Origin of the sequence: Microbispora siamensis (assembly GCF_016863095.1) — a bacterium.
GTDB classification, from domain to species: Bacteria; Actinomycetota; Actinomycetes; order Streptosporangiales; family Streptosporangiaceae; genus Microbispora; species Microbispora siamensis.
The window spans coordinates 57,672-115,342 of sequence record NZ_BOOF01000027.1 but is presented as its reverse complement, the minus strand read 5'-3'; the positions used below and the strand labels follow the sequence as shown (position 1 = coordinate 115,342).

The 57,671-nt window shown below is 71.6% G+C and carries 47 protein-coding genes (2 of these 47 cut by a window edge); 22 read left to right on the top strand and 25 right to left on the bottom strand.

Going from position 1 to position 57,671, the window contains the following annotated elements:
* The 7 genes from Msi02_RS22410 to Msi02_RS22380 all read right to left on the bottom strand — a co-directional run.
* Nucleotides 1-295, bottom strand: partial view of a LacI family DNA-binding transcriptional regulator gene (locus tag Msi02_RS22410; RefSeq protein WP_193204543.1) — the 5' portion only. Its footprint begins 725 nt before the window's first position; the window shows 295 of its 1,020 coding nt (coding positions 1-295); it begins with the start codon at nt 293-295; its stop codon lies off the left edge, out of view.
* 28 nt (nt 296-323) lie between these two features.
* Nucleotides 324-1,715 (bottom strand): GH1 family beta-glucosidase, encoded by a 1,392-nt coding sequence (locus tag Msi02_RS22405; RefSeq protein ID WP_204050158.1) that lies wholly within the window; start codon nt 1,713-1,715, stop codon nt 324-326.
* Nucleotides 1,716-1,756: 41 nt separating this feature from the next.
* A complete protein-coding gene (locus tag Msi02_RS22400; protein WP_239108612.1) occupies nt 1,757-2,650 on the bottom strand; it encodes a carbohydrate ABC transporter permease in 894 nt (297 codons plus the stop codon).
* A complete protein-coding gene (locus Msi02_RS22395; protein ID WP_239108611.1) occupies nt 2,647-3,531 on the bottom strand; it encodes a carbohydrate ABC transporter permease in 885 nt (294 codons plus the stop codon). The genes Msi02_RS22400 and Msi02_RS22395 overlap by 4 nt, the downstream gene beginning before the upstream one ends.
* Before the next feature lie 174 nt (nt 3,532-3,705).
* Entirely contained in the window at nt 3,706-5,055 is a 1,350-nt protein-coding gene (locus Msi02_RS22390) for an ABC transporter substrate-binding protein (protein WP_204050099.1), read from the bottom strand.
* Between the two features lie 389 nt (nt 5,056-5,444).
* Nucleotides 5,445-6,974 carry a sulfatase family protein gene (locus tag Msi02_RS22385; RefSeq protein ID WP_239108610.1) on the bottom strand — a complete coding sequence of 510 codons (1,530 nt, stop codon included), beginning with the start codon at nt 6,972-6,974 and terminating at the stop codon, nt 5,445-5,447.
* Nucleotides 6,975-7,084: 110 nt separating this feature from the next.
* Nucleotides 7,085-7,903 (bottom strand): aldo/keto reductase, encoded by an 819-nt coding sequence (locus Msi02_RS22380; RefSeq protein ID WP_204050098.1) that lies wholly within the window; start codon nt 7,901-7,903, stop codon nt 7,085-7,087.
* A gap of 99 nt (nt 7,904-8,002) precedes the next feature.
* On the opposite strand from Msi02_RS22380, the gene Msi02_RS22375 reads away from it, so the two are divergent.
* Nucleotides 8,003-9,034 (top strand): hypothetical protein, encoded by a 1,032-nt coding sequence (locus Msi02_RS22375; RefSeq protein WP_239108609.1) that lies wholly within the window; start codon nt 8,003-8,005, stop codon nt 9,032-9,034.
* Entirely contained in the window at nt 9,031-10,257 is a 1,227-nt protein-coding gene (locus Msi02_RS22370; protein WP_204050097.1) for a DUF6716 putative glycosyltransferase, read from the top strand. Before Msi02_RS22375 ends, Msi02_RS22370 begins: the two co-directional genes overlap by 4 nt.
* Before the next feature lie 34 nt (nt 10,258-10,291).
* Here the strand turns inward: Msi02_RS22370 and Msi02_RS22365 are convergent, their stop codons facing one another.
* From Msi02_RS22365 to pulA, 5 genes are all read right to left on the bottom strand, one after another.
* Entirely contained in the window at nt 10,292-11,554 is a 1,263-nt protein-coding gene (locus Msi02_RS22365; protein ID WP_239108608.1) for a polysialyltransferase family glycosyltransferase, read from the bottom strand.
* A complete protein-coding gene (locus Msi02_RS22360; protein WP_204050096.1) occupies nt 11,547-12,497 on the bottom strand; it encodes a glycosyltransferase family 2 protein in 951 nt (316 codons plus the stop codon). The genes Msi02_RS22365 and Msi02_RS22360 overlap by 8 nt, the downstream gene beginning before the upstream one ends.
* Nucleotides 12,494-14,554 carry an N-acetylneuraminate synthase family protein gene (locus tag Msi02_RS22355; protein ID WP_239108607.1) on the bottom strand — a complete coding sequence of 687 codons (2,061 nt, stop codon included), beginning with the start codon at nt 14,552-14,554 and terminating at the stop codon, nt 12,494-12,496. Before Msi02_RS22355 ends, Msi02_RS22360 begins: the two co-directional genes overlap by 4 nt.
* A 115-nt stretch (nt 14,555-14,669) precedes the next feature.
* On the bottom strand, nt 14,670-16,088 hold the full coding sequence (locus tag Msi02_RS22350; protein ID WP_204050094.1) for a sensor histidine kinase: 1,419 nt from the start codon (nt 16,086-16,088) through the stop codon (nt 14,670-14,672).
* Nucleotides 16,089-16,242: 154 nt separating this feature from the next.
* Nucleotides 16,243-21,990, bottom strand: a complete 5,748-nt coding sequence (pulA, locus tag Msi02_RS22345) for a pullulanase-type alpha-1,6-glucosidase (RefSeq protein WP_204050093.1) — start codon at nt 21,988-21,990, stop codon at nt 16,243-16,245.
* A gap of 121 nt (nt 21,991-22,111) precedes the next feature.
* On the opposite strand from pulA, the gene Msi02_RS22340 reads away from it, so the two are divergent.
* Nucleotides 22,112-22,756, top strand: a complete 645-nt coding sequence (locus tag Msi02_RS22340; RefSeq protein WP_239108606.1) for an ACT domain-containing protein — start codon at nt 22,112-22,114, stop codon at nt 22,754-22,756.
* A 6-nt stretch (nt 22,757-22,762) separates the two neighbouring features.
* Here the strand turns inward: Msi02_RS22340 and Msi02_RS22335 are convergent, their stop codons facing one another.
* Nucleotides 22,763-24,034 carry an ABC transporter ATP-binding protein gene (locus Msi02_RS22335; protein WP_204050092.1) on the bottom strand — a complete coding sequence of 424 codons (1,272 nt, stop codon included), beginning with the start codon at nt 24,032-24,034 and terminating at the stop codon, nt 22,763-22,765.
* 313 nt (nt 24,035-24,347) lie between these two features.
* Between Msi02_RS22335 and Msi02_RS22330 the strand changes: the two genes are divergently transcribed.
* The 6 genes from Msi02_RS22330 (at nt 24,348) to Msi02_RS22305 (ending at nt 31,230) form a co-directional block, all read left to right on the top strand.
* Nucleotides 24,348-25,643, top strand: coding sequence for an extracellular solute-binding protein (locus Msi02_RS22330; protein ID WP_204050091.1), 1,296 nt, complete (start codon nt 24,348-24,350; stop codon nt 25,641-25,643).
* Nucleotides 25,644-25,646: 3 nt separating this feature from the next.
* A complete protein-coding gene (locus Msi02_RS22325) occupies nt 25,647-26,609 on the top strand; it encodes a carbohydrate ABC transporter permease (protein WP_079314531.1) in 963 nt (320 codons plus the stop codon).
* Entirely contained in the window at nt 26,603-27,475 is an 873-nt protein-coding gene (locus Msi02_RS22320; RefSeq protein ID WP_204050090.1) for a sugar ABC transporter permease, read from the top strand. Before Msi02_RS22325 ends, Msi02_RS22320 begins: the two co-directional genes overlap by 7 nt.
* 26 nt (nt 27,476-27,501) lie before the next feature.
* Nucleotides 27,502-29,124, top strand: coding sequence for a glycoside hydrolase family 13 protein (locus Msi02_RS22315; protein WP_204050089.1), 1,623 nt, complete (start codon nt 27,502-27,504; stop codon nt 29,122-29,124).
* A gap of 10 nt (nt 29,125-29,134) precedes the next feature.
* Nucleotides 29,135-30,157 (top strand): LacI family DNA-binding transcriptional regulator, encoded by a 1,023-nt coding sequence (locus Msi02_RS22310; protein WP_204050088.1) that lies wholly within the window; start codon nt 29,135-29,137, stop codon nt 30,155-30,157.
* Between the two features lie 179 nt (nt 30,158-30,336).
* Nucleotides 30,337-31,230: a carbohydrate kinase family protein gene (locus Msi02_RS22305; protein WP_204050087.1), complete on the top strand. Its 894-nt coding sequence runs from the start codon at nt 30,337-30,339 to the stop codon at nt 31,228-31,230.
* 195 nt (nt 31,231-31,425) lie between these two features.
* On the opposite strand, the gene eda is transcribed toward Msi02_RS22305, so the two are convergent.
* Genes eda through edd form a run of 3 tightly spaced genes read right to left on the bottom strand, consistent with a single transcriptional unit; the run spans nt 31,426 to nt 34,825 of the window.
* Complete coding sequence (gene eda / locus Msi02_RS22300) at nt 31,426-32,043, bottom strand: bifunctional 4-hydroxy-2-oxoglutarate aldolase/2-dehydro-3-deoxy-phosphogluconate aldolase (RefSeq protein ID WP_079314535.1); 618 nt, start codon at nt 32,041-32,043, stop codon at nt 31,426-31,428.
* Nucleotides 32,040-32,999: a glucokinase gene (locus tag Msi02_RS22295; protein WP_204050086.1), complete on the bottom strand. Its 960-nt coding sequence runs from the start codon at nt 32,997-32,999 to the stop codon at nt 32,040-32,042. The genes eda and Msi02_RS22295 overlap by 4 nt, the downstream gene beginning before the upstream one ends.
* Complete coding sequence (edd, locus tag Msi02_RS22290; protein WP_204050085.1) at nt 32,996-34,825, bottom strand: phosphogluconate dehydratase; 1,830 nt, start codon at nt 34,823-34,825, stop codon at nt 32,996-32,998. Before edd ends, Msi02_RS22295 begins: the two co-directional genes overlap by 4 nt.
* Nucleotides 34,826-35,066: 241 nt before the next feature.
* On the opposite strand from edd, the gene Msi02_RS22285 reads away from it, so the two are divergent.
* Complete coding sequence (locus tag Msi02_RS22285) at nt 35,067-36,218, top strand: ROK family transcriptional regulator (RefSeq protein WP_204050084.1); 1,152 nt, start codon at nt 35,067-35,069, stop codon at nt 36,216-36,218.
* A 15-nt stretch (nt 36,219-36,233) separates the two neighbouring features.
* Here Msi02_RS22285 and Msi02_RS22280 read toward each other — a convergent pair whose 3' ends face one another.
* Nucleotides 36,234-37,094 carry a sigma-70 family RNA polymerase sigma factor gene (locus Msi02_RS22280; protein WP_204050083.1) on the bottom strand — a complete coding sequence of 287 codons (861 nt, stop codon included), beginning with the start codon at nt 37,092-37,094 and terminating at the stop codon, nt 36,234-36,236.
* A 74-nt stretch (nt 37,095-37,168) separates the two neighbouring features.
* Here Msi02_RS22280 and Msi02_RS22275 point away from each other — a divergent pair, with 74 nt between their 5' ends.
* The 3 genes from Msi02_RS22275 (at nt 37,169) to Msi02_RS22265 (ending at nt 39,121) form a co-directional block, all read left to right on the top strand.
* On the top strand, nt 37,169-37,585 hold the full coding sequence (locus Msi02_RS22275) for a DoxX family protein (protein ID WP_204050082.1): 417 nt from the start codon (nt 37,169-37,171) through the stop codon (nt 37,583-37,585).
* A 125-nt stretch (nt 37,586-37,710) separates the two neighbouring features.
* Nucleotides 37,711-38,475: an ion transporter gene (locus Msi02_RS22270; protein ID WP_079314560.1), complete on the top strand. Its 765-nt coding sequence runs from the start codon at nt 37,711-37,713 to the stop codon at nt 38,473-38,475.
* A gap of 49 nt (nt 38,476-38,524) precedes the next feature.
* Nucleotides 38,525-39,121 (top strand): HD domain-containing protein, encoded by a 597-nt coding sequence (locus Msi02_RS22265; RefSeq protein ID WP_204050081.1) that lies wholly within the window; start codon nt 38,525-38,527, stop codon nt 39,119-39,121.
* Between the two features lie 26 nt (nt 39,122-39,147).
* Here the strand turns inward: Msi02_RS22265 and Msi02_RS22260 are convergent, their stop codons facing one another.
* Nucleotides 39,148-40,101, bottom strand: coding sequence for a zinc-dependent alcohol dehydrogenase family protein (locus Msi02_RS22260; protein ID WP_239108617.1), 954 nt, complete (start codon nt 40,099-40,101; stop codon nt 39,148-39,150).
* Nucleotides 40,102-40,193: 92 nt separating this feature from the next.
* Between Msi02_RS22260 and Msi02_RS22255 the strand changes: the two genes are divergently transcribed.
* Nucleotides 40,194-40,808: a TetR/AcrR family transcriptional regulator gene (locus Msi02_RS22255; RefSeq protein WP_239108605.1), complete on the top strand. Its 615-nt coding sequence runs from the start codon at nt 40,194-40,196 to the stop codon at nt 40,806-40,808.
* 13 nt (nt 40,809-40,821) lie between these two features.
* On the opposite strand, the gene Msi02_RS22250 is transcribed toward Msi02_RS22255, so the two are convergent.
* The 4 genes from Msi02_RS22250 to Msi02_RS22235 form a co-directional block, all read right to left on the bottom strand.
* On the bottom strand, nt 40,822-41,388 hold the full coding sequence (locus tag Msi02_RS22250) for a P-loop nucleotide/nucleoside kinase family protein (protein ID WP_204050079.1): 567 nt from the start codon (nt 41,386-41,388) through the stop codon (nt 40,822-40,824).
* Nucleotides 41,385-41,636, bottom strand: a complete 252-nt coding sequence (locus tag Msi02_RS22245) for a hypothetical protein (protein WP_239108604.1) — start codon at nt 41,634-41,636, stop codon at nt 41,385-41,387. The genes Msi02_RS22250 and Msi02_RS22245 overlap by 4 nt, the downstream gene beginning before the upstream one ends.
* Before the next feature lie 95 nt (nt 41,637-41,731).
* Nucleotides 41,732-43,093, bottom strand: coding sequence for a S8 family peptidase (locus Msi02_RS22240; RefSeq protein ID WP_079314545.1), 1,362 nt, complete (start codon nt 43,091-43,093; stop codon nt 41,732-41,734).
* Between the two features lie 151 nt (nt 43,094-43,244).
* The gene (locus tag Msi02_RS22235) at nt 43,245-44,600 is read right to left on the bottom strand and encodes an LCP family protein (RefSeq protein WP_239108603.1); all 1,356 of its coding nucleotides are present in this window, start codon (nt 44,598-44,600) and stop codon (nt 43,245-43,247) included.
* On the opposite strand from Msi02_RS22235, the gene Msi02_RS43380 reads away from it, so the two are divergent.
* On the top strand, nt 44,590-44,811 hold the full coding sequence (locus Msi02_RS43380; RefSeq protein WP_239108602.1) for a hypothetical protein: 222 nt from the start codon (nt 44,590-44,592) through the stop codon (nt 44,809-44,811). The genes Msi02_RS22235 and Msi02_RS43380 overlap by 11 nt on opposite strands.
* 311 nt (nt 44,812-45,122) lie before the next feature.
* On the opposite strand, the gene Msi02_RS22230 is transcribed toward Msi02_RS43380, so the two are convergent.
* Nucleotides 45,123-46,694, bottom strand: coding sequence for a neutral zinc metallopeptidase (locus tag Msi02_RS22230; RefSeq protein WP_239108601.1), 1,572 nt, complete (start codon nt 46,692-46,694; stop codon nt 45,123-45,125).
* Nucleotides 46,695-47,256: 562 nt separating this feature from the next.
* Between Msi02_RS22230 and Msi02_RS22225 the strand changes: the two genes are divergently transcribed.
* From Msi02_RS22225 to Msi02_RS22195, 7 genes are all read left to right on the top strand, one after another.
* Nucleotides 47,257-48,126 (top strand): LysR family transcriptional regulator, encoded by an 870-nt coding sequence (locus tag Msi02_RS22225; protein WP_079314547.1) that lies wholly within the window; start codon nt 47,257-47,259, stop codon nt 48,124-48,126.
* Nucleotides 48,127-48,212: 86 nt separating this feature from the next.
* Complete coding sequence (gene folP / locus Msi02_RS22220) at nt 48,213-49,094, top strand: dihydropteroate synthase (protein ID WP_239108600.1); 882 nt, start codon at nt 48,213-48,215, stop codon at nt 49,092-49,094.
* Between the two features lie 462 nt (nt 49,095-49,556).
* The gene (locus Msi02_RS22215) at nt 49,557-50,744 is read left to right on the top strand and encodes a Cmx/CmrA family chloramphenicol efflux MFS transporter (protein WP_204050077.1); all 1,188 of its coding nucleotides are present in this window, start codon (nt 49,557-49,559) and stop codon (nt 50,742-50,744) included.
* A 277-nt stretch (nt 50,745-51,021) separates the two neighbouring features.
* Nucleotides 51,022-52,515, top strand: coding sequence for an alpha/beta fold hydrolase (locus Msi02_RS22210; RefSeq protein ID WP_204050076.1), 1,494 nt, complete (start codon nt 51,022-51,024; stop codon nt 52,513-52,515).
* Between the two features lie 136 nt (nt 52,516-52,651).
* Nucleotides 52,652-53,878, top strand: coding sequence for a sensor histidine kinase (locus Msi02_RS22205; RefSeq protein WP_204050075.1), 1,227 nt, complete (start codon nt 52,652-52,654; stop codon nt 53,876-53,878).
* On the top strand, nt 53,869-54,510 hold the full coding sequence (locus tag Msi02_RS22200) for a response regulator (RefSeq protein WP_204050074.1): 642 nt from the start codon (nt 53,869-53,871) through the stop codon (nt 54,508-54,510). Before Msi02_RS22205 ends, Msi02_RS22200 begins: the two co-directional genes overlap by 10 nt.
* Before the next feature lie 11 nt (nt 54,511-54,521).
* Nucleotides 54,522-55,061 carry a hypothetical protein gene (locus Msi02_RS22195; RefSeq protein ID WP_204050073.1) on the top strand — a complete coding sequence of 180 codons (540 nt, stop codon included), beginning with the start codon at nt 54,522-54,524 and terminating at the stop codon, nt 55,059-55,061.
* Between the two features lie 397 nt (nt 55,062-55,458).
* On the opposite strand, the gene Msi02_RS22190 is transcribed toward Msi02_RS22195, so the two are convergent.
* Together Msi02_RS22190 and Msi02_RS22185 are read right to left on the bottom strand one after the other, a co-directional pair.
* On the bottom strand, nt 55,459-57,240 hold the full coding sequence (locus tag Msi02_RS22190; RefSeq protein ID WP_204050072.1) for a bifunctional metallophosphatase/5'-nucleotidase: 1,782 nt from the start codon (nt 57,238-57,240) through the stop codon (nt 55,459-55,461).
* 150 nt (nt 57,241-57,390) lie between these two features.
* A protein-coding gene (locus Msi02_RS22185; RefSeq protein WP_204050071.1) for a bifunctional YncE family protein/alkaline phosphatase family protein crosses the window boundary here: on the bottom strand, nt 57,391-57,671 show its 3' end. Its footprint extends 2,260 nt past the window's final position; only the last 281 of its 2,541 coding nucleotides appear in the window; the start codon falls outside the window, past its right edge; its stop codon occupies nt 57,391-57,393.

The following is a 57,671-nucleotide window of genomic DNA, read 5'->3' as shown; positions in this document are numbered from 1 at the left end:
GCGCGGAACCGATGCCGCGGATCAGCCCGGCGAAGTACGGCTCGTCGAAGACGCGCTGCTCCGACTCCGACACCACCAGCGCGATGGTGTCGGTCCGATTGGTCACGAGGGTGCGCGCCGCCCGGTTGGGCACGTAGCCGAGCTCTTGGATCGCCAGTAACACCGCGTCGCGGGCCCGGTCGCTCACCTTGGGCGAGCCGTTGATGACCCGCGACACGGTGCCGCGGCCGACCCCGGCGCGTGCGGCGACCGCTTCCAGAGTCGGCCGGCCTCCGGAACGGCGGTCCCCGTTCATCTATACTGCCCCCTTATCGTGTCTGCGCTTATTGTGCCCGACCCAGCAGGCCGCCGTGTCTGATGGTGTCGGCATACCACAAAGCGCTCGATTTCATGGTCCTCGCCTGGGTCTCGTAGTCCACGTACACGAGACCGAAGCGCTTGCCGTAGCCCCAGGCCCACTCGAAGTTGTCCATCAGGGACCAGGCGAAGTAGCCCTGGAGCGGGATGCCCGACTCGATGGCCGCGTGGCAGATCCGCAGGTGGGCCTCGATGTAGGCGACCCGGTCGGGGTCGTGCACGGCGCCGTCCTCGCCGATCACGTCGTCGTAGGCCGCGCCGTTCTCCGAGATGTAGAGCGGGATCCGCGGGTACTCGTCGGCGATCCGCCGCAGCATCTCGTACAGGCCGCTGTCGTCGACCTCCCAGCCCATGGAGGTGACCGGGCGGCCGCCGTTGACGAAGCCCACGTGCTCGCTGCCGATCCACGGCGAGCCGGAGTCCGTCGGCGCGGCGGCCGCGGACGCGGCGCCGCCGGGCGCGCCGGAGACGGTGAAGCGGCTGTAGTAGTTGATCAGCAGCATGTCGAGCGGGGCGGCGATCGTGGCCAGGTCGCCGTCCTGGATGAACTCCATGTCGGACAGGTGGCTCAGGTCGGCCAGCACGTCCTCGGGGTAGGAGCCCTTGAGCAGCGCGTCCAGGAAGAACCGGTTCTGCAGCCCGTCGATGCGGCGCGCGGCGTCCTGGTCGGCCTCGCTGCCGGTGGCGGGCGTGACCGGGTACACGTTGACGCACCCGCCGATCAGCGAGTCGGGGTTCTGCGCCCGCATCGCCTGGACGGCCAGGCCGTGCGCGAGGTTGAGGTGGTGCGCGGCGCGCAGCGCGGCGGCCGGCTCGCGCCGACCGGGGGCGTGCTCGCCGGAGGCGTAGCCGAGGAACGCGGCGCACCAGGGCTCGTTGACCGTGCTCCAGTTCCTGACCCGGTCGCCGAGCTCGGCGTGCACGGTCGCGGCGAAGTCGGCGAAGCGCTTCGACGTGTCGCGCGACGGCCACCCGCCGGCGTCTTCGAGCGCCTGGGGGAGGTCCCAGTGGTAAAGCGTCAGCCACGGGTCGATGCCGTAGCTGAGCAGCTCGTCGACGAGCCTCTTGTAGAAGTCGAGGCCCTTGGCGCTGTACGCGCCGGAGCCGTCGGGCTGGATCCGCGGCCAGGAGACGGAGAACCGGTAGGCGGTGAGGCCGAGGTCCGCCATGAGCTTGACGTCCTCGCGATACCGGTTGTAGTGGTCGATCGCGATCTCGGCGGTGTCACCGCCCACGATCCGCCCGTCCTGGCTGCAGAAGGTGTCCCAGATGGAGCGGCCCCGCCCGTCCGCGGTGAGCGCGCCCTCGATCTGGTAGGCGGAGGTGGCGGCGCCCCAGACGAACCCGGTGGGGAACATCAGGCCGGCCGTCTCCGCTTCGGTTCGTGTGTCTTGCGTTGTCACGCCTTGACCGCACCTTCCATGAGTCCGCCGATGATCTGTCGGCCGAACGCGATGAAAACGACGATGAGCGGGAGAATCGACATGAGCGTGCCGCTGAAGATCAGCACGTAGTCCGTCCCGTACTTCGCGTTGAGCGAGTTGATGGCGACCTGGACCGTCGGATTGTCCGGCGTCAGCACGATCAGCGGCCACATGAAGTCGTTCCAGATCAGCATGAACGTGTTGATGCCCAGCACCGCCATGCCCGGCCGTACGGCGGGCAGGACGACGTTCCACCAGATCCGCAGGGTGGAGGCGCCGTCGACGCGGGCGGCCTCGACCAGCTCGTTCGGCACGGCCTGCTGGGTGTACTGCGTCATGAGGAAGACGCCGAAGCCGTTGAGCAGGTACGGCAGGATCACCGCCTTGATCGAGCCGACCCACTCGAGGCTGACCATGAGGCGGTAGAGGGGGACGATGCCCATCTGCTGCAGCGGGACCATCATGGTCAGCAGCACCAGCAGCAGCAGGACCTTGCCGCCCCTGAAGTTCAGCCGGGCGAACGCGAAGCCGGCGAACGTCGAGATCAGCACCACCGATACCGTCACCGTGGCGGCGATGATCAGCGAGTTGGTGAGACCGGTCAGGTAGTGCGCGTCGGGGTTGGACAGCACCCGCTGGATGTTCTCCCCGAGCTTGCCGCCCGGCAGGAACGGCGGCGGCATGTCGGTCGCCTCGGTGTTGGTGCGCGAGGCGATAACGATCATGTAGTACAGCGGGAACGCCGAGATGATGATCGTGACCGCGAGGACGAGCCTCGTCATCGGCGTGGCGGTCCAGAGACCGGCGGCACCTCCCGGCGCCTTGGCGCGGCGCCGCCGCGTGGTGGCGGGCGCGGAGAGCGTGGTCACTTGTTGCCCCCGATCCGGCGGATGAGCAGGAAGTTGATGGCCGATCCGATGAGGATGAGCAGGAACAGCAGCCAGGCGGCCGCGGAGGCGTAGCCGTAGTCGAACTCGCGGAAGCCCTGCTCGAAGATGAACATCGAGACGGTCTGGAACTGGCTGTTGGTGCCGCCGTGGACGTTGCCGTTGTAGAACGTGGTCGGCTCGGAGAACAGCGTGAGACCGCCGATGGTGGAGTTCAGCACCACGAAGATCATCGTGGGCCGGAGCATCGGGATCGTGATCTGCCAGAACTGGCGCCGCCGGGACGCGCCGTCGATCGAGGCCGCCTCGTAGAGGTCCTTGGGGATCGTCTGCATGCCGGCCAGGAAGATGATCGCGTTGTAGCCGGTCCAGCGCCAGTCGATCATCGTCGCGATGGCGAGCCAGGAGGGGAGACGCTCCGCCTTCCAGTCGATGGGGTCGGCGCCGAACCAGCCGAGCACCCAGTTGACGACGCCCCAGTCGCGGCCGTACAGCTGGGTGAAGACGACCGCCACCGCGACGACCGAGGTGACGAGGGGGAGCAGGACGCCCAGCCGGACGAACAGCTGTGCCTTCATCCGCTTGTTCAGCGCGTTGGCCAGCAGCAGGGCCAGCAGCATCTGCGGGACCGTCGCGATGACGAACATCGCGAGGGTGTTGACGACCGCCTTCCAGAATGCGGCGTCGCCGAGCATGGCGGTGTAGTTGCCGAGGCCCGTCCACTCGACCGTGCCGGTGAGGTCGTAGTCGAAGAACGAGTAGTAGAGGGTGAAGCCGAGCGGGAAGAGTCCGAAGACCAGGAAGAGCAGGTAGTAGGGAGAGACCAGGAGGTACGGCGCGGCCTTGAGGTCCAGCCAGGTCATGAAGGACCGGCCCGGTCTCGGCCGGACGTGCCTCCGGCTGGGCGGCATCGGTGCCCGGGTGGGTTGCCCGGCGTCGACGTGCAGGCTCATAAGTTACCTTTCGGGTGAAAGCAGGCGACCGGCCCGCCGGCGGGGTGCCGCTGCGGCGGGCCGGTGCTCACCTGGCGGGCGTGATCAGCCCGCGGCCTTCACGGCGTCGTCGACGAGCTTCTTCCAGCCGTTCGCGTACGGCACGGAGCCGTCGTCGATGGCGGAGACGACCGACTCGATGGCGTTCTTGACCTGGGCGTGCTTGACGCCGAGGAAGATCGGCTGGAGCGAGGCGGCCGACTTGGCGAAGATCTCACCGACGGGGGCGTCGTTGAAGTACTCGTTCTTCGCGCCCTGGACGGCCGGGTCCTGCTGCGCCTGGACGTTGCTCGGCATGTTGCCGGCGTAGTTGAAGACGCTGACCTCGGCGTCCTTACCGGTCAGGTAGTCGAGGACCTGCGCCGCCTCCTTGGGGTGCTTCGACTGCTTCGGCACGGCGAGCCAGGAGCCGCCCCAGTTGCCGCCGCCGCCGGGCACCGCCGCGACGTCCCACTTGCCCTTGAAGTCCGGTCCGGCGCCGCCGTCGCCGCTCACCGCGCCGAGCATCCACGACGGGCAGCCGAGGGTGGCGAACTGCGACTTCTTCATGCCGGTGTTCCACTCGGGCGTGAAGTTGCGCAGCTTGGCCGTGAGGCCCTCCTGGCTGATCTTCTGGGCGAAGTCGTACGCCGTCTTGACCGCCGGGTTCTTGTCGACGATCAGGTTGTTGTCCTTGTCGAAGTAGGTGACGTTGCCGTTCTTGGCACCCTCCTGCACCAGGACCACGTTGTAGAGCGTGTTGGTGCCGTCGACGAACTTGGTGTCCTTGATCTTGTCCTGGAACTTGTGGGCGACCTTGATGAAGTCGTCCCAGGTCGGCCAGAGCTTGCTGACCTCATCGCGGTCGGAGGGCAGACCGGCCTTCTCGAACAGGTCACGGCGGTAGCACAGGCTCATGCCGCCGACGTCGGTGCCGAGGCCGAACAGCTTGCCGTCGGCGGTGACGCCGTTCTCCCACTTCCAGGCGGCGAAGTCGTTCTTGCGGTTCTGCAGGCCGAACTCGCCGAGGTCGGCCCACCACTCGGGGTGCGCCTTGGCGAGGCCCATGCCGCCCTCGTCGATGCCGACGACGTCGCCGGCGCCCGCGCCGGACTGCAGCCACTGGATCATCTGCGGCCAGTAGACCTGCTCGAACTGGTCGGTCAGGTTGTCATACTTGATCTGGATGTCCTTGTGCTCCGCGTTCCACTTGTCGACGGCCTCCTTGTAGCCGAAGTTCTTGCCGCCGCCGAACGTCTGGAGCGTGATGGTGACGGGGCCGGCCGCCGCCGAGGACCCGCCGCCCGACGCGGTGTCGGAGCCCTTGTCGTCGGACTGGCAGGCGGTGGCGCCGAGAGCCAGCGCCGCCACCGCGGCGACCGCGAGCAGCCTGCCGCGGCGCGAGTTTGCAATCATTCCGGACCCCTCTCAGGTGGTATCCCGAATCGTTCGTGGGAGGTGCATCCCAGGCCGGTCCCCGATCTCACGGCCCGCGATCGAAGGTTGTGCTCGGTACTCCCGCACCGTGTGCTTCGCACGGGTTCGCACCGTGTGCTTCGCGCGGTTTCGCACCGTGTGCTTCGCACTGTTTGGGAGCGCTCCCACGAAGGGTCCTCTATGAGCAACGCGGGCGTCAATATGCCGAAACCTAACTGTTACTCCCTGGGTGGTTAGAGCCGGTCAATGGGACATAGTAGGACATACCACGCTTGGGAGCGCTCCCATATCCATATGGGCAGAAATGAATAGCGGACGCCCCCAACCTGCCGGGGCGCCCGCCCTTATCCGCTCCGTCGCCTCACCCGTCAGCCGCCGGGGGCCGTCCCGACGGACACTCCGCCCTCCAGCGAGACCCCCGTGCCTGGGATCACTGTGCCTGGGATCACCGTGCCGGCGGCGTCCGCCAGCCGGCAGGCCGGTCCGGAGCAGGCCCGCAGCAGCGCCAGCCGGGCCGAGAGCGCGGCCCTCAGGCCCGGGTCGGCCGTCGCCGCGATGTTGTGCAGTTCCGCCGGGTCGTCCCGCAGGTCGTAGAGCTGCCGCTCCCCGGTCTCGTACTCCACGTACGCGTACCGCCCGGTCCGCACCATCGCGTACGTGGGCGGCGAGGACGGGGAGTAAGAGGGGTGGTAGAACTCCGCGAGGACGGCGTCGCGCCACGGGACGTCGCGCCCGCGCAGGAGCGGGACGAGCGAGCGGCCCTCGGCCGTGGGCGGCACCGTGGCCCCGCCCAGCTCGGCGAACGTGGGCGCGAGGTCGACCGTCGACGTGAGCGCGTCGATCACGCCCCCGGCCGGCACGCCCGGCCCGCGCACCACCATCGGCACCCGGATGTCCTCCTCGAAGGGCGTCGTCTTGCCCGGCCGAAGCCGATGCTGGCCGAGGTGGAAGCCGTTGTCGGAGGTGAAGAAGATGTAGGTGTCGTCGAGCCGGCCCGCCCGGCTCAGCGCGTCCACCAGGGCGCCCACCATGTCGTCCACCCCGAGCATGGCGCGCAGCCGGTCGCGGTGGACGCGGTCGATCCGGCGCGTGTCCGCGGCCGACAGCGGCGTGCGCTCGCTGAGCCAGCGGGGCTCGGCGGACAGGTCGGCCTGGTCGAACGACGCGGTCCGCGGCGCCCGCTCGCCGGCGAAGGCGGCCGCGTGGCGTGGCGCGTAGTGCGCGGGCAGGTGCGGCGCGACCGGGGCGAGGTAGAGGAAGAACGGAGCGTCTCCTCCGGTGGAATCCGTCGCGAACCTGGCGGCCTTGGCGCTCAGCACGTCCTCCAGGTAGTCCTCGGGGGCGTCGCCGTACCGCCGGATCACGCCGTTCTCGTTGAGCGCGTAGCCGTACTCCTGGTAGAGGCGGGTGACGGGGACGTCCCACTCGTCCCAGCCGGGCGGCACGTACGTGCGCGGCGCGCCCTCGGGGTAGTTGTTGAGATATTTGCCCATGAGCGCGGTGCGGTAGCCCGCGTCGTGCATCCACGTCCCGAGGGTGGAGGCCTCCAGCGGCCGGAACTTCGGAAACCCGCCGGTCGGCGACCGGTTGCTCTCCACCTGGTGGCTGTGCATGTACTGCGAGCGGAGGATGGACGAGCGGGACGGGCAGCACCAGGGATTGGTGACGAAGAAGCGGGACAGCGTGGTGCCCTGGCGCGCCAGGAGGTTGGTGATGTTGGGGAACCGGCTCAGATCCGCCGCGTCCAGGTCGTCGGTGAGGATCAGCACGATATTGGGCCGTTGGGCCGCGAGCGTGGGGGCGGGCTCGGCGCGGGAGGCGCCGGTGAGCCCGAGGCACAGCAGGAGCGCCGCGGCGAGCCCGGCCCACAGGTTTCTCGATCGTCGTGGTTGGGGCACGGCAGCAATCATTGCCATGCGTTCGCCAGGGGAAACGTACGCAGCGTGACCGCATGACCGCACCGTGTCCGTTATGCGGGAGGCTCTGATGAATCCTCCGCCGGGGGCCGTCAGCCGAAGGTGGCGGGGTCGGGGCCGAGACGGCGGCCCTCGTCGAGACCGTTGATCGTGGCCATGTCCTCCGGGCTCAGCGCGAAGTCGAAGACCTCGATGTTCTCCTTGATGCGCGACGGCGTCACCGACTTCGGGATCACCACGTTGCCGAGCTGGATGTGCCAGCGCAGCACCACCTGCGCGGCCGTCTTGCCGTACTTCGCGCCGATCTCGGCCAGGACGGGCAGGTCGAGCAGGCCCTTGCCCTGCCCGAGCGGGCTCCACGCCTCGGTGGCGATGCCGCGCTCCGCGTGGAAGCCGCGCAGCTCCCGCTGGGCGAGCTGCGGGTGCAGCTCGATCTGGTTCAGCGCGGGGATCACGCCGGCCTCGGCGAGCAGGCGCTCCAACGTGCTCACGGTGAAGTTGGACACGCCGATCGCCCGCACCCGCCCGTCGGCGTACAGCTTCTCCAGGGCCTTCCACGTCTCGACATACCTGTCCTGCTTGGGAGCCGGCCAGTGGATCAGGTACAGGTCGAGGGTCTCCAGGCCGAGCCGCCGCATGCTGGCGTCGAAGGCGCGCAGCGCCTCGTCGTAGCCGTGCTGGTCGTTCCAGAGCTTGGTGGTGACGAACAGCTCCTCGCGGGGGATGCCCGAGGCGCGCAGGGCGCGGCCGACGCCCTCCTCGTTGTGGTAGAGCCTCGCGGTGTCGATGCTGCGGTAGCCGTACTCCAGGGCCGTCGCCACGGCCTTCTCGGCCTCGTCGTCGGCCACCTGCCACACACCGAAGCCGAGCTGGGGCATCCGGACGTTGTTGTTCAAAGTGATGACGTTCATGCCTCCCATGCTGCCGTAATGCCCCGAGAAGATCCCTTCGGGGTCTGTTCACCGCGTGTTCCCGTCGTCGTCGTGTCGGGCGGCTAGGGTGAGCGCGTCGTGAACGTTTCTTTACGGCGCGTGGAGAACGAGGGACGGCGCCACGCCGCCGAGCAGGGGCAGGCCGTCGCGTGGGTGGAGTCCCCTCTGCAGCTGCTGTGCGTCGTCGAGGCGCACCACGCGGGGCTCCTCGGGGCCGGCACCACAGTGGTGCCGAGGGCCGGGTTGCCCGCGCTGCGGCTGACCCGCCGCGAGCTCGAGCGGCTCGGGCTGCCCGAGGGGCTGGAGTTCGCCGAGCCGGCCGAGCGGGTTCCCCGGCCGGGCCGCGTGTGGGCGGTGGGCGACGCCTTCTCCGGGCGCGTCCAGCTCGCCCTCGTCACGGCCCTCCCCGGCCGTACGGTGCTGGTGGACGACGGGCTGGCCACGATCCGCCTGCTCGAACTGCTGGTCGCGCGGCGCCCGCTGCTGCGCGCTCGCGGGACCCCGGGCCTCGGCCGCAAGGTGCTCGCCGCGGCCGCCGGGTTCCGCCTTCGCACTCGCAGGCCCACGGTGTTCACCGCGCTTCCGGTGCCCGCCGGCCTCGCCGAGGCCGTGGGGGGCACGGGCGCGCGGCTCGTCCGGCACGACTTCGCCTGGCTGCGCGCCCAGCCCGCCGACCGGCCGCCGCCGGAGCGCACGGTCGTGCTCGGCACCTCGCTCGTACGCAACGGGCTCATCCACCGCGACCGCTACCTGCGCTGGCTGGAGCGGATCGACGAGCCCGTCGCGTACTTCCCCCACCGGCGGGAGGACCCCGGGGACCTCGACCGGGTGCGCAGGATCGCCGGGCTGACCGTCTACGACGCGGGAGCGCCCGCCGAGATGACGCTGCGCGACCTGCGGCCGGACCAGCGGGTGCTGAGCCTGCCGTCCACCGCGGTGACCTCGCTGCGCGTCCTGCTGTCGGCCCGGGGCGTGCCGGTGGAGACCGTGGACGTGCCGGAGGACTGGTGGACGGCCTCGGCCGCCCCGTCGCTGCGCTCCCACCTCCAGCTCTTCGCGCACGAACCCCATCAGCCCCAAACGCACGATCCCGGAAAGGTCGCTCCTTGACCCGTCTGCTCGCCGTGGCCGACTCCGACTCGTATCTCAAGTGGGCCGCGGGCCTGCTCGACGCGACTCCGGAGGACTGGGTCACGGATCTGGCCGTCGTCCGCACTCCCATCGCCCCCTCTGCGGCGCAGATCGCCGCCGCGGTGAGCGGCACCCGCGCGCACGGCGACGCTCTTCCCCCGGTGCTGCCGGCCCGGCAGCTGCGCCGGGCCGCCGAGAGGTTCCGGCCCGACGTCGTGCTGCTGGCCTGCACCGGGCCGGTGGTGGACGCGCTGGCGGCGGAGACGCTGGCCGGGCTGCGGCCCCGGCCGGTGCTGGTGTCGGGGCTGCCCGGCATCTCGGTGCCCGCGACGGAGAAGGCCTGGCTGTTCCGCAGCGGCTGCGACCTGTTCGTGGTGCACAGCGGCCGGGAGGTCGCGGAGTTCTCCGAGATCGGCGCGCGGCTCGGCGGAGGCGGGATGGTGGCGCTGGCCCGTCTGCCCTACCTGGACCTGCTGCCCCGCGAACCGGGCGCGCACGACGCCGGGGGCGTACGCGACCGCGTCGTGTTCGCCACCCAGGCCAAGGTGCCGCGCCGCAGGGAGGAGCGGGAGCGGATCCTGCTCGCCCTGGCCGAGCTCGGGCGGGCCCGGCCCGACCTTGACGTGGTGGTCAAGCTGCGGGCCCGCGACGACGAGCGGCAGACGCACAATGAACGTCACCACTACGAGCGACTGTGGACCGAGATGGAGTCCGAGGGCCGGGTGCCCGGGGGCGCCGTGCGCTTCGCCGCCGGCCCGATGCACGAGCACCTGAGCCGCGCCGCCGGGTTCGTCACGGTCAGCTCGACGGCCGCGCTCGAGGCGATCGCCGGGGACGTGCCGCTGCTCGTGCTGTCCGACTTCGGGGTCAGCGCGGAGATGATCAACCTGGTGTTCGAGGGCAGCGGTTGCCTGGGCACGCTCGACGACCTCGCCAAGGCGGACTTCCGGGTGCCGGCGGAGGAGTGGTGCCGGGCCAACTACTTCCACGACTCCGCGGCCAGCGACTGGACCGACCGCGTCGCCGCGCTGGTCGCCGCGGCCCGCGCGGGGACGCTGGAGCCGGCGCGCTCGCTCCTCGACGGCCCCGAGCACGCCGCCGCCCGCCGTCGCGCCCGGCTGCGCCTGGACGTGCCGCCCAAGGTCCTGCGGTACGGCTACCGCGCCAAGCGCCGGATGCGCCGCTACCTCAAGGCGTTCTGACGCGCCGGTCGCGTCGCCGCCCCGCAAGCGCGGCTCAGCGGGACAGCAGGCGGCGCAGGCGCGACTCGGGGCGGGCCGGCGCGGCGGCCGGGCGTTCGATCAGGCCGAGCGTCTCCAGCCTGCGCTTCTTGAAGTAGCGCGCCGGTCCGTGGGCGCTCACGTAGGCCGCCGCGGTCTCGCGCAGCCCCGGGTGGGCCGGGCTCTGCATGCAGTAGCCCACGGCCCCCACCAGGGCGGCGAGGTCGGCGGCGGGCGGCTCCGTGATCGTGCCGTCGGCCTCGAGCCGGGGCAGCGTGGCGTCCGCGATCGTCGCCGGGATCCGGTTGCTGTTCTCGTACGGCGTGAGCCGTTCGAGCACGAGATCGGTGCCGACGGCCGCGACCGGCAGGCCGAACAGCCGCCGCGCGGTCACCAGCGCGGTGGAAAAGCACCCGGCGACCAGTTCGGGGCGGTGCGCGGCGAAGCACGCCTCGGCGGGCGTCGTCTCGGGGGCCACGAGGAGGTCGACGCCCAGCTCCGCGGCGACCGGCCGCAGCTCGCGTGCGTGCCGCCGCCCGGCGGCGGGGTGCGGCTTGAACAGCACGGTCCGGTGGCCGCGCGCCGCCAGGCCGCGCAGCATGCGCTCGTGCAGCGCGGCCTCCTCGGCGGTCGTGACCAGGCCGAGCGCGGACAGGTACTGGCCGAGGACGACCGCCTCGGCGCGGGGAGCCGCCTCGGCCGCCTCCGCCACCCGGCCCACCACGCGCGTGAACGACGCGTCCGCCAGGGCCTCGGCCGGCACCCCGTGCTCGGCCAGGAGCAGGGGCGCCAGGCCCGGGACGAGGTCGAGGTGGAGCAGCCGGGTGATCCGCCCGGCGATCTCCTGCGGGAGCGGGTCGCGGGTCGGCCCGTAGCTCATGAGGCCGTCGGAGTAGACGGTGATCGGGCAGTCCTTGATCAGGCCCGCGAGCGTACGCGACGGAGGCACCGCGATCGACTCCAGGACCAGCTCGCCCGGCTCGCCGGTCAGGTCGCGCAGCAGGCGGCCGAGCATGGGCGTCTCGATCGATCGGGGCTTCCAGTCCGACGGGTGCAACGGCGCGATGATCTCGTTCCAGGACAGGACGCGGTCGAACCTGTCGCGCAGCGCGACGAACCCCGGCGCCTCGTCCAGCGCCGGGGTGACCTCCGGGATCGCCGCGTTGTTCGACACGAGGAGGATCCGGCCGCCGTCGCGGAACCGCCCCTCGTCGATCGCCGCCGCGAGCGTCATCGCGCCGAACAGCGTGGAGGCGTAGAACAGCGTGGAGTCAGGCACGCGGCCCTCCCGGTAGGTAGGAGCTGAGCAGGGCGGCCCGCTCGGGCTCCAGGCCGCCGACGGCCTCGGCGAGCGTCTCGCGGGGCAGCCGGGCGAGCGCCGCCCGCGCCCGCTCGTCGAACCGGGCGCGTACGGCCGGGGTGAACCGGCCGGCCAGCTCCACGTGGTGGGCGAGCAGCGCGCACAGGTTGCGGGCCGCCTTGGGCAGGTAGCGCGGCTCGGTCTCGTCCAGCACGATGTCGTAGGCGTCGAAGAAGTGGAGCTGACGCTCGTCGCCGATCTGGGTGAGGGAGGCCGCCAGCCCCCGCCGGTAGAACAGCCCGGCGAGGGAGACCACGGCGTACGACCGGGCCAGGCGGTGCAGCCGCCAGATCCACGGGCGGTCCTCGGCGGTGTGCAGCCCGGTGGGGAAGGTCAGCAGGTCGTCCAGCTCGCGCCGGTAGATCCCGGCCCAGGCATAGGGGTAGTCGACCATCGTCTTGAAGTCGGCCGGCAGGATGCCGTCGCGCGGGTCGAGCACGACGCCGCGGCGCGGCTGCGGCGCCCGGTGCGTCTCCCGCCTGCGGCCCTCGACCTGGACGTGGTCCACGCGCACGAAGTCGCACCCGAGCCCGTCGATGGCGGCGACGAGACGGGGCAGGTAGCCGGGCGCGAGCCAGTCGTCGGCGTCGAGGAAGGTGACGTAGCGGCCGGCGGCCAGCTTCAGCCCGGCGTTGCGGGCGCCGGCCAGCCCCAGCGGCACCGGGTTGCGGACCACCGTGAGCCCCGGCAGGTCCCGCCGGAAGTCCTCGACGACCTCCGGCGTCGCGTCCGCCGAGCCGTCGTCCACGACGACGACCTCGGTCTCGAACTCGCGCGTCCGGTTGCGCACCAGCGACGTGAGCGCGTCCCCGAGGTACGCCTCGCCGTCCCGGACCGGCACGATCACGGAGAGAGTGATCATGCGGTGACCCGGCGCAGGCGGGCCCGGGGGGCCTCCTCGCCCGGGTAGACGCGCTTCACGCCGTCGCCGAGTGCGGTCTCGATGATGCGGATGTCGCGGACCAGGTGCTCCAGGCCGGTGGGCTCCAGCGAGGCGGCGTGGTCGGAGCCCCACATCGCACGGTCGAGGGTGATGTGCCGCTCGACGGTCACCGCGCCCAGCGTCACGGCGGCGAGCGAGATCTGCAGCCCGCGCTCGTGCCCCGAGTAGCCGACCGGCACGCCGTACCGCTGCTGGAGCGTGGTGATCATGCGGAGGTTGGCCTCCTCCGGCGGGAGCGGGTAGGTCGAGGTGGCGTGCATCATCACCAGGCGCTCGGTGCCGAGGATCTCCACCGCCGCGTCGATCTCCTCGATCGTGGACATGCCGGTGGACAGGATGACCGGCTTGCGGGTGGCGGCCAGCGCGCGCAGCAGCTCGTGGTCGGTCACCGAGGCCGAGGCCACCTTGTGCGCGACGACGTCCATGTCCTCGAGGAACTCCACCGACGGCACGTCCCAGGGCGAGGCGAACCAGTCGACGCCGCGCTCCTCGCAGTACTTGGCGATGTGGGCGTACTCGTCCGCGCCGAACTCGGTCCGGATCTTGTACTCCATGTAGGTCATCTCGCCCCACGGCGTCTGCCGGATCTGGTCGCGCTGCTCGAGCGGCACACAGATCTCCGGCGTACGCTTCTGGAACTTGACGGCCTGGCACCCGGCGTCGGCGGCCACGTCGATCAGCTTGCGGGCGATGTCGACGTCGCCGTTGTGGTTGATGCCGATCTCGCCGATCACGTACACGGGCTGGCCCGGGCCGACCAGCGACCTGCCGATCCGCACCGGCCGCGGCTGCCCGAGGTGGCGGGGCGCGGCGACGGGGGCGGGGACGGTCTCCAGCGCGGTGGCCGGGCGGGCCGCGAGCACCCGGTCGGACAGCTCGCGCACGGCTCCGGCGCCTCCGGGGGCCGACAGCACGACGCGGGCGGCGGCGCGCACCCGGGGGTGGGCGTCGGGCACCGCGACCGGCCAGCCGACGATCGCCATGCAGGACAGGTCGTTGACGTCGTTGCCCACGTACGCCACCCGCTCGGGGGCCAGGCCCTCGGCGGCCAGCCACTCGCGCAGCGCGACGTCCTTGGCGCCGAGGCCCTGCACCACCGGCACGCCGAGCTTGGCGGCGCGGGCGGCGACGACCGGGTTGCGCTCGGTGGACAGCACGAGCACCTTCACACCGGCCCGGCGCAGCAGCGCGATCCCCATCCCGTCGGAGCGGCTGACCGCGACCATCTCCCGGCCGTCGGAGTCGACGAACGCGCGGTCGTCGGTGTGCACGCCGTCGAAGTCGGTGACGACCGCGTCCACGTCGATCGGCAGCGGCTCGTCCACGAACGGCGCGAGCGCCCGGGCGATCTCCAGGTCCTCGGGGGTGTCGATCTCGACCGCGTGCCGGACGGGCACCGGCTGGACCGCGACCCTGCCGAAGAAGCGGTGGCCGCGCTCGCGCAGGCCCTCCGTACGCATGACGTAGAACGCGCCGGTCTCGCGGAAGTGGGGCTCGCGGTCCTGGCGGCGCGGGCGTACGGCCGGGTCGTGGTTCACCCCGTGGCCGGCGCCGGTCCAGACGAACTCGTAGGTCTCGGTGCCGGAGAAGACCGAGTCGGCCTCGCCGTCCAGGACCTTCGCGACGGCGGCGTCGAGGTCGCGGGGATCGAGGAACGCGCTGGTGCACTGGACGAGCACGACGACCTCGGGCGCCTCGCCGGTGATCTCGGACAGGGCGTGCAGCACGGCCGACTCGCTGGAGGCGGTCGAGCCGCTGAGCTCGGCGGGGCGGCGCACGACCCGGGCGCCCGCGCCCTCCGCCACTTCGGCGATGCGGTCGTGGTCGGTGCTGACGACCACCTCGTCCACCAGTTCGGCGCGCAGACAGGCGTCCACCGCCCGGGCGACGAGCGGGACGCCGCCCACCTTCTCGAGGTTCTTCAGCGGGACGCCCACCGACCCTCCACGGGCGGGGACGACGGCCAGCACTCGCACGAGTGACTCCTCTACCTGCGACATCGGGAACCCCAGGGGGCCGGGGTGTCCCGAAAACTAGCCAGCAGGTTCTCCAGTTGGGGGTTACTGGGCTGAACGACCAGGGGCGCGGTCCTTAACTTTGGGTGTCGCCGCACGGGTCGCCGTACGGGCCGGCGCCGTCGGCGGCGGGACCGTCCGCGGCGCTCGGGGCCAGCGGCAGCGAGATCACGAACCGCACGCCGGGTTCGCCGTCCGTGACGTCCTCGACCCGGATGGAGCCGCCGTGGGCCTCCACGACCTCCCGGGCGATGGCCAGGCCGAGGCCCGTGCCGCCCCGGTCGCGGCTGCGCGCCGCGTCGGTGCGGTAGAACCGCTCGAAGATCCGCTCGCGGTCCGCCTCGGGGATCGGCCTGCCGTCGTTGCGTACGCACAGGACGGCCGCGTCCTCGGTGCGCGCGACCCGTACGCAGACCACCGTCAGCGCGTGCCGCTCGGCGTTGTCGAGCAGGTTCGCCACCACCCGGGCGAGGTGGCGGCGCAGGCCCCTGACCGTCACCCCCGGGGTGTTGTGGAGGTGGGTCGGCAGCCGTTCCGACCGCCGCTCGACTTCGGTGACGACCAGGTGGGACAGGTCGACCTCCTCCCGGGCGGTCTCGGGAACCGTGGGGATCCGCGCCAGCAGGAGCAGGTCGGCGACGATCGCCTCCAGGCGCTCGGTGTCGCGCAGCGCGGCGCAGACGGCCTCGGGGGTGTCCTCGGGATGCAGCCGCGCGCTCTCCAGCTGGGCCCGGATCCCGGCGATGGGGGTGAGCAGTTCGTGCGAGGCGTCTGCGGCGAACTGCCGCTGCCGCTGGATCGACGTGTCCAGCCGGGACAGCGCGTCGTTGGCGGCCTGGGCCAGCCGGGAGAACTCGTCGTCGCCGGGCGGCTCGGGCACCCGGCCGCCGGGGTTCCTCTCGGTGATCTCGGCGAGCTCCGACCTGATCGCCTCGACCGGCCGCAGCGCGCGGCCCGTCACCTTGTACGCCGTCCAGCCCGCGAGCGCGGTGAGCAGCAGGGCCGCCAGGAGCAGCGCCGGCAGCGTGAACGGGGTGTTGAGGATCGCCGGGGCAGCCCGGCCCGCGTAGACGAGGTCGGAGCCGGGCCCCGGGGAGACCCGCAGCACGGTCACGTACAGGCAGTCGTGCCCGGCGGGCGAGCAGGCCGTCGTCTGGGTGACCTCGCGGTCGGGGGCCGGGCGTAACGGGCTGAGGCGCGGCAGGGTCCTGGCCGCCGCGCTCTCGGCGACGACCCGGCCGTCCGGCCCCGTCACCTCGATCAGGTCGATGCCGTTCCCGCCGGTCGGGATGGGGTTGCGCAGGCGCCCGTCCCGGATCTGCGCGGCGACGTGCGTGGCGGTGTCCAGGCTGCGGTCCCAGATGCGGTCCGCGACCAGGTCGCGGACGAGCACGTGCACCACGACCGCGAGCGGGATCAGCAGGATCGCCGCTGTCCCGGTGGCGAGGAGTGCCAGCCGGGCTCGCAGTGACGGGGAGCGCCTGGGGAGGAGCATTACCCGAGGCTACTCATGGTCATCTTTTGGGAAACTCGCGACAGCGAAAAGCTCACCCCAAAGTTGCTCAAAGTCTCTCATCGAGTGCAACCGGGCGCGGGTGCCCGCCGCCCGGTTGCACTCCAATGGCGTCCCTACGCGTCCCTACGCGTCCCTAAGGTGTCTCGGTGAACACCGCGACCGTGCGGGCGGGCACGGTCAGCGTGCCGGTCGCCGGATCCGCCGACGCCTGCCGGACCACCGGGTCGTCCGACGCCGCCTGAACGGGGTGCAGCGCGACCCGGGCGCCCTTGAGCGCGGGCACGGTGGGTGCGGCGGTCTTCCCGGTGGCGTTGAACACCACGTAGATCGCCTTGTTCGCGGGATCGACGCCGGTGGCGTCGATGCGCATGACGATCACTCCGGGGGCGCCGGACGGCGGGAAGGAGACCCGCCTGCCGATCTCCGCGGCGGAGCCCAGCGAGAAGGCGGGGGAGGAGTACCGGATCCGCAGGAACTCGCCGAACCTCGCCCGGGCCGACCCGATCGCGGCGCAGTCGGGCCGCAGCGCGGGGTCGGCCAGCAGGGGCCGCGCGTACGGCCAGCGCGCCTCGTTGTCCTTCGCGGGCGGCAGGCCGCCGCCGAAGCCGTTGCCCTGGCGGCAGTCCCACAGGAGGCGGTTGAACCAGTCGCCCGAGTCGTAGGAGTTGCGGTCGAGCGACTTCGACCGCAGCCGCTCGCTGCCGGCGTGGACGAACGCGGTGCCCTGGCCGAGCAGGACCGTCGCCAGCGACAGCGACTGCATCCTGACCCGGTCGGCCATCGGGGTGTCCTTGGGCAGCTTGTAGGCGAGCGCGTCGAACAGCGTCTCGTTGTCGTGGGCGTCCACGTAGGTCACCGTGTCGCCGGGCGTGGCGGCGTACCCGGCGGGGCTGCCGTTGTAGTCCACCTCGGACCCCTTGACGGGCTTTCCGGACGACCCGGTGAACGTGAAGTCGCGCAGGTTGCCCGCGAGCCCGAGCTTGACCAGGTCCTCGTAGTGCGCGAGGCGGTCGCCGGGCTCATCGCCCAGGCCGGAGCCGAAGCCCCGGACGCCGGGGTCCGCGTCGAACGGCGTGCCGCCGCGCACGGCGTCGCGCAGCCGGTCGCTGAACGTGCCGATCCCGGTGCCCGCCATGTTGGCCTGGGTGGCCTGCTCGAACCGGGCGCCGTCGGCCACCTCGCCGAAGTTCCAGCCCTCGCCGTACAGCATGATCGACTTGCCGTCCACGCCGTCCTTCTCGGGCGTGAGCGTGTCGAGGGCCTTGCGCACGGCCAGGATGTTCGCCTTCGGGTGGTGGCCCATCAGGTCGAACCGGAAGCCGTCGACCTTGTACTCCTTCGCCCAGGTGACGATCGAGTCGACGACGAGCCGGCCCATCATCGCGTGCTCGGGTGCGGTGTTCGCGCAGCAGGTGGAGGTGGCCACCGTGCCGTCGTCCATGAGCCGGTGGTAGTAGCCGGGGACGACGCGGTCGAGCACGCTCGTGGGGTCCTGCCCTGCGGCGTGGGTGTGGTTGTAGACGACGTCCATGACCACCCGCAGGCCCGCGCCGTTGAGCCCCGCGACCATCTCGCGGAACTCCTTGATCCTCCGGTCCGGGTCGGTCGCGTACGAGCCCTCCGGCACGGTGTAGTGCAGCGGGTCGTAGCCCCAGTTGAACGAGTCCTTCGCGGCCGTCTCCGCGACGCACGCCTGCTGCCGGTCGGAGTCGGGCGGCAGCGCGGCCAGGTCGCAGCCGGGCTCGGTGCGGTCGGCCTTCCGGTCGGGCACGGTGGCGAAGTCGAAGGCCGGCAGCAGGTGGACGTGGGTCAGCCCGTCCTTCGCCAGGCTCCGCAGCTCGGTCATCCCGGCGCTGCCGGTCTCGGTGAACGCCTTGTACGTGCCGCGTTCGGCGGCCGGCACGGTGGCGTCGGAGGCCGAGAAGTCGCGCACGTGCAGCTCGTAGATCGACGCCCGGTCCTGGCGCACCGCCGGGGGCTTCTTCAGGCCCGTCCACCCCTCGGGCCGCAGCGACCGGTCGTCCAGGTCGACGATCTGGCTGCGCCCCGAGCCCGCCGAGACCGACAGGCTGTAGGGATCGGTCACCTCGTTGGTCACGATCTTCCCGGCGGCCGGGGCGTAGACGGTGACGAGGTAGGTGTAGTACCTGCCCCGCCACGACGCCGGGCCGTCGATCGACCACACGCCCGTCGCGTCGTCCCTGCGCATGCGGTGGACCGTCCTGCGGTCGGCGGACGGGCCGTCGTAGAGGGCCAGCTCGACCTTCTGCGCGGTCGGCGCCCACACCGCGAGCCCGCCGCGGCCGGTGGGGCCGAGCGGGACCTCGGCGGCCCCGGCGTAGAGGTCGTCGAGGACGCCGGGGATCTGCACGCCGGTGGCGGTCAGCAGCGCGCCGGAGGGCCCGCGCTCGATCGCCACGACCTGGCCGCGCAGCGCGTCGCGGACGAGGCCGGCGTCGCGGGGATCCACCTTCAGCGCGCCGTACGCCGCCAGATGCGGCCACGCGGCCTTCTGCGCGTCGCTGAGCGCCCCGGACATCAGCCGGATGAGATGGACGTCCCCGGTCAGGTCGCCCTTCTCGTACGCGATGTCGCCCTTGGGGGAGTAGGCCAGCGCGTAGTGGTTCGCCGCGGCGACCTTGCCCTTCCACGCGACCGTGTCCCGGTCGATCCACTGGGCCGTGGCCTTGGCCAGGTCGGCGTCCGCCCCGGTGGCCGCGGGCTGCGGCAGCAGGTATCCGTCCACACCTGACAGTTTCCACACCTCGTGGCCGGTCACGCCGAGATCCAGGGCCTGGTCGGCCTGCTGGTCCTTCTGATCACCCTTGTGGATGATCCAGCCGAGCGTCTTCGCGTCCTGTTTCAGCGGCACCTCGAAGTACACGCCGAAGGCGTCGGTCCCGGCCGGCTTCAGCGGGTCGCCCCACTCGACCGAGCCGGACGCGTCGCCCCAGAAGTGCAGGCCCCAGCCGTCGTAGTCGCCGTCGGCGCGGTGGTAGTGCAGCACCGCGACGTTCCGCGCCGCCGCCGCGCTGCCGTGGATCGCCGTCCCGCCCGAGTTCACGTAAGCCTCGGGCTGCCCGGCCGGCACGAACGACTGGTCGGGCCCGGGATCCTTCGTGTCGCCCTTGTGGATGATGTAGTTCAGCGGGGCGTCGGCGTTCTTCAGCGGCACCCGCCAGAAGGGCCCGAACGCGTCGGTCCCGTCGGGCGGACGCGGCGCGCCCCACTCGGTGCCCGCGCCGTCGGCGAGCGCGTCGCCCCACAGGTGCAGGCCCCAGCCGGCGTACGCGCCGTCCGGGCGGCGGTAGTGGATCGTGGCGTACCCCTCGGCGGCGGCCCGGGAGGCGTACACGTCCGGCCTGCCCTCCACGAGCCACACCTCCCCCGTACGGGCCGGGTCGACCATCCGGTCGCCCTGGTCCTTGGTGTCGCCCCTGTGGGTGATCAGCCCGACCTCGGTGGCCCCCGGCTTCAGCTTGAGCCAGGCGAAGCGGCCGAACGCGTCCTCGCCCTCGAAGGCGACGGGGGACCCCCACTCGACCGTCTGGTCGATGTCGCCCCAGGCGTGCAGGCCCCAGCCGTCGTAGTCGCCGCTCTCGCGCTTGTAGTGGACCACGAGGTGGTCGCGCTTGACCGCGCCCGGCTCCTCCTCCGCGGGCTCCGGCCCGGCCGTCGCCGTCGCCGTGGCGCCCGCGTACCGGCCCGCCGCGTCCTTGACGACGGCCTTGTACGTGAGCGGTGTGCCCTCGGGCACACCGGTCAGATCATGAAATATCCGGTAAATGTGGCCGTTGGGGGCGTCGTCGGTGCCGAGCACCCGCCACGGCGCGTCCCCGGCCTTGACGGCGAAGGTGACCTGTGCGAACCCGTCACCGGGCACCTCGGCGGAGATCGCCACTCTGCCGTCGGCGGCCGTGCCGCGCAGCGCCTCGCCGGGCAGCGTGAGGGAGATCTCCGGCGCACCGGCCGGAGCGGCCAGGGCCTTGTCCGCGCGGTAGACGACGGCCGACAGCGGCGGCACGGTCACGGCCAGCGTCCCGTCGGCCGCGCCGGTCAGCCGTTGCACCCTGCCATCCACCTGAGGACCGTAGACCTGGGTGAACGAGGCGCCGGGGGAGTACGTCGGGATCTGGACGGTCTTCGCCGCCGCGCCGTTGTTGAGCGCCACGACGAACTCGACCCGTTCCTTGGCGGCGATCCGGGAGAACGCGAACACGTTGCCGCTCGCCAGCCGCACGATCTGGGCGCCGTCGGCCAGTGCCGGATAGCGGTCGCGCAGCCGGGCCAGCTCGGCGATCGAGGTGTAGAGGGGATGGGTGGTGACGAAGTTGGCGGTCGCGTGGGTGGCGGTGGTGCCGATGAGGTCGTCGTCGAGGTAGTCGGCCGTCTTCGAGGCGAACATCGGCTGCCGGGCGTCCTTGTCGCCCCCGCCGCCGGTGAAGCCCTGCTCGTCGCCGTAGTACACGACCGGCTGGCCGCGGGTCAGGTACATGAGCTGGTGGGCCAGGCGGTCGCGGGCGAGCAGGGTGGCGTCGTCCGCCGAGGGGTCGTCCTGTTCGAGGAAGTAGCCGATCCGGCCCATGTCGTGGTTGCCGAGGAACGTCGGCAGCGAGGAGGCGTTGGAGTCGGCGTCGGTGAAGTAGTCGTCGGCGGCGTACAGCCTGCCGAGGCTCGCGGCGTCGCCGCCGCTCGCGTACGAGCGCGCCGCCTCCTGGAAGCCGAAGTCCAGCGTGGCGTCGAGCGTGCCGGTGGTGGTGTAGCGGCTCTCGAACGCCGGGTCGGAGCTGTAGACCTCGCCGAACATGAAGAACCTGTCGTTGCCGAGCTTGGCGGCGTAGCCGTGCAGGGCGGGCGCGAAGCGCTGCCAGAACTCCATGTTGACGTGCTTGGCGGTGTCGATCCGGAAGCCGTCGATGCCGGTCTCCCTGACCCACGTCCTGTAGATGTCGGTCATGCCCTTCACGACCTCGGGCCGCTCGGTCCACAGGTCGTCGAGTCCGGAGAAGTCGCCGTACTCGGAGCTTTCGCCGGAGAAGGTCGAGTCGCCCCGGTTGTGGTACATCGTCGGGTCGTTCAGCCAGGACGGCACCTTCGAGGGGGCCGTCACCACCGGCGTGTAGGGGAACGACTCGGCGGTGACCTTCGGGAAGTCGTCGCGCAGGGCGTAGTCGCGGTCGTCGAAGGCCCGGCCGGAGGCGTCCACGTAGGGGTAGGCCGCCTTGCCGCGATAGCCGTACGTCTTCTCGGCGTAGTCGATGAGGTCGGCGGTGTGGTTGGTGATGATGTCGAAGAACACCTTCATGCCGCGCTTGTGGGCCTCCTTGACGAGGCTCTTCATCTGCGCGTTGGTGCCGAGGTGCGGGTCGATCCTGGTGAAGTCGGTGATCCAGTAGCCGTGGTAGCCGGCGCTGGCGTTCGCACCCGTGCCCTGCACGGGCCGGTTCTTGAACGACGGCGTGAGCCAGATGGCCGTGCTGCCCAGGCCCTTGATGTAGTCGAGCTTCCCGATCAGGCCCGCGAGGTCGCCGCCCTGGTAGAAGCCCTTGTCCGCAGGGTCGAAGCCGGTCGTCAGGCGGTCGCCGGACAGCCCGCCCCGGTTGTTGGAGGGGTCGCCGTCGGCGAACCTGTCGGTCATCGCGAAGTACAGCCGCTCGCGGGACAGGTCCGTGCGGAGGGCGTCGCGGGCGAGCTCGGCGTCGGACGGCGCGCCGGCCGCGACGGCGCCCGCGGCCGCGCTCGCCGCGACCGTGCCTGCCGAAACCAGGGCCGACGCCGCCGGGGGAGAGGTCAGGGGGAAGGCGATGAGCGCGGCGGCGAGTGCCGCGACGGTGGACAGCGCTATGGGCACGCGCGTACGCCGGTGCTGGGGGGTCACCATGGCCCGGAAGCTACTGTCGGGCCCCGGCTCCCGCAAGACTTTGCTGCAAGTTCCAGAAACATTGCAGCCATTCCGTGACCCACCCGCGTAACAGCCGTGAAACCTGTGTCCGACACTGTTGGTGTCGCACGAGAAGGAGGTGGTGGGGATGCTGCTGCGGCTGCGGGTCTCGCTCCCCGACCGGCCTGGGGTGCTCGGCCAGGTGGCGCGCGCGTTCGGGGTCATGGGCGCGGACATCCTGCAGGTCACCGTGCTGGAACGGCAGGCGGGCCGCGCGGTGGACGACTTCACCGTCTCCTGGTCGGGCGTGTTCGAGCCCGGCGAGCTGCGCGAGCGGATCGGCGTGGTCCCCGGCGCGCGGGTGGAGGCCGTGTGGCCGACCCGTGAGGTGCCCGGATCGACCCCCGACTACGACCTGCTCGGCCACGTCGCCGCGGACCCAGACCGGGCGTACGTCACCCTCGTCGACGCCGTGCCCGACTTGGTCAGCGCCGAGTGGGCGGTGGCGGTCGACTCGGCCGACGGCACGATCGTCCACGGGAGCTGGCAGGCCCCGGAGAAGGTGCCCGCGGCCGAGCTCACCCCGCTGCGCGCCTCGGCGTTCGAGGAGGGCGGGCTGCACCTGGCGAGCGTGCCGATGGACGGCGTCCACCTGGTGGTGGCCCGCTCGCAGGGGCCCGCGTTCCATCGGGCGGAGCTGGACAAGATCGTCCGCCTGGTGGCGATCGTCTCCGTGCTGGCCGGCGGCGTCAGCCGGCCGGTCTGAGGGGTGTCAGCGGCGCGGCGGGTCGATGCGGGTGCCGTCCATCGTGAACAGCATGAGCCGGGAGACGTCCACGGCGACCCGGCCGGCGTCGCCCGCGCGCCACACGGGCCGGTTGCCGAGCCTGACGATCAGGTCCGCGCGGCGGTGCGTGCCCGACTGCGAGAGCGGCGGCGGCTGCTCCTCCTCCACCGCGGCCGCGCCGTTCAGCAGGCGGCGCATCATCGACCGCGCCTTGCCGCCGCCTCCCGCGCCGTTCATCTGGCGGCGGTCCGGCGGCTCCGGCACGTTGACGGCAGGGATCCCGGCCTCCAGGTAGGCCAGCCACTCGTGGCCGTGATACTCCAGCGTCCTGACCCGGCCGAAGAAGGTCGGGCCCTCCGTCCGCTCCGGCACCGGCACCAGCCCGTCCGGCCGGATCCCCACGATGATCTGCATGCCGGTGTGCTGCGACACCGCGTACGCCCGTGGATCGGTCCAGGGCATCGTGATCTGGTGAGGGCCGAAGTCGAGCATGATGAACTGGTTCTGCGGGGTACGCACGGTCGCCGCGAGCAGGTTGAGCTGCTGGGAGTTGAGGAACGCGGCGGTGAACGCGGTCGCGGGGTCGTTGTAGACCTGCGCCGGGGTGCCGAGGTCCTGCAGCACGCCCCGGTTCATGATGGCGATGCGGTCGGCCAGCGTGAGGGCCTCGACCTGGTCGTGCGTCACGTAGATGGTGGTGACGCCGAGGGCGCGCACCAGCGACGAGATCTCCATGCGCAACTCGGTGCGCATGCCGGCGTCCAGGTTGGACAGCGGCTCGTCCATCAGGAACAGCGAGGGCTGGCGCACGATCGCGCGGCCCATCGCCACGCGCTGGCGCTGGCCGCCCGACAGCGTGCCCGGCCGCCGGTCGAGCGTCTCGTCGATGTGCAGCGCGCGCGACAGCTCGACGACCCGCTGCTTGACCATCGTGGGGTCGGCCTTGGCGATCTCCAGCGGGAACGACAGGTTGCCGCGCACCGTCCGGTGGGGATACAGCGCGCCGTTCTGGAAGACCATCGCGACGTCCCGGTCACGGGGCGCGAGGTGGTTGGCGAGCTGCCCGCCCAGCCACAGGTCGCCGGAGGTGATCTCCTCCAGGCCCGCGATCATGCGCAGCAGTGTGGACTTCCCGCAGCCCGACGGCCCCAGCAGGACGAGGAGCTCACCCTCGTCCGCGCGCAGGTTCATGCGGTCGACCGCGAGGTACCCCCCCGGGTAGATCTTCGTCACGTTGTCGAGGACGACGGTGCTCATGCGCGCTCGTTCCTCCCGGGCAGGCACGCCCGGATCCCCAGCCTTCGGTGTGAATGATGAGGTAGTACATCGCGTCGCGGGCACTCGTGTCCATACGTGTCGTGAAAGATCCGGCATCTACATGCAACATCTCGTTACTCCTAACTTTCCCCTTGCTAAAGACGGTTGTCAGGGTCGCGCCGTGACCTCCCCGCGCCCCTCTGGGAGGCGTCAAATGTAACGAAATTGCTGAAAGTTTCTGTAAGACCTTTCATCCCGTTCGCACCCCTGTTACGTTCCGCTCAAATCCCCCTGAGCAAGGAGTGCGACGCAGATGAGGCGAGTCCTCACGTCCGCGGCGGTGGCCGCGGCGCTCGCTTTGGCGGTCACCGCCTGTGGCGACGGTTCCGGCGACGCCGGATCGTCCCCGGCCAAGAGCGCCGCCCCCGCCGAGGTGTCCGGCACGGTCACCTGGTGGGACACCTCGGACGCCACGACCGAGGGCCCGGTCTTCCAGGAGATCATCAAGGACTTCGAGGCCAAATATCCGAAGATCAAGGTCAACTACGTCAACGTGCCGTTCGCGGACGCGCGGGACAAGTTCAAGACCGCCGCGCAGTCCGGTTCCGGCGCGCCCGACGTCCTGCGCACCGACGTGGGCTGGGTCGCGGAGTTCGCCTCGCTCGGCTACCTCGCGCCGCTCGACGGCACCCCCGCGGTCGACAAGCCCGAGGAGTTCCTGCCCGTCCCGGCCGCCAGCGGTAAGTACAACGGCAAGACGTACGGCGTGCCGCAGGTGACGGACACCCTCGGCCTCCTGTACAACAAGGAACTACTGAAGAAGGCGGGCTACGACGAGCCTCCGGCGACGATGGCCGACCTCAAGAAGGTGGCGCTCGACGTCAAGTCGAAGACCGGAGCGGGCGGCCTCGCCCTGAACGTGGACGCCTACTTCCTGCTTCCGTTCATCTATGGCGAGGGCGGCGACTTCGTCGACGTCCAGAACAAGAAGATCACGATCTCGTCCCCGCAGAGCGTGGCGGGGGTGAAGATCGTCGAGGACCTGATCACGTCCGGCGCCGCCGTCAAGCCCGCGCTGCAGGACAGCTACACGAACGCCGAGACCGCGTTCAAGGACGGCAAGGTCGCGATGATCTTCAACGGCCCGTGGTCGAACGCCGACAACCTCGGTGGCAAGGTGTTCAAGGACAACCCGGACAACTTCGGTGTCGCCCCGGTCCCGGCCGGCTCGGCGAAGGCGGGCTCGCCGCTGGGCGGCCACGACTACACCGTGTACGCGGGCTCGAAGAACCTGGACGCGTCCTACCTGTTCGTCCAGTTCATGGACAGCGCGGAGAGCCAGGCGAAGATCGCCGGCAAGCTCGGCCTGCTGCCGACCCGCCAGCCCGCCTACAGCGCCTCCGAGGCCACGGCCAACCCGAAGATCGCCCAGTGGGCGAAGCCGATGGAGACGGCCGTCGAGCGTCCGTGGATCCCCGAGGCCGCCTCGCTGTTCCAGCCGCTGGTCGAGGGCTACCAGAAGCTCGCCGGCGGGCAGACGACGACCGAGCCCATGCTCAAGGACGTCGCCACCGCCTACCAGGGCATCCTCAAGGGCTGGAGCCTGTAGGACATGACGGCTGACGTCGTCGCGACGAGAAGGGCCGCGCCCCGTTCCGGGGCGCGGCGCCTCCTGTCGCGTCACTGGTACGCCTGGGCGATGATCGCGCCGGTCGTCATCGTGATGCTGGTGCTGGTCGGCTACCCGCTCGTGCGAGGCGTGTACCTGTCGCTCACCGACGCGACCGAGGGCAACATGGGCCGCACGATCGGGATGAACGTCATCCCGTCCACCTACGAGTTCGTGGGCCTGAAGAACTACGCCGACATCCTCACGTCCTCGGAGTTCCTCGGCCGGCTGACCTGGACGGTCGTGTGGACCGTGGTGTGCGTCGCCCTGCACGTGAGCATCGGCCTCGGCCTGGCGATGCTGCTGAACCGGCCCATGCGGCTGCGGTCGCTCTATCGCATCCTGCTCGTCCTGCCCTGGGCCGTGCCGGCCTTCGTGTCCGCCTTCATCTGGCGCTACCTGCTGAACGGCGAGTTCGGCGTGGTCAACGCCATGCTGCGGGCCGCCGGGTTCGCCGGGATCAGCTGGCTGGACGACCCGTTCTGGGCCAAGGTCTCGGTGATCGCCTGCAACGTGTGGCTGGGCGTGCCGTTCATGATGCTCGCGCTGCTCGGCGGCCTGCAGGCCATCCCGCGCGAGTTGCACGAGGCCGCCGAGGTGGACGGCGCCACGCCCTGGCAGCGCTTCCGTCACATCACGCTGCCGGGCCTGCGCCCGGTGTCGAGCACGGTCGTCCTGCTCGGCACGATCTGGACGTTCAACCAGTTCCCGGTCATCTTCCTGCTGACCAAGGGAGGACCGGGCGGAGCCACGGAGATCCTCGTGACGTACGCCTACCGCCAGGCGTTCGAGGGCATCAGGAACTACTCGGGCTCCGCCGCCTGGGGCATGGTGATCCTCGCGCTGCTCGTCGTCATGGCCACGGTCTACCGGCGCGCGCTCAGGCAGCAGGGGGAGGCATGGTGAGCCGGGCCGCTCCCGCCCCCGCCGGCGCGTGGAGCCGTGACAGGCGCAGCCCCGGCAAGTCGATCGCCCTGCACCTCACGCTGATCGCGGCGAGCATCGTGTCGGTGTTCCCGGTCGCGTGGCTGGTGCTGACCTCGCTCAAGCCGCGGACGGTCATCGAGACCGCCTCGGTCGCGCCGATCGACCACCCCACGTTCGCCAACTACACGCAGGTCCTGGGGGAGACCAGGTTCCTGACGTGGGCCGCCAACTCCGTCGTCGTCTCGCTCATCACGGCCGTGCTCGGCGTGCTGCTGTCGGCCACCACCGGCTACGCGGTCAGCCGCTTCCGCTTCCCCGGCTTCCGCTCGGTGATGTGGATGCTGCTGATCACGCAGATGTTCCCCGTGGCGATCCTGATCGTGCCGATCTACAACCTGATGGCCGGGCTCGGGCTGATCAACCAGTTCCCGTCCCTCGTCATCGCCTACCTCACCTCCACCGTGCCGTTCTGCGCGTGGATGATGAAGGGCTACTTCGACACCGTCCCCACCTCGATCGACGAGGCGGGCCGGGTGGACGGCCTGACCCCCTTCGGCACGTTCTGGCGGCTCATCCTGCCGCTGGCCAAGCCCGGCCTGGCCGTGGCCGCGTTCTACTCGTTCATCACCGCCTGGGCGGAGGTCGCGTACGCGACCGCGTTCATGACGGGCGACGACAAGTACACGCTCGCGGTCGGCCTGAGCCAGTTCGTCGGCCAGCACAAGGCGGAGTGGGGCCTGCTGACGGCCTCGTCGGTGCTGATCGCCATCCCGGCGGCCGTCGTCTTCCTGCTCGTCCAGCGCCACCTCGTCACCGGCCTGACGGCCGGCGCGACGAAGGCGTGACCCTATATGAGAATCGGGGGATCCCAATGACCGAACTCGCCGTCCAGCCGTCCGCGGTCGCGACCCGGTGGTGGCGCGACGCGGTGATCTACCAGGTGTACGTCCGCAGCTTCGCGGACGGCAACGGCGACGGGATCGGCGACCTGCTCGGCGTGCGCAGCCGCCTGCGCTACCTGTCCGACCTCGGCGTGGACGCGATCTGGCTGACGCCGTTCTACCCCTCGCCGATGGCCGACTTCGGGTACGACGTGGCCGACTACCGCGACGTCGATCCGATCTTCGGCTCGCTCGCGGACGCCCAGGCGCTGATCGCGGACGCCCACCGGCTGGGCCTGCGGATCATCGTGGACGTGGTGCCCAACCACACCTCCGATCGCCATCCCTGGTTCGAGGCGGCGCTGCGGGCCGGGCCGGGCAGCCCGGAGCGGGAGCGCTACATCTTCCGCGAGGGCAAGGGCGCGGCGGGCGAGCTTCCGCCCAACGACTGGGAGTCGATCTTCGGCGGGCCCGCCTGGACCCGTGTCGCGGACGGCCAGTGGTACCTGCACCTGTTCGCGCCCGAGCAGCCGGACCTCAACTGGGAGCACCCGGAGGTGCACCAGGAGTTCGCCGACGTGCTGCGGTTCTGGCTGGACCTCGGCGTGGACGGCTTCCGCATCGACGTGGCGCACGGCATGGTCAAGGCGCCCGGCCTGCCCGACGTGGGCGCCCGGGGCCAGGCCGAGATGATCGGCGCGCAGGTCGTGCCGTTCTTCGACCAGGACGGCGTGCACGAGATCCACCGGGCCTGGCGCCGCATCCTCGACTCCTACGAGGGCGAGCGGATCGGCGTGGCCGAGGCGTGGGCGCCCTCGCCCGAGCGGCTGGCCAACTACGTCCGGCCGGACGAGCTGCACCAGGCGTTCAACTTCCACTTCCTCAAGACGCCCTGGGACGCGACGCGCTTCCGCGAGGTCATCGACGAGTCGGTGCGGACGTCGGCGCTCGTGGGGGCGCCCCCGACCTGGGTGCTGTCCAACCACGACGTCAAGCGGCACGTCACCCGCTACGGCGGCGGCGAGCGCGGCCTGCGCAGGGCGCGGGCGGCGGCGCTGCTCATGCTGGCGCTGCCCGGCTCGGCCTACGTCTACCAGGGCGAGGAGCTGGGGCTGCCCGAGGTGCTCGACCTGCCCGAGCAGTACCTGCAGGATCCGCAGCGGCTGCGCGACCCCGACAGCGGGCGCGACGGCTGCCGCGTGCCGCTCCCGTGGACCGCCGCGGGCGAGCCGCCGTACGGCTTCACACCGCCGGGCATCTACGAGAGCTGGCTGCCGATGCCGGCCGACTGGCGCGACCTGTCGGTGGAGGCGCAACTGCGGGACGGCGCGTCGATGCTCAGCCTCTACCGGACCGCCCTCGCCCTCAGGCGGGAGCACCCGGATCTGGGCGACGGCACGCTGACCTGGCTCGACAGTCCGGCCGGCACGCTGGCGTTCCGGCGCGGGGACTCGTTCGCCTGCGTGCTCAACATGACGCCGGAGTGGGTGGAGATCGAGCCGGGTCAGGGGTACGGCGACCTGCTGCTGGCCAGCGGAGGACCGGAGACCGCCGGTGACGTCGTCCGGCTCGCTCCCGACTCCGCCACCTGGTGGACCGCGAGAGATGTCTAAAGTAATGCTCATGAACAACACACGGCTCGCCGACATCGCCGCCCAGGCCGGAGTCAGCGAGGCGACGGTGAGCCGTGTGCTCAACGGCAAGGCGGGGGTCTCCCCGGCCACCCGCCAGGCCGTGCTCACCGCCCTCGACCTGATGGGCTACGAGCGGCCGCAGCGGCTGCGCCAGCGCAGCAACGGCCTGATCGGCCTGGTGATCCCGGAGCTCGGCAACCCGATCTTCCCGGCGTTCGCGCAGGCGATGGAGAAGTCGCTGATCCAGCACGGCTACACGCCGATCCTGTGCACGCAGGAGCCCGGCGGCGCCCCCGAGGACGAGTTCACCGAGATGCTCCTCGACCGGGGCGTGTCCGGCATCGTCTTCGTCTCCGGCCTGCACGCCGACACCACCGCGCGGATGGACCGCTACACCCGGCTCACCGACCGGGGGCTGCCGATCGTGCTCGTGGACGGCTACAACGAGGGCATTCCCGCGCCGTTCATCTCGCCCGACGACCGGCTCGCCGCGCGCCTGGCCGTGCAGCATCTGGTGGACCTCGGGCACGAGCGCATCGGCCTCGCGCTGGGGCAGCGGCGCTTCGTCCCGGTCATCCGCAAGATCGAGGGCTTCCGCCAGGCGATGGCGCAGCTGCTCGGCCCGGCCGACGTCGACGACCTCATCCAACACTCGCTGTTCTCCGTCGAGGGCGGGCAGGCCGCCGCCGCGGCCTTGCTCGACCGCGGCTGCACCGGGATCTTCTGCGCGAGCGACCTCATGGCGCTCGGCGCGATCCGCGCCGCCCGCGAGCGCGGGCTGTCGGTGCCGGGGGACGTGTCGGTCGTCGGGTTCGACGACTCGCCGCTGATGGCGTTCACCGACCCGCCGCTGACGACCGTGCGCAAGCCTATCGGCGCGATGGCGGCCGCCGCCGTCGAGACCTTGCTGGAGGAGATCGGCGGCACCCCGGCCAAGCACGTCGAGCTGGTCTACCAGCCCGAGCTCGTGGTGCGCGGCTCCACCAGCTCGGGCCCGCGCGTCAACCGCTGAGCCCTGCCGTCAGCCCCGCCGCCCGCCGCCCGCCGCCGCGGGAAGCGCGGGCGCGGTCGCGCGTACCCGCGAGGCCGGTCCCGGCATGCCCGCACCGGCCTGATCGCCCTGAGCCCCGTTCCGGCGGATGCGCGAGGTCACCGCGCCGGATTCCCCTGACGTCCTCTGGAGCGTTGCGAATGACCGATCACCCCCTTGACGTCCTGGTCGTCGGCGGCGCCGGCGTCGACACGACCGTCTACGTGCCCGAACTGCCCCTGCCGTACGCCGACACGTACGCCGTGCCGCCCGTCGTGGACCGGATCGGGAACACCGGCGCGGGGGTCGCGCTCGGCTGCCACGCCCTCGGCCTGCGCGTGAAGTTCGTCGACCTGATCGGCGACGACCCGCAGGGCGCGCTGATCCGCGACCACCTCGCCGCCCGCGGCGTGGACTTCGCCCACGCCCTGTCGGAGGCGGGCACCCGCCGCAGCGTCCTGCTCGTGGACCCGGACGGCAGGCGTCTTTCGCTCTTCGACCCCAGGGTCGTCCCCGGCCAGCGGATGCCCCGCGACCTCTACCTGCCGGCCCTGCGGTCGGCCCGGCACGTCCACGTCTCGATCGTGGATTTCGCCCGGCACGTGTACGCCGACATCCCGGACGGCACGACGGTCTCGACCGACCTGCACGACTGGGACGGCGAGAACCCGCACCACGAGGACTTCGCCTACTCCTCCGACGTGGTCTTCCTGTCCGCGGCCAAGCTCGGCGGGCGGCGCGAGGAGGTCATGCGGGCGATCGCGGAGCGGGGCCGCGCGTCGGTGGTCGTGTGCACGGCCGGGGCCGAGGGCTGCCACGTGCTGGCCGAAGGAAAGGTCCGCGGCTTCCCGGCCGAGCCGCTGCCCGGCCCTGTGGCCGACAGCAACGGCGCAGGCGACGCGTTCGTGTCCGGTTTCCTGTACGGCCGCCTGGCCGGCCGGTCCCTGGAGGAGTGCGTACGGCTGGGCGCCGTGGCCGGAGCGCACGCGTGCACCTCGGAGGGCACGCACGAAAACCCGATCGCCCTGGACGCCCTGCTGGGCGCTGTCTCGTGAGACGACGCCGGGCCCGCCACCGCAGGTGAGCGGTCGCGGGCCCGGCACCCATGGACGTGCCCGGGTCGCGGACACGAGCATGGCCACCGGCTCCGCCGAGGGAGGAAGGACGGACCGGCGAGCTGGAAAACTCAGGAGGTGCTCAGGGGCACTTGCGGGGCGGGAGCGCTCATGGGCACAGCCCGGGCGCAGCGCTCATGGACACAGCGCTGCGGCCTCGGACGCGAGCTTCTCGATCCTGGCGAAATCGCCCGCCGCCACCAGGCTGCGCGGCGTGAGCCAGCTTCCGCCGACGCAGCCGACGTTCGGCAGGGCGAGATAGGCCGGCGCGTTCGACGGGGTGATCCCGCCCGTGGGGCAGAACCGCACGTCGGGCAGCGGGCCGTTCAGCGACTTGAGGTAGGCGACGCCGCCGGCCGGCTCGGCCGGGAAGAACTTCAGCTCGCGCACGCCGCGCTCGGCCAGCGTCATCGCCTCGGTGGCCGTGGCGACGCCCGGCAGGAACGGCACGCCCGCGGCGAGCATGGCCGCGAGCAGGCCGGGCGTGGTGCCGGGGGAGACGAGGAAGCGGGCGCCGGCCCCGGTCGCGGCCTCCACGTCCTCGGGCGAGCGCACGGTGCCCGCGCCGATCACGGCCTCCGGCACCTCGGCGGCGATCCGCCGGATCGCGTCGAGGGCGGCCGGGGTGCGCAGCGTGACCTCGATGACCGGCAGCCCGCCCGCCACCAGAGCCCGGGCGAGGGGGACGGCGCTCTCGGCGTCGTCGAGGACGACCACCGGGACGACCGGCGCGAGGTCGAGAAGGTTGCTCATACAAACTCCACATCGGGGTTTCGTTGGGCGAGCCAGGCGGCCGCACCCGTCAGCGCGGGTTGCTCGGCGATGATCAGTGAGGTGGCGATCGCGGCGGCGTACTCCGTCAGCGCCGGCGCGGTCGTCTCGAACCGGGCCCGGAACGCGCTGCCGGGGATCCGCGAGACCAGGCGGGGCAGCACGCCGCCGCCCAGGTAGACCCCGCCCCGCGCGCCCAGGGTGAGCGCCACGCCGCCGGCGAAGCCGCCGAGCAGGGCGAGGAAGACCTCCACGGTCTCGGCGCACAGCGGGTCGTCCGAGGAGGTGATCTGCGCCGCCGTGCGGGCCTCTGGCACGACGCCGCGCACGAGCGCGAGCCCGCGGTGCAGGCGCGGCAGCCCGGTGCCCGACAGCAGGTGCTCGGCGTCCACGTACGGCAGGCCGTCCGCGCGCAGCGCCCTGACGATCTCCATCTCCAGGTCCGTGACGGCGGGGACCGCCACGTGCCCGCCCTCGCCGGGCACCGGCTGCCAGCCCTCCCGTACGGGGACAAGACCGGCCACGCCGAGCCCGGTGCCGGGTCCGAGCACGGCCTTCGTCAGGCCGGCGGTCGGCGGCGGGCCGCCGAGCGGCACGAGGTCGTCCCCCGCCAGATGCGGCAGCGAGATCGCCAGCGCCTCGAAGTCGTTGAGCAGCACCGTACGCGGGATGCCGAGCTCCTCCACGGATCCCGACCATCCCGCGTTCGTCAGCCGGTACCGGTCTCTGTCGACCGGACCGGCGATCGCCAGGCACGCGGCCCCCGGCCGAACTCCGCCCGCATGGTCTGCGAGATAGGCGGCTACGGCATCGGCAAGGCCGAGATGCTGGGAAACGTCGAGTACGGCTACCGCCTCCGGCTGCCCTCCGGGCCGGGTCACCAAACCGAACCTGGCGTTGGTTCCGCCGATGTCCGCGACCAGCCAGGGAAGGCTCACGCGGCACCTCCGAAGACGCTCGCCCCGCGCTCGGCCGGGCCGACCGAGCGGCGGAAGGAGGCGAACAGCTCGCGGCCGGTGCCGGCCCACTGCTCGTCGGTCAGCGGTGCGCCCTGCGGCGTGCGCCCGGTGAGGTCGGCGAGCACGGTGAGGGTCCCGGCGGCCGAGTCGAGGCGGATCACGTCGCCGTCCCGCAGCAGCGCGATCGGCCCGCCGTCGGCGGCCTCGGGAGACAGGTGGATCGCCGCGGGGACCTTCCCCGAGGCGCCGGACATGCGGCCGTCGGTGACGATGGCCACCTTCTGGCCGCGGTCGAGCAGGACGGCCAGCGGCGGCGTGAGCTTGTGCAGCTCCGGCATGCCGTTGGCCCGGGGGCCCTGGTAGCGGACCACCGCGACGAAGTCCTGCCCGTCGAGCTCGCCCCGCTCGAACGCGGCGAGCAGGTCGAGCTGGTCGTCGAACACCTTGGCGGGGGCCTCGATCACCAGGTGCTCGGGCTTGACGGCGGAGACCTTGCTCACCGCCCGGCCCAGGTTGCCCGACAGCATGTGGATGCCACCGTCGGGGGAGAACGGCTCGGCGACCGGCCGCAGGACCTCGGTGTCGGCGCTGGGCTCGGTCCGCTCCTCCCAGGCCAGCCCGCCCTCCTTGAGAGCGGGGGCGGACCGGTAGAGGCCGAGGCCGCGCCCGGCGACCGTGAGCACGTCCTCGTGGAGCAGCCCGGCGTCCAGCAGGTCGCCGATGAACACCGCCATGCCGCCCGCGGCCTGGAAGTGGTTCACGTCCGCCTGGCCGTTGGGGTACATGCGGGTGATCAGCGGCACGACCTTGGACAGGGCCGCCATGTCGTCCCAGGTCAGCTCGATGCCGGCGGCCGCCGCCATGGCGACCAGGTGCATCGTGTGGTTGGTGGAGCCGCCGGAGGCGAGCAGCGCGACGACCGCGTTGACGATCGCCTTCTCGTCCACGACCTCGGCGACGGGGGTGTACTCCTCGCCGTGCGGGGTGATCTCGACCGCCCGCCGCGCCGCCGCCGCGGTCAGCGCGTGCCGCAGCTCGGTGTGCGGGTTGACGAACGTCGCCCCCGGCAGGTGGAGGCCCATGACCTCCATGAGGAGCTGGTTGGAGTTGGCGGTGCCGTAGAACGTGCAGGTGCCGGGGGAGTGGTAGGACGCCGCCTCGGCGTCGAGCATCTCCAGGCGGCCGATCTTGCCCTCGGCGAAGGCCTGCCGCGCCCTGGCCTTGACCTTGTTCGGCAGGCCGGAGGCCATCGGCCCGGCGGGGACGAATATCGCCGGTAGGTGCCCGAAGCATAAGGCGCCGATGAGCAGTCCCGGAACGATCTTGTCGCAGACCCCGAGCAGCAGGGCCGCGTCGAACATGTCGTGCGACAGCGCGATCGCGGTCGCCATCGCGATCACGTCGCGGCTGTAGAGCGACAGCTCCATGCCCGCCCGGCCCTGGGTGATGCCGTCGCACATCGCGGGCACGCCGCCCGCGACCTGCGCCACGCCGCCCGCCTCCCGGACCGCCCGCTTCAGCTCCGGCGGGTAGGTCTCGTACGGCTGGTGCGCCGACAGCATGTCGTTGTACGACGTCACGATGGCCACGCCGGGCTTCGCCGTACCGCGCAGGTCGAGCTTGTCCTCGGCGGGCGCGGCGGCGAAGCCGTGGGCCAGGTTGGCGCAGCCGAGCCGCCCCCGGGCCGGCCCCCGCTCACGCAGCTCGGCCCCGGCACGGCGCACCCGCTCCAGGTAGGCCCTGCGGCTTTCCCGGCTGCGCACGACCACGCGCTCGGTGACCTCGGTGATAACGGGGTTCGTCACGGAAGGTCCTCCTCCTGCCGGGGCCGCCGCGAGGCGGGGTCCAACTCGCCCCGGGACCTTCGTCCCGGAACGTGCGCCCGGCGGCACGTCCGGCCCCCGATCCGTTGATCGGGCACCAGGTGTCGATCAGGCACGGATGGGACAGTATCGGGAAGTTATGCGACTTTTCAAGCCCACTTATGTAACTCGAAATGAATAAGTCATTGAACTTCGGTGAGCTTCTGTGCTTCACTTACGCTCGATGTCACGTTTAGCCACCACCGGCGAGGTCCTCCAGCTCATCCGGAGCGGGGAGGCGGTGACGCGCGCCGACATCGGCCGCGTGACGGGCCTGTCCCGCCCGGCCGTCGCGCACCGCGTCGCCGACCTGCTCCAGCGCGGGCTGATCGTGGAGGACGCCGAGGGGCCGTCCACCGGGGGCCGCCCGCCCGTACGGCTGCGTTTCGCCGCCTCCGGGGGAGTCGTCCCGGTGGCCTCGCTCGGCGCCCGCCGCACCCAGATCGCGCTGTGCGACCTCGCGGGCGAGGTGCTGCAGCGCACCGACCTGGACATCGACGTCGAGGAGGGGCCGGGCGTCGTCCTGCCCCTGCTCATGGACACGTGGGAGAAGCTGCTCGACGGGCGGGACGACGTCGTCGGCATCGGGCTGGGCGTGCCGGCGACCGTGGAGTTCGCCGCAGGACGGGTCGAGAGCGCCCGCGTGATGGCGAGCTGGACCGGCGTGGTGATCCCGCCGATCATCGCCGAGCGGTTCCGCGTGCCGGTGCTCGTGGACAACGACGTGAACGTCATCGCGATGGGCGAGCACCGGGTCGTCTACGCCTCCGAACTCGACGACCTGCTGTTCGTGAAGGTCTCCACCCGCATCGGCGCTGGCGTGATCTCCGGCGGCGGCATCCTGCGCGGCGCGCTCGGCGCGGCCGGGGAGATCGGGCACATTCCCGTGCGGGACGGCGGGGGCGTGCTGTGCCGCTGCGGCAACCTCGACTGCGTCGACTCGGTCGCCAGCGGCACCGCGATCCTGCGCGACCTGAGGGCCAAGGGCCGCGACGTGATGTCGCTCGCCGACGTGACCGCCCTGGTCCGGGCCGGCGACGCGGAGACCATGGCCGTGGTGCGGCAGGCCGGCCGCTGGCTCGGCGAGGTCATCTCGGGCGCGGTCAACCTGCTCAACCCCGCCGTCGTGGTCCTCGGCGGCGACGTCGCCGAGATGTTCCAGCCGCTCGTGTCCGGCGTGCGCGAGGTCGTCTACCGCCGCTCCACCCAGCTCGCCACCCGCAGCCTGCGCATCGAGCGCAGCCGCCTCGGGCCCGGCGCGGGCATCACCGGCTGCGCCCTCATGGTCCTGGACCACGTCCTGTCGGCCCAGGCCATCGACGCCGCCGCCCGCTGAAGTCCGCCCCCGCGGTCAAGAGCGGAGAGGCGCCAGGTCGACGTGCCCTAGGCGTCCGGGATCGTTGATCAGCTCGATCACGGCGATCTTGCCGTGGTCGAAGGTGAAACCGAGTGCCCCGATGAGGCGTCCTTGCGGGACGATCGCGAGACCCACGGTCCCGTCCACCAGCGCGGGCCGTACGAACCTGGCGGCGCGCGAGTAGGTGAGCGCGTGGGCGCCCACGGCCCGCGCACCCCGCACCAGCTCTGCGCCGCCGTCCCGGAGGAGGACATCGGGATCGAGCACGGCGAGGAGCCCGTCGAAGTCACCGTGCCGCAGCGCTGAGAGGAAGGCCTGGACGACCTGCCGCTGGCGGATGATGTCCACCTGCCGGGGTGGGGTCGCGCCCACGACCCGTCTGCGGGCGCGGCTGGTGAGCTGACGGGTGGCGGCCGGGGACCTTTCGAGGATGGCGGCGATCTCGTCGAAGGGCACGGCGAAGACGTCGTGCAGGACGAAGGCGAGCCGCTCGGCGGGGGCGAGGCTGTCGAGCACGACCATCAGCGCGGGACCGATCGAGTCGGCCAGCAGGGCTTCGGCTTCGGGATCGCCGGCGTCGTGGCCTCCGGCGGAGAGCTCGGCAGTGGTGTCAATGAGGGGCTCCTCGCGGCGGTTCCGGCGGGCGCGCAGCATCTTGAGGCACTCCCGGGCGACGACGGTGGTCAGCCATCCGGCGAGGTTGGCCACCTCGGCGGTGTCGGCGCCGCTGAGACGCAGCCATGCGTTCTGCACCGCGTCGTCCGCTTCCGTGTGCGTGCCCAGCATCCGGTAGGCGACCGCCCGCAGATGGGGCCGCTGCTCCTCGAAGAGCACTGCCAGCCCGGCCTCGTCCATCGGTCACATCCTTCCGCCGTCGGGGTTCATGGCGATGAACCCGGAGCCCGCTCGGATGTGACAAGGAGCATCTCATGGAACCGACCTCGGGCAGCACCAGGCGCAGCGCGTACGTGCGAGCGGCCGGCTACTGGATGGCCACCGCAGCGGTAACGGCCGAACTGGCGGTCGGCGGCATCTGGGACATCGCGCGGATTCCGCAGGTCCGCGACCTGGTGACACACCTGGGCTATCCGCCCTACTTCCTGGTGCTGCTGGGGACCTGGAAGGTGCTGGGCGCGATCGCCCTGCTCGTCCCGCGTCGCGCGCTGGTCAAGGAATGGGCCTACGCGGGCGCCTTCTACACCTACACCGGGGCTGTCTTCTCCCATCTGACCACCGGGTACGCCCTGGGCGAGGTGTGGGTGCTCGCCATCCTGACCGCACTGACCGCGCTGTCCTGGGTGCTGAGGCCCCCCAGCCGCCGTACGCGCCGCCTCGCCGTGCGGTGACGGCCGGCGCGACGTGAGCGGATCGAACACCGAGCACCGGAGCGCTCCAGGCCGACGGGGAACGGATATGTCGGGCGGTGGCACTAGGCTCTTGCCGATCTTTCATGGCCCCCCAGGAGTCCTTCGTGCGTGAACGTGTCCGCCGCCTGATCGAGTCGCGGCGGTTCCAGCAGGCGATCACCGTGGTGATCCTCTTCAATGCGGCCACGCTGGGCGTCGAGACCTCCGCCGAGGCGGTCGCCCGTTACGGCACGGAACTGCACGTCGCCGACCACGTCGCCCTGTACGTCTTCGTGGCGGAGATCCTCGCCAAGATCTACGTCTACGGGTGGCGGTTCCTCCGCGACGCCTGGAACGTCTTCGACCTGCTGATCATCGGCTTCTCGTTCCTGCCCACCGCGGGCGGCCTGTCGGTGCTGCGAGCCCTGCGCGTCCTGCGGGCGCTGCGGCTGATCTCGGTGGTGCCGTCGCTGCGCCGGGTGGTCTCCGCGCTGCTCACCGCCATTCCCGGGATGACCTCGATCGTCGTCCTGCTCGGCCTCGTCCTGTACGTCGCCGCCGTCATGGGCACCAAGCTGTACGGCGCCGCCGCGCCCGAGTACTTCGGCGACCTGCCCACGTCGCTGTACACGCTGTTCCAGGTCATGACGGGGGACGGCTGGTCGGATATCAACCGCGAGTTGATGGAGAGCCATCCCTCGTCGTGGATCTACTTCGTCGTGTTCGTGCTGGTCTGCACGTTCGTCGTGCTGAACCTCTTCATCGCGGTCGTGGTGAGCGCTATGGAGGAGGAGGCGAGGGACGACCGCTCGACACTCGCCGAGCTGTCGGCCCTGCGCGAGGAGATCAGGGGGCTGCGCGAGAGCCTGGGCGAACGGGTGCCCTCCTGACGTCGGGGAACCTGATCGCCCATGATCGTCGCTTGCTAGACTCCGCCGCATGCGGCTTCCGACGGACGCTGAGATCCGCGCACTGCACGCGAGACACGCGCCCACGGAGGAGGCGTTCGAGCTCGTGCACACCCACTGCGAGATCGTCTGCGCGATCGCCCTGCGACTGGCCGACCGCGCCGGACTCGACGTCGACGCCGAGTTGGTGCGGGCCGGAAGCCTGCTGCACGACATCGGGGTCTACCGGCTCTACGACGAGGACGGACGGCTCGACCACGCCGGATACGTGCGCCACGGAATCCTCGGCCACGAACTGCTCCGCGGGGAGGGCTTACCCGAGATCCTGTGCCGGTTCTGCTCTCACCACACGGGTGTGGGGATCAGCCGGGAGGACGTGCTGCGACAGGGCCTGCCGCTGCCTCCCCGCGACTATCTCGCGGAGTCGGCCGAGGAAGAGCTCGTGATGTTCGCGGACAAGTTCCACAGCAAGACCGACCCGCCGAGATTCGTCACCGCCGGCGCGTACGCGGCACACGTCCGCCGGTACGGCGAGGACAAGGCCGAGACGTTCGCGTCGATGTGCGCCGCCTTCGGCGTCCCCGACCTGCGGCCGCTCGCCACCGCGTACGGCCACGAGATCATGTGACCGGCGAGCGGCGTGAGCGGCGAGGGCTACGGCGTGAGCACGATCCTGCCGAACACCTCGCCGGCGTCCATCTTCCGGTGCGCCGACACGGCCTGCTCCAACGGCAGCACCTCGTGCACCACCGTGTGCAGCGCGCCGCGACCCGCGGCGGCGAACTGCTCGATCCGCACGGCACGCCGAGCGGGTCCGGCCACCGTGTCGGCGCTGAAGGTGGCGAACGACATCGACTTCCGGAACGCCGCCATCATCGTCGTGCCGAAGTCCGCCGGCGGCTGGCCTCCGACCGCGCCGACGGCCACCAGGCGGCCGTTGGGGTTGAGCTTGTCGAAGAAGGACGGCATGTCCGGGCCGGCGACGACGTCGATGATGACGTCGTAGCCCGCGGGAGCCGCCTCGCCTCCCTCGCCGGAGCGGTCCAGCACGTGGGTCGCGCCGAGCGTGCGCAGGCGCTCGCCGCGCTCGGCCGACGACGTCGTGACCGCCACCGCTCCGGCACCGCCACGAGCCGCGAGCTGAACCGTCATGATCCCGATGCTGCCGGCCGCACCGCGCACCAGCACCGACTCGCCGGGAGCGAAGTGGGCATGGGAAAGGCCGAAGTGGGCCACCACACCGGAGCTCCCGAGCGTCACCGCGTGGACGGCGGACAGGTTCGCGGGGAGGGGAAGGATCTCCTCGACCGGAGCGATCGCCTGTTCGACGTAGCCGCCGCCCACACCGGTGAACGCCCACACCCGCTGCCCGATCCATGAGGTGTCGACGTCGTCGCCGACGGCGGTCACGGTGCCCGCCACCTCGCTGCCGGGGATGTGCCCTTCCGCGAAACCGTAGGCGGCCAGAGCACCGCTCCGGATCACGGCGTCCACGCCGCCGACGCCGATCGCCTCGGTGGCGATCAGCACCTGTCCGGCGGCGGGAGCCGGGGCGGGGAGGTCGATGACCGCCAAACCTTCGGGACTTCCGAACGCCTGGATCACCACTGCTTTCAAGGTCGTCTCCACATTCCTGGATCGATCGGTACTGCCTCGGGACCGTAACGGACACCACCGTCCGTTTGGCTAAAGTGAGAGCGGTGACCGGTCGTTTGCCTCACAACCTGCGGTCCGACGCCCTGGACAACCGTGAGCGCATCCTCTACGCGGCCCGCGCGCTGTTCGCCGCCGAGGGTCTGGACGTCTCGATGCGGGAGATCGCCCGGCACGCCGGAGTCGGTCCCGCCACCCTGTATCGCCGTTTCCCGACCAAACAGGTGCTGGTCACCGAGGCCTTCACGGACGAGATGCGCGCGTGCCACGCCATCGTCGACGAGGGGCGTGCCGACCCGGATCCGTGGCGCGGTTTCTGCCTCGTGATAGAGAAGATCTGCGAACTGCACGCCCGCAACCGAGGCTTCACCGAAGCCTTCATGTCGGCCCACCCCAAGGAGGTGGATCTCGCGGCGAGCCGTGAGCAGACGCTGAACGCGCTCGCCGAACTCGCCCGCCGGGCCAAGAAGACGGGTCACCTACGCGCCGACTTCGTCCTCGACGACCTGATCCTCATGCTCACGGCCCACAGGGGCATCCGCGCCACATCGGCGGCCGCCCGGGTCGCGGCGTCCCGGCGCTTCGCCGCGCTCGTGATCCAGGCGTTCCACGCCTTCCCGGAGCGCTCACCGCTACCGGAGGGGGCGCGGCCGGCATCCTGAAGGCGGCCCCTGGCTAGGTCCTCGCCAGCAGCCGGTCGATCTGGGCCTCCAGCGGGGGCGCGCCGAGGCGGTTGTCGACCTCGTCGTACGGCACGGCGGGCGGTTCGTCGACGCGGATGGCGCGCAGGTATTCGGCGAACCTCTCCAGCTTCTGCCCGTCCCTGGCGAGGCCCCGGCGGATCAGCCGCTCACGCAGTGTCGGGCCGTCGGAGCGGATCCAGACCAGACGCACCTCGGGCCCGCCCAGCGCGTCCACCCACGCGTGCCAGAGCGCCGCGTCGTGCACCTGGGAGGTGAAGGGCCCGCCGAGCATCACCGGGCAGCCGTGGGAGCGGATCTCCCTGGCCGTCGCCGTCATGCCGGCATACTCGTGCCGCTTGACGTGCTCGTCGTACCACGGCCCCTCACGCTCGCCCGGCGGCCTGCCGTACGCGGCGAGCGTGGCCTCGACGAAGCCGCCGTACATCGTGTCCTTGTCCAGCAGGGCGGGCACGGGGTCGAGGCGGGCCAGCAGCAGGTCGCAGACGGTCGACTTGCCCGCGCCCGGCGGACCGGACACCACCCAGAGGGGAGCGGTCATCGCGGCGGGCCGTAGGGCTCGATGGGCGGATCGGAGTACGGCCCGCCGTCCGCCGTCCCGGTGCCCGAGTCGCCGACGCGCCGCCCGGCTTCCTCCGCCACCCGCAGGACGTACAGGTTCCTGCCGGGATCGACCGGCACCAGGCCGTACGCGGTGTCGACCTCGTCCTCGGCGAGGCCGAGCCGCCGCATCGCCTCCTCCAGCGTCGCGGGCGCGGCGAGCCGCACGGTGATGAGCACCTCGGCCACCGGCCCCGCCTCCCCCTGCTGGACGTCTGCGGCGCTGTGCTTTCAGGCCGCCTTCGCGGCGCTGTGGTTTCAGCCGCTTTCGCGGCGCTGTGGTTTCAGGCCGCTTTCGCGGCTCGGCGGCGCAGCGCGGCGATGATGCCGGCGGCGTCCACCACGCCGTACCCGTAGTCGTGGTCATACCCTACGGCACTGCGATCATCGGCCGTCCGGCGGAGCAGGGTCCGGAGCTGGGCGGGCGGCAGCACCGTCGAGGGCCAGCGGGAGCGGACAGCGGCGACCAGCCCGGCCGCGACGGGACAGGCCGCCGAGGTGCCCGAGTCGGGCTCGCCGTCACCGAGCGCGCCCGAGCCGGCGAAGTGCGTGTAGGCGCAGACGTCCGGCTTGCGCGCGGCCAGCCGCCCGGGGCCCTGCGAGGAGTAGCCCACCCGCGTGCCCGTCGTGTCGATCCCGCCGATCGACAGCGCGCGGGGATGGGAGTTGGCCCCGACGATGGGCCGGTCGGGGTAGGCGCACCTGCTGTCGCGGCACTGCGTCCCGCAGTTGCCCGCGGCGAACAGGATGTCCGCCCCTGCCTCGGCCAGGCTGCCGACGATCAGGTTGAACGGATGGGCCGGGTTGTCGGAGTAGTTGCCGGGGTGCCCGGGCGGGAAGTCCCAGCGCGGGGAGAACGACCCCCAGCTGTTGGTCACCACGAGCGCCCGCGACTCGGCCGGCTGCGCGTCGAGGACCTCGCGCAGGTGGGCGTACGCGGCGATCGCGTCGGACAGCAGGCCGTCGAGCGTCGAGCCGCCCTGCCGCCGCGACAGCAGCACGGGCACGTCCACGAGCGAGGCCTTGGGCGCGGCGATCAGCGCGTCGAAGGCGCACATCGTGCCGTGGTCCACCGGGAAGTCCCCCGGGGTTCCGGAGACGCTCTGGGGGTTCCAGCTCCGTTCGTGATCCACTGTCACGTCGTGGCCGCGGGCGGACTTGACGTACGCCGCGTTGATGCCGGTGTCGATGACCGCGAGGGGGACGCCGGACCCGTCCAGCCCCTCGGCCGTCAGGTCGGGCACGCGCAGCAGGCGTTCGACGTCGTGCCAGTCGCCGACGGCGGGATCGCCCCCGCAGGTCAGCGTGGTCTCGATCGCCGGGTCGGCGTACACCGCGACCACGTCGCGGCGGGCCGCGGGCAGGAGGGCGACCCTGCTGGTGACCTCGTCGTCGGCGATCTCCCCGCGGACCACGACCGAGGCGTCCTGAGGCGCCATGGAGAAGACCAGCGGCTGGTTGAGCGACAGCGGGTCCCCGCCGGGGGACGCGGGCATCGGCCGGGGCACGGCCACGGGGGCGTACGAGTGGTCGAGGACGACCCCGGGCAGGCCGTCGGCCACGTCCGACGCCATCGACGGGACCGACGGGTCGGCGACGGCGGCGACCAGGTCGGGGGACGGACGCAACTGGATGAGTACGCGCACGACGAGTCCACTCCGTTACTAGGCGGATCGTGACTGGGTGGATACGTTACGTGACAACCTTGCTGCATCCGGATGGCGGCGTCCACGCCTTCGCGGAAAAACGCTCCGGTGTCGCCAGGTCAGAAGCCAGTCCTCGCGCAGAAGTCCGGGCTCAGAAGCCGCACAGCTCCGACAGGCTCTTGGCCGCCTTGTCGTTGGTCGTGGGCGTCCTGCGGGGGCTCGCCCCGGCGACGACCGGCGTACGGGAGACGGACGGGCTCGGCGACGCGGACGGGGACGGGCCGGAGGGGGTGGCGGACGCCGCCGATCCGGCGGACGTCATCGGCGAGGCGGTGGCCGCGACGATGTTCCGGTCGGACATCGACTCCCGGATCGCGTCCTTGGTCAGCTGCCTGATCTTGGCCCAGTCAGGGTTGCCCGTGTAGATGAGCGGCGGCACGAACTGGAGGCTCGTGATCTTGGCGCTCCGCACCTTCATGCCGAGCGGGACGAGGTGCTCGAGCAGGTCGCGGGGGATGTCCGTGCGGAACATGTGCCGGGCCGCCGCGGCGATCTTGGTGAAGTTTGCGAGCACCGTGGCCGGGGTGACCTGCTGCGCGAGCGCGCCGATGACGCAGCGCTGGCGGGCCATGCGGGAGAAGTCGTCGCTGTCCACCCGGGAGCGGCCGTACCAGAGCACCTCCTCGCCGTTGAGCGTCCGGTAACCGGCCTTGATGGTCCCGGCGGTGCCGAACTTCCCGCCCCACTTGACGTCCTGCTCGACCCGGATCTTGAGCCCGCCGACCGCGTCGATCAGGGCCGCGAAGCCGTACATGTCGACCATCGCGTAGTAGTCGATGTGCAGGCCAAGGGTGTAGCCGATGGCGTCCTTCAACGCCTGCGCGCCCCTGTTCTTGCCGCCCATGACCTGCGGGTTGTTGTCCGCGTAGTACCAGACGGAGTTGAGCAGGCCCTGCCCCTCGGCGTTGAAGCCGTTGGGGAACACCTTGTGCAGGGGGCTGGTCGGGGGGAAGCGGACGTACTGGAGGTTGCGCGGCAGACTGAACAGGACGGTGTTGCCGGTGGCGATGTTCACGCTGGCCACGGTCATCGAGTCGGTGCGCACCCCGACCCGGTTGCCCGCCGCGTCCCCGCCGATCAGCAGGAAGTTCACCCGCGTACGGCCGTTCCACGGGTCCTCCGCGTGCACGGGCACGGGGGTCGAGCCCTCCACCGGAGCCGTGACGTCGTCGAGTAACTGGCTGGCCGTCCTGATCGTGTTCGCGGTGAAGGCGAACGGGGCCATGACGGCCACGCACAGCACGCCCGCCACGATGCCGGACACCACCTGCCCGGTCTGCGGCAGGCGCTGCGGGCGCAGGGCGACGAACGACAGGAGCACGAGCGCGAACCAGGCGAGCGCGCACGCGGCGGCACCGGCCATGACGGCGGTCATCGTGCTGCCGCGCAGCACGACCCCCGCGTTGTCCTTCAGGCGCAGGACCAGGACCACCAGGGTGACCAGCACGACGCCGAACGTCGCCAGCAACGCGATCCCGGTGCGGCGGTTGCCCGCCCGCAGGTGGGCCGCCCCGGGCAGGACGGCCGACAGCGCCGTCCAGCCGATCAGGGAGGCGGTGGTCAGCGGAGGACCGAAACGCGGCCCTTTGGGACGCGCGGCCGATGTGGGCGGCGGGCTCGTCGTGGGTTCCCTGTCGTTCCCACTCCCACCACGCTGACCTGCGACTCCGCCGCGCTGAGCCGCGTCCCCGCTGCGCTGAGCCGCGTCCCCGCTGCGCTGACCAGTGCCGCCCCTGGGCCGGCTTGTGTCCCCGCCGCGCTGACCGGTGTTCCCGCTGGGCTGACCTGCGTCTCCACTGGTCTGGCCTGCGTCTCCGCTGCGCTGATCTGGCCGCCGGCCTTCCCCGGGCCCCCCGGCCTCGTCAGCGGGACCCCCGCCTCGCATGGTTCACCGCTCTCTCCTCCGAAGCTGTGGCTAGGGATTCTAACCCCCATATCCGGACAAGGTAGACGTAAATCAGAGGGCCGATCACGACACGGAACTGGAGCCGACGACCCAGGTGTTGCACTGGTAGGCCATCGGGCGGGTGTACCCCTGACGGAACCAGGCGGCGTTGCTGCGCGTGTTCCCGTGGTCGCGCGGCCCTCCCGGCTGGTCGCCCAGGTGGCTGTACGCCCACAGGAGCGTGTTGCGCCGGGTGGCGTCGATCGGATACGAGGCGGCGACCGACCGCATGAACATGCCGCCGAAGCACGTCGCCTGCAGTTCGTGCCGGCGGCTGAGGGCCATCTTGCCGCTGCGTGAGCCGGAGTCGAGCGTCTGCCGCCACCAGGAGTCGGAGATGCCCGACAGGTTCTGGATGTGGTGGCCGTACTCGTGGGCCATCATGCTGATGATGATCCCGTTCCACGACCCGAGCGAGCCGTACTCCCTCGCCATGGCCGAGGTGGAGGCGTAGATCGTGGCGTTGCTCGGGCAGTAGTAGGGCACGTTGCTGCCGGGGGAGGGATAGTCGCCGCACGCGCCCCTGCCCTTGCGGGCCGCGATCATGTACTTCGGCGGGCTCCAGTCGATCCCGACCCGCTCCAGCGCCGGCGCCCACGCCTTGCCCATGCAGGCGCCGGTCTTGAGGATCAGTGCCTTGAACTGGGCGTGGTTGTAGATGCTGGCGTTCCCGGCCCGGCAGTTCGTCTTCGCCAGCGACCCGGCCCGATAGACGGTGTTGTTCTTCGTCGTGCGGTTGAGCACCGGAGTCGGCCGCGTCGTGGGCTGCGACGTCGGCTTCGAGGTGGGCTTCCGGGTCGGTTCGGTGTCCCTGGTGGCTTCGTCGGAGGGGAACGGCGAGAAGGTGAAGGTCGGAATCGCGACCGGCGAGACCGATTCGTCGCGGTGCGACAGGCCGGCCAGCGCGCTCACGACCACGACGAGCACGAAGACCAGCGCCAGCACGCCCATGAGCGCGCCGACGACCGCCCCCGCGCCGGACTTGCGGCGGGGCGGGCGCCAGGCGGGCGGCGGATAGGGGGCGGCAGGCCCGCGCGGGGGAGGCGGAGGCTGCGGCGCCCACCCCGTCCCCTGCGGCGGCGTCTGAGGCGGTGCCTGCGGCGGCGGCACCTGGAACGGCGTCCCCTGGGCCGGTGCCGGCTGGGGTGGTGCCTGCGGCGGCGAGTGTGGCGGTGCCTGGGGTGGCGCCGCCTGGAACGGCATGCCCTGCGATGGGGCCGCCGTGTTCCCCGGCGATGCCGGGACGCCCTGCGGGTACGCGAGCCCGCCCGGCGCGTACGCCTGGCCTCCCGGGTGGCCCGCCGCCCCGTTCGGCGGCCCGTACGCAGTGCCGGGAGGCGGGCCCGCCGGAGCGGCGGGGGACGGCGGGGGCGCGTAGGACTGCGCGTAGGGCTCCGCGTGAGAGGGGGGCTGCGCGTTCGGCCACGCCGGGGCCTGCGGCTGCGGCTGTGGCCCGGCACCGCCCTGGAACTGCGTACCGCCCTGGAACTGCGCACCGCCCTGGAACCGCGCATCCTGGAATTGGCCACCGGGCGGATAGGGCGTCCCGCCCGGGTATGGGCCGTTCGGCGGGTAGGCGGCGCCGCCCTGCGGCACGCCGGGAACCGCGCCGTACGGCGCGCCGGAAGGATGGGGACCGCCCTGCGGCGAGACGTTCGCCGGCTGGGCCGGGCCGTGGGACGGGGCGTTCTGCGGGTACGCGGCCGGGCCCTGGGGGTGTCCACCTGGCGGATAGGGGCCGCCGTAATACCGGCCTCCCGGCGCCTGGGGACCGTTGGAACCGTTCTGCGGCTGTGGCGGCGGGTAGGGAGCCCCGCCGGGCCCCGGCTGCCACGCGCCGCCCTCAGGTCCGCCCCACCCCGGCTGACCGTACGGTCCAGGCGCCGCGCCAGGAGACCGCGGTGCGTCCGGTGAGCCGGGCGCAGCCTCCGGTTGCGGCGAATACGGCGGCCCGGAATAGGGAGAACTCTCCCCCGGTGGCTCCTGGGGAGGGTACTGCTGCGCCACGACATTGCCCCCTTTGTGGATTTGGGGCAAAAGAATACTGTTTTCTCATCCATCACGGATGTAGCAGATGCCGGGCACGATGTGTAATCGACCGACGTGATCTCTGCGATGTTCCGGAATCGCCGGGCTCGTCTGCCCTAGCGTTTTTCGCATGAATCTGCAGCAGCTCCGTTACGTGGTCGCCACTGCGGAGCACCGCACCATGACCGATGCCGCCAGATCGCTCTATATCGCGCAGCCCGCTCTGTCCCGCGCGATACGCGATCTGGAACGTGAACTCGGAATGACGCTTTTCGCGCGCTCGGGCCGCGGGGTCGTCGTGACGGCCCAGGGACGCCGGGTCGTGAAGCTGGCCCGTGAGGCCCTCGACGCGGTGGCCGAGATCGAGGCCCTCGCGACGCAGGGCAACTCCTCCGGCGCCGAACTGCGGATCGCGTCCACGCCGAGCCTGGAGCCCGGTCTCGCCGGGCGCCTGCTGCCCGCCTACGCCGCCGAGCATCCGGGGATCCGGGTGCACATCGTGCGGTGCGAGGGCCGGGAGGGGGTGGTCAGCGCGGTCCGCGAGCAGCGCGCCGATCTCGGGCTGACCGACCTCCCGGTGCCCACCGACCTGGTGAGCCACCCGCTCGAACGCCAGGAGATCGTGCTGATCTCCCCGCCCGGCCTCGACCTGCCCGACCCCGTCCCCGTGGCCCGGCTCGACCGCATGCGGCTGGTGCTGCCCGCCCCCGGCAGCCCCCGCCGCAGGGAGTTCGACCAGATCTTCGCCACGCACGGCGTCCGCCCGATCCCGGCCGTCGAGTCCGACGAGCGCCGGGGCTGGCTGCGGACCGTACGGGAGGGGCGGGCCTCGCTGCTGTGGTATCGGGGCATGGCCGAGCAGGCGGCCAGGGCCGGCCTGGTGGTCCGCTCGCTCGATCCCTCGCTCCGGAAGATCATCGCGGTCGTGCACGCCCGGCGGCGGCTGCCCGCGATGGCGCAGGATTTCGTGGCCCTGGCCGAGGGCGGCTCCGCGGCGTGATCGCATGCCGTGCGATTGGACCGTTCCACGGCTCTGCTTCCGGCGGGCACGCGAGGGGACGACGTCGACCTAGTACGCTGGCGGCGATGTCCACTCTGCCGATGCCCGCCGAGGCGCCCGGCCTGCCGGCCGTCCTGCGCCTGCGCGGCCGCGCCTTCGGCCCCGGCGACTTCGCGGTCATGGCCGTGGTCAACCGGACCCCCGACTCCTTCTACGACAGGGGATCGACCTACGCCTTCTCCGCCGCGGTCGACGCCGCCTCCCGCCAGATCGAGCAGGGGGCGGACATCGTGGACATCGGAGGCGTGAAGGCAGGTCCCGGCACGGAGGTCGATCCGGCCGAGGAGATACGCCGCGTGGCGGAGGTCGTCGCCGCGGTGCGCGACCGGCACCCCGACGTGATCATCAGCGTCGACACCTGGCGGTCGGAGGTCGCCGAGGTCGTCGCCGAAGCCGGAGCCGACCTGCTCAACGACACCTGGGGCGGCGTGGACCCCAAGCTCGCCGAGGTCGCCGCGGCGTACGGCATCGGCCTGGTGTGCGCGCACGCCGGGCGGGTGGAGCCGCGCACCCGGCCGCACCGCATCGCCTACGACGACGTGGTGGCCGACGTGGTCGCGTACACGACAGACCTCGCCGAGCGCGCGGTCGCCGCGGGAGTCCGCCGCGACGCGATCCTGATCGATCCGGCTCACGACTTCGGCAAGAACACCTGGCACTCGCTGGAGGTCAGCAGGCGGCTCGGCGAGCTGACCGCCACCGGCTGGCCGGTGCTGGTGGCCGTCTCCAACAAGGACTTCGTCGGCGAGACGCTGGGCGGCCTGCCCGTGGAGGAGCGCCACGCGGGCACGCTCGCCACGCTCGCCGTGTCGGCGCTGCAGGGCGCCCGGGTGTTCCGCGTCCACGACGCGGCGAGCGCCCGTACGGCTCTCGCGGTCGTCGCCCGCCTCGGCGGCGCGCCGTCCTGACCCGCTCCCAGCAGAGTCCTGGCAGGTTTCCGGCAGGGCCCGGTGTCCTCGCCCTTCCGCCGGGACGACCGCCCGTGCGGCGGGCCGTGATCAAAACGGTGGACAGGGCGCTCGCGCCGTGACTAACGTGTCGGCCATGTCGAGCCCCGAGGCGTCGAGACGCTAGCCACCGGTCATTCGGTGGCTGATTCCTCGCACCGCTGAGCCGCCGCGCCCGTTGCAGCGCGGCCGTGCGGCGCCTGTCACCGAATCACCGTCGTACGGGCCGTTTCCCCGGGCCTCGCGCACGGTCGGCGTCGTCATGCGGCGCTTCCGCCGCCGGGCCCCGGGTTCTCTCGCGCGGTGGTCCCGTGTGCCCGGCTGGGCGCTCCTGGTCGTCCGGCTGTGTCCGCCGTGGCTCGCCGCGTCCTCATCGACCTTTCGCGATCCTTCGCGACCTCTTACGACGCGGTGTGGAGTGTCATGCCAATCGCCATCTACATGCTCGGACTGGCGGTCTTCGCCCAGGGGACGTCCGAGTTCATGCTGTCGGGCCTGGTGCCCGACATCGCCCATGACCTGCAGGTGTCCGTCCCGGCCGCCGGGGCGCTGACGTCGGCCTTCGCCGTGGGAATGATCGTGGGCGCGCCGCTCACGGCCGTCCTCAGCCTGCGGTGGCCGAGACGGCGGGCGCTGCTGGTCTTCCTGACCGTCTTCATGCTCGTGCACGTGGCCGGCGCGGTCACCACCAGCTTCGGCGTTCTGCTGGCCGCCCGCGTCGCCGGAGCGCTGGCCAACGCCGGGTTCCTGGCCGTGGGTCTCGCGACGGCGACCGCCATGGCCGGGCCCGGCGCCAAGGGCCGGGCCGCCTCCGTACTGCTCGGCGGGATCACGCTCGCGTGCGTCGCCGGGGTGCCGGCCGGGGCCGTGCTCGGCCAGGTGTGGGGCTGGCGCTCGGCGTTCTGGGCGGTGGCGCTGGTCTCGATGCCGGCCGTCGTCGCGGTCGCGTGCGCCGTTCCGGCCACGCCGCCGGACGCGGCCGTGCCCGGCGCGCGGCGGGAGCTCCGGGCGTTGCGCCGGCCCCGGCTGCTCGTGACCCTGCTGCTCGGCGCGCTGGTGAACGGCGCCACCTTCTGCACCTTCACCTATCTCGCTCCGGTGGTCACCGACGTCGGCGGGTACGGCCGGCAGTGGGTGCCGGTGCTGCTGGCGCTCTTCGGCCTGGGGTCGTTCGTGGGGGTGTCGATCGGCGGCCGGATGGCGGACAGGCGGCCGATGTGGCTGCTGGTGCCCGGCGGCCTGGCCCTGCTGGCCGGCTGGGTCGTGTTCGGCGTCGCCGCGGGCGACGCGGCGGCCGTGTTCGTGCTCGTCTTCGTGCAGGGCACGCTGTCGTTCGCCGTCGGTTCCACCCTGATCACGCGGGCGCTCTACGCGGCGTCCGACGCGCCGTCCCTCGGCGGCTCGTTCGCGACCGCCGCCTTCAACGTGGGCGCGACCGCGGGGCCCCTGCTGGGTGGGCTCGCCATCGGCGCGGGGCTGGGCTACCGGTCCGCGCCGTGGGTCAGCGCGCTGCTGGTGGCGCTGGCGTTCGCGGTGGCGGGCCCGGCCCTGGTGGCGCAAAGGGCCGGGAGGACCGGCGCGAGGACGTCGTCGCCGCGCAGTTCGCTCTGATACCGAAGTTCTTCGAGGAGGCGCGTTCCCGCGCCGGGAGGACGTGCCCAAGGCTGGGGGCGACTACGTGGCTGGGCAGGTCAAGGTGGATGCCCCCTGGCGTAGCGGCGCCGGCTCGGGCAGCTTGGGCTGCTTGCCCTTGAGCTTGCCGTTCTTCTGCCACAGCCTCGGGGTTCCAGCGGGGGTGGGCGCAGGTGCGAAGGTGGGGTTTGCCTCACCTTGCTTTGGGATGCCTCGGTCATGTCACCGGGCCGATCGTGATCTCTACGGTGAGCGCATGACAAACCGAACGAAACAGCCGGTCAGACCGACGCCGGTCCGCTCCGCACGCCGGGTGAAGACCTTGCCGATCGCCCTGCCGGCCCTGTCCGCGCTCCTGGGCCTGGCCGTACTGCCGGCAGCGGCTCAGACCGCGCCGACCCTCACCTGGAGGGCGTGCCCTGGGGGCCAGGGGCCGGCGGAGATGGAATGCACCACGATCGAGGTGCCGGTGGACTGGTCCGCGCCGGGTAGAACCACGATCAAGCTGGAGCTCGCCCGGCTGCCCGCCGCCGATCCGTCGCTCCGCCTCGGCAGCGTTCTCGTCGTGTCCGACGGCGGTCCGGGGATCCAGGGCGTCCTTTCCTCGACTCCGGAGTCCTTCACGAAGTTGCGCAAGCACTTCGATGTCGTCGGCTACAACCCGCGCACCAGCACGGCGGGGCGCTATCTGCCGCCCTCCTGCGCAGTTCCCGGGCTGCCACTCAACGACCCGCGTGACCGCGCCGCATACGAGGCCCAGGCCGCCGCCCTCGAACGCCTGGTCGATCGATGCCGCCAGGACGACATGACCGGTCTGGCCGACCATCTGGACTCGGACTCGGTGGCCAGGGACATGGAGGCGATCCGCATCGCCCTCGGCCAGGACAGACTCACCATGCTGGCCTTCTCCTACGGTGGGGTTCCGGCCGCCGCCTACGCGCGGCTCTACCCGGGGCGCGTCCGTGCCATGGTCTTCGACAGCACGCCCGACGCGACGGTGGGCTGGCGCGGTATGGAACGCGCGCAACTGCGCGCCACTGAGACGGCGTTCAAGCGCTTCACCACCTGGTGCGCCGGTGACGACGCGTGCGCCCTGCGAGGGCGGAACGTGCGCAAGCTCTGGCGCGAACTGATCACGAGCACCGGCCGCAGGCCCGTCACGTACGCCTCCGCCCGGCTGGGCGAGATCAGACTGACCGATCTGCACCTCAAGGCCCTGGCCCGGATGGTCCTCCCCATTCCGGAGAAGGCACCGGAGTTCGCCGACGCGCTGCTCAAGGCGAGCAAGGGCGACTTCGCCTGGTTCGGCGAGCAGATCCTGGGCATCTCCGCCAGCTGGAGCTCGCCGGGCGCGGCGGCGACCAGGTGCCCGGATGGCCTGGTCAGGCTGGGGTACGAGGCGCTCGTCAGCGACCGCCGTTACAGCGAGCGGATCTCCCACGACTTCGGCGGCGGGGTCGGCATCGGGCTGGAGGCCCTGGCCTGCTCCGGCTGGCAGGATCGGCCGGTGAACCCGCCTCGCCCCCTGCCGGCCGGCCTGCCCCCTGCACTGGGACTCGGCGGCGACCGCGACTTTCCGGTCACCGAGCTCCTGGTGAGCAGGATCCCGGGCTCGGTCACCGTCCGCTATGACGGCTCCGTCCACGTCGTCTACCTGCGGGCGAAGGACCCGTGCGTGACGGGGTACGCCGACCGGTATCTGACAAAGCTGACGTTGCCTCCCGCAGGCACCCTCTGCTCGCCCCGGTAGTGATGAGACGCCAGAAAAGCGGCCCATACGCTGCTCCTGCTCAGGCCGCGACGCGGGAAGAGGTGGGGTTTACCTCACCTTTTTCCGTGATATCCGGGTCATTTCGTCGAGCCGTGCCGCTCTCTAGGGTTGACGCATGATCACCCCCTGGGACCGGATTCGCGGCCACTGGTCGTCGCCGACCTGGCTCCGTACCATCCACCTGACGACGGGCGTCCCGATCGCGCTCATCTCGATGGCAGCGATCTTGGGGCTGGGCGCGCTGTCGATAGCACTGGCGTGGACAGTCGTCGTCCCCCTGGTCGCGCTGCTGATCCTCACCTGGACGGTGCCGCTGCTCACCTCGCTGCAGCGCTCCCGGTTCGCCGCCTTTCTCGACCTGGACATCCCCCCGCCGCCGCGTCTCCCCCGGGACGGGAGCCCGGCCAGACGGCTTCTCCTGCAGGCGCGATCGGGCAGCCTGTGGCGGCAGATCGCCTATCACCTGGCGATCGGGCCCCTGATCGGTGCGGTGGGCTTCCTGAGCGGGGCCGTGGCGTGGTCGGCGTGCCTGGTCGCGGTCATCGTCGCGGTGCAACTCCTGATGGCCGGAGGCGGCTGGACCGCCTCCCTGCCCGCGGCGGCCGCGCTCGCGTTGTTCGTGGTGGTGCCGTGGCTGCTTCGGGGGATCACCGCGCTCGACGCGGTCGCGGCGCGTGCGCTGCTCGGTCCCAGCGTGAAAGACGAGCTGGCCCGGCGGGTGAAGACGCTGCGGGAGAGCCGGGCCGAGGTGATCGAGGCCGCCGACGCGGAACGCCGCCGGATCGAACGCGACCTGCACGACGGCACGCAGCAGCGGCTCGTGTCGCTCGCCCTGAACCTCGGCATGGCGCGCACCGCCTTCACCGACCTGCCCGAGCCCGTCCGCCAGGTGATCGTGCGCTCGCATGAGGAGGCCAAGCAGGCGTTGAAGGAACTGCGCGACGTCGTTCGGGGGCTGCACCCGGCCGTGCTCAACGACCAGGGCCTGGACGCGGCGCTGTCCGGTCTCGCCGCCCGCGTCCCCTTTCCCGTACGGCTCAGCGTCGATGTGCCGGAACGGGCCGCTCCCGTGATCGAGGCGGTCGCGTTCTTCGTCGTCTCCGAAGCGCTGACCAACGTCGCCAAGCACGCACGAGCCTCCGAGGCCGAAGTCACCGTGCGCCGCGACGGCGACGTGCTCCGCCTCGCCGTACGCGACAACGGCCAAGGCGGCGCCGAGCCCGCCAAGGGGTCGGGCCTGCGCGGCCTCGCCCAGCGGGCGGGATCGGTGGACGGCACCCTGCGCATCGACAGCCCGAGCGGCGGCCCGACGACGATCGAGGTGGAGTTGCCGTGCGCGTAGTGCTCGCCGAGGACTCAGTCCTTCTCAGGGAGGGCCTCGTCTGGGTCCTCGGATCCGCCGGCGTCGAGGTCGTGGCTGCGGTGTCAGACGCCGAGGGGCTGCTACGGGCGGTGGACGACCACGAGCCCGATCTCGTCGTCACGGACGTGCGGATGCCGCCGACCCACACTGACGAGGGCCTGCGCGCGGCGCTGCTGCTGCGGCACCGGCGGCCGAAGCTGCCCATCCTCGTGCTCTCGCAGTACGTCGAGGAACGCTACGCGACCCGGTTGCTGTCCACCGTCACGACCGGCATCGGATATCTGCTCAAGGACCGGGTGGCCGACGTCGCCGAGTTCCTGGACTCGCTGCGGCGGGTCGCCGCGGGCGGCACGGCCCTGGACCCCGAGGTGGTCGCCCAGCTGCTGGTGCGCCGGCACAGCGATCCGCTGGACCTGCTGACCCGCAGGGAGCACGAGGTGCTCGCGCTGATCGCGGAGGGACGGTCCAACGCCGGCATCGCCGAGGCCCTCGTGGTCTCCGAAAGCGCGGTCGGCAAGCACATCAACAACATCTTCGCCAAGCTCGGGCTCTCCGGCGCCGAGAAGGATCACCGGCGGGTGCTGGCCGTACTGCGATTCCTGAAGATTTGAGAGGCGACGTGATGCGAAGAGCGGTGCGGACCAGATGGATCGCCGCCGGCGCGGCGCTGACCGTGTCCGCGGTGGTGGCGATGGCGTTGGCGGCGTGGACGGAGATCCGCGTTCCCCACAGCTACGACTTCTCCTTCCCTGGCTCCTTCGAGTCGTCGGTCCTCGATGAGAGGTCGACCGAGACGAGAACTGTGACGTACGCCGTCACCACGCCCCAGATCATCGTGGACGTGCGGGGCAGGGTCGATGTGCGGGTCGCCCCGGGCGTTCCCGGACGCCTCTCTGTCAAGCGGGAGACGACCTGGCATGGCGGGTCACCCTCGATGAGCGAGACCTGGGAGTCGGGGAAGACGCTGCGGGTGGAGGTGAGCTGCTCCCGGGACCTGGGGCGGGTGGATCCCGGCTGCCGCACCGTCTACACCGTGAGCGCACCCCGCGGCGTCGGCGTGCTGGTGACGACACCCGACTGGACCATGCCGTGCCCGCCGGCCGCGGCTGAGGTGACCTGCGGCCCCGCGTCACGCGATCCATCACAAGGGAGCAGGCGATGAGATCCCCGGTCACGTGGGGGTAGGGCCGGTCGGGTCGCCCCGGGCGTCTCAGCCTGGGGCGACCCGACCAGTGACCCACAACAGAGGCACTACATACGGGCCTACAGGCGAGCGTCCGGCGGTGTGGTGTAGCCCCCCAGCCCGCCTCCTTGCGGGACCGCGACGGTGCGTTCCGCATCACCGCCGCGCTGCGCGGGGCGTTCTCCACGATCACCCTGGTGTGGGCGGACGTCGGGTACGCAGGCCGATTCGTCCGTGGCGCGTGCAAGATCTGGGACTTGGCGATGGCAATCCCGCCGCCACTTGAGCGCCCGCCGGTGGAGCGGACCGCGTGTCGCGACAGGGCCGCCTCCCGGTGGGGGAGGCGGCCCTGCCGGCGCCGTACGCGGGCCGGATCTCAGAGCGCGGTCACCCGGTCGAGCGCGGGCGGAGCGACCGTCTCGTTCGCCTGGAAGTAGGCGCGGAAGGCGTCGTAGTCACGCGAGTTGCGCACCGGGTCGGTGAAGGAGGCGAGCGCGTCGAAGCCGTCCGCCCCGATCAGGGTGTACGCGAGGGCGGCCACCCGGTAGGTCCGGCCGAGGTCCAGCGGGGCGCCGCCGATCAGCACCTGGGAGGGGTCGATCCGGTCGCCCACCGGCCGGGAGGCGTCATAGGAGTACCGGACGTTGTCCGAGACCGCCAGCGGGCCGAACCGCACCGTGCCGTCGGCCTGCTTCTGCCACTGCTGCTCGAGCGCCTGCTCGATCTGCCGCCCGGTGAGCGAGACGGTGAGCACCGGGTTCGCGTAGCCGAACGCGGCCCACGCCTCGCCGAACAGGACGGTCCCGTCGCCGTCCGCCGGGTTGGTCCCCTTGGCGAAGCGCAGGTCGCCGCGCAGACTGGCGGAGCCCTTCAGCGGCGCCGTGGCGACCAGCGCCAGATCGACCGGCCCGCCGTGCCGCGCGTCGGCGTACTCCACGTCGGCGACGAGGTTGCCCAGCGTGCTCTCGCCGTCGGCGGCGCGGGTCCGCGTGATGTCGCCGCTGATCCTGCCGACCGGGCGGGCGGCCGTCTGCGCGGACCGGGCGTTCCAGTAGTCGACGAGCCGCGCCGCCGCGGGGTCGGGGGCCACGTCCCGGGTGACCGGGTGGTTCACAGCGGTGGTGGCGGAGCGGATGACCTCACCGGTCTTCGGGTCGATCTTGAGGTTGATCTCGCTGATCAGGCGTCCGTGGTTGGCCGCCTCCACCACCGGACGGGGGTTGCCGGCCGGGTCGGGGATCGTGCAGTTGAACAGCGCGTGCCAGTGCCCGGTGACGATCGCGTCGATGTCGGGGGAGACCTGCTTGGCGAAGTCGACGACCGGGCCGGACGGGTTCGTGCATCCGTCGTAGAAGCCGCCGGCCGAGCCGCCCTCGTGCACGTTGGCCACGATGGCCTCGACGCCCTGGCGCTTGAGTTCGGCCGCGTACCGGTTGGCCGTCTCCACCAGCGGCAGGTTGTCCAGTTCAGGCTGGTATGACGTCGAGCCGGCGACCGTCGTCGTGGTGGTCAGGTTGATGAAGCCGATCCGGACCTCCCGGCCGCCGTGGACCTTCACGTGCTTGATCACGTACGGCTTGAAGATCGGCGTGGTGGAGCCCTTGCGGGTGATGTTCGCCGAGGAGATCGTGTAGTCCGCGCCGTGGAACCTGCGGCCGGTCGAGTCGGTGAAGCAGCTGTCCACGTCGACGACACCGAAGCACTGACCCTTGCCCATGTGGCCGCGGAGGAACTCCAGCGTCCGGTCGAGCTCGTGGTTGCCCACCGCGGCGAACTCCACGCCGATCGAGTTGAGGAACTCGACGGTCGGCTCGTCCTGGTGATAGGCCACCTCGACGGGCCAGCCGCTGAAGTCGTCGCCGGTGGTGAAGGTGATGGAGTTCTGGTGGCCCTGCCTCAGGTTCTTCAGGTGGGCGGCGATGTACGGTGCGCCTCCCACCACGATCGTCCGGCCCTGGGCGTCCTTCACCGTGCCGTTCGCCGCGTCGTTCTGCGGCGTCAGGTAGCCGTGCAGGTCGGTGACGGACAGGAGCTGAACGTCCACGGGCTGCGGCGCGGCCTCGGCGGCGCCGACCGGCAGGACGGTCAGCGCCGATGCGGCGGTCGCGGCCAGGGCCGCAGAGAGCGTAGCCCAGCGCCGGAAGCTGTTGTGGTGCACGTCGTTACCCTCGCTTGCTCGTGGCTGTGACGGCAGGAATTGGATCAACGCCAGGTGACGTCCGGCGGGCGGGCGCCCGCCGGACAGGTGAAGATCCGAGAGACGGGCGGGGTCGAAAACAGCTTTCCGGATCTCCGGAAACTGTCGCCTTCAGTCGTCGCCCTCGTGCCTCCCGGCCTGGTCGCCGGGCTCGGATCCGCGCAGCGCGTGCCTGGGCGCGGGCATGACCGACGTGTCACCCCTGACGCTCTTCCAGATGGCCTGGTTGAAGACCTGCTCGTCGATCTGGTCCTCCTTGCCCAGACTCTGCTCGGCGGACTGCGCGGCCATGGGGGCGTTCGCGCCGTTCACCTCGGCCATGGTGCCGGGCCGGATCGCGCTGTACGGCGTGAAGGCGGGCTTGTCGGTGAAGGATCCGGTCATCGGGGTGG

What these genes read in the sequence shown, in the direction of transcription:
- folP (WP_239108600.1), top strand. Translation starts at nt 48,213, where the DNA reads ATGTCCACTCTGCCGATGCCCGCCGAGGCGCCCGGCCTGCCGGCCGTC.
- Msi02_RS22330 (WP_204050091.1), top strand. Translation starts at nt 24,348, where the DNA reads ATGAGGCGAGTCCTCACGTCCGCGGCGGTGGCCGCGGCGCTCGCTTTG.
- Msi02_RS22265 (WP_204050081.1), top strand. Translation starts at nt 38,525, where the DNA reads ATGCGGCTTCCGACGGACGCTGAGATCCGCGCACTGCACGCGAGACAC.
- eda (WP_079314535.1), bottom strand. Translation starts at nt 32,043, where the DNA reads ATGAGCAACCTTCTCGACCTCGCGCCGGTCGTCCCGGTGGTCGTCCTC.
- Msi02_RS22320 (WP_204050090.1), top strand. Translation starts at nt 26,603, where the DNA reads ATGGTGAGCCGGGCCGCTCCCGCCCCCGCCGGCGCGTGGAGCCGTGAC.
- Msi02_RS22215 (WP_204050077.1), top strand. Translation starts at nt 49,557, where the DNA reads ATGCCAATCGCCATCTACATGCTCGGACTGGCGGTCTTCGCCCAGGGG.
- Msi02_RS22350 (WP_204050094.1), bottom strand. Translation starts at nt 16,088, where the DNA reads ATGCTCCTCCCCAGGCGCTCCCCGTCACTGCGAGCCCGGCTGGCACTC.
- Msi02_RS22335 (WP_204050092.1), bottom strand. Translation starts at nt 24,034, where the DNA reads ATGAGCACCGTCGTCCTCGACAACGTGACGAAGATCTACCCGGGGGGG.
- Msi02_RS22380 (WP_204050098.1), bottom strand. Translation starts at nt 7,903, where the DNA reads ATGAACGTCATCACTTTGAACAACAACGTCCGGATGCCCCAGCTCGGC.
- Msi02_RS22405 (WP_204050158.1), bottom strand. Translation starts at nt 1,715, where the DNA reads ATGTTCCCCACCGGGTTCGTCTGGGGCGCCGCCACCTCCGCCTACCAG.
- Msi02_RS22360 (WP_204050096.1), bottom strand. Translation starts at nt 12,497, where the DNA reads ATGATCACTCTCTCCGTGATCGTGCCGGTCCGGGACGGCGAGGCGTAC.
- Msi02_RS22195 (WP_204050073.1), top strand. Translation starts at nt 54,522, where the DNA reads ATGCGAAGAGCGGTGCGGACCAGATGGATCGCCGCCGGCGCGGCGCTG.
- Msi02_RS22210 (WP_204050076.1), top strand. Translation starts at nt 51,022, where the DNA reads ATGACAAACCGAACGAAACAGCCGGTCAGACCGACGCCGGTCCGCTCC.
- Msi02_RS22310 (WP_204050088.1), top strand. Translation starts at nt 29,135, where the DNA reads ATGAACAACACACGGCTCGCCGACATCGCCGCCCAGGCCGGAGTCAGC.
- pulA (WP_204050093.1), bottom strand. Translation starts at nt 21,990, where the DNA reads ATGGTGACCCCCCAGCACCGGCGTACGCGCGTGCCCATAGCGCTGTCC.
- Msi02_RS22250 (WP_204050079.1), bottom strand. Translation starts at nt 41,388, where the DNA reads ATGACCGCTCCCCTCTGGGTGGTGTCCGGTCCGCCGGGCGCGGGCAAG.
- Msi02_RS22205 (WP_204050075.1), top strand. Translation starts at nt 52,652, where the DNA reads ATGATCACCCCCTGGGACCGGATTCGCGGCCACTGGTCGTCGCCGACC.
- Msi02_RS22315 (WP_204050089.1), top strand. Translation starts at nt 27,502, where the DNA reads ATGACCGAACTCGCCGTCCAGCCGTCCGCGGTCGCGACCCGGTGGTGG.
- Msi02_RS22285 (WP_204050084.1), top strand. Translation starts at nt 35,067, where the DNA reads ATGTCACGTTTAGCCACCACCGGCGAGGTCCTCCAGCTCATCCGGAGC.
- Msi02_RS22275 (WP_204050082.1), top strand. Translation starts at nt 37,169, where the DNA reads ATGGAACCGACCTCGGGCAGCACCAGGCGCAGCGCGTACGTGCGAGCG.
- Msi02_RS22280 (WP_204050083.1), bottom strand. Translation starts at nt 37,094, where the DNA reads ATGGACGAGGCCGGGCTGGCAGTGCTCTTCGAGGAGCAGCGGCCCCAT.
- Msi02_RS22325 (WP_079314531.1), top strand. Translation starts at nt 25,647, where the DNA reads ATGACGGCTGACGTCGTCGCGACGAGAAGGGCCGCGCCCCGTTCCGGG.
- Msi02_RS22225 (WP_079314547.1), top strand. Translation starts at nt 47,257, where the DNA reads ATGAATCTGCAGCAGCTCCGTTACGTGGTCGCCACTGCGGAGCACCGC.
- Msi02_RS22390 (WP_204050099.1), bottom strand. Translation starts at nt 5,055, where the DNA reads ATGATTGCAAACTCGCGCCGCGGCAGGCTGCTCGCGGTCGCCGCGGTG.
- Msi02_RS22395 (WP_239108611.1), bottom strand. Translation starts at nt 3,531, where the DNA reads ATGACCTGGCTGGACCTCAAGGCCGCGCCGTACCTCCTGGTCTCTCCC.
- Msi02_RS22305 (WP_204050087.1), top strand. Translation starts at nt 30,337, where the DNA reads ATGACCGATCACCCCCTTGACGTCCTGGTCGTCGGCGGCGCCGGCGTC.